Genomic DNA, 57671 nt, shown 5'->3' with positions numbered 1-57671 from the left:
TGCCGACCAGCCGCAAGGCAGCGCGCTGGTCGCCACCTGGCTGCAACGCCTGACGACGCGGCGTAGCCACAAGGAGAACCGCTGATGCGCCTGTCCGAGCTGAAAAACGCCGGCCGCACACCGAGCCTGCCCCTGACCCTCGACCTGGCGGATGCCGCAGGCCCCGGCCAACTGCAACTGCTGAGCCTGGTGCGCGTAATGCCTGGCGAGCGTTATGTGGGCGCAGCGGTGTGGCGCGGGCGCCCGGTGCTGGCCAAGTTGTTGGTGGGCAGCAAGGCTGCGCGGCACTTTCAGCGTGAACTCAGCGGCGTGCGCCTGTTGGCCGAGCAAGGCCTGACCACGCCTTTGCTGTTGGCCGATGGGTTGCAGGAGGGCGAAGGGGGCTGGCTGCTGTTCGAGTTTATCGAAGGCGCCGAAAGCTTGGCCGACGCCTGGCACGCTGTCGAAAGCCTGCCGCCATTGGCTGACGAGCAAACCGCCGTGCTTGCCCAGGCGTTAGGTGCGATTGCGCACATGCACACGCAAGGCTTGTGGCAGGAAGATCTGCACCTGGACAACCTGCTGCGTCAGCGCGACAAGCTGTACTTGATCGACGGTGCCGGTATCCGTGTCGAAGAGGCGGGCAAGCCGCTGTCGCGTCACCGAGTGCTGGAAAACCTCGGCGTGTTTTTCGCCCAGCTGCCCAAAAACCTCGAGCCGTTTACCGAAGAGTTGCTGGTGTACTACCTGCTCGGCAATGGCGAACATGCTTTGCCGCTGCAAGCGCTGGAGAAACAGGTGCGCAAGGTCAGCGCCTGGCGCTTGAAGGACTTTTTGAACAAGGTCGGCCGCGAATGCACGCTGTTCAGCGTGGCTCGCGGCGCATTTGGCTTGCGCGCGATTCGGCGTGAAGAAGAGCCTGCGATGCTGCCGGTACTGGAGCAGGCCGATGCGCTGCTCGACAACGGCCACATGTACAAGACCGGCGGCGCCGCCAGCGTGGCCAAGGTCGAAGTGGACGGTCGCGCGCTGGTGATCAAGCGCTACAACATCAAGGGCTTCGCTCATTGGCTCAAGCGCTTCTGGCGCCCGAGCCGCGCCTGGCATTCATGGCGCGAAGGCAACCGCCTGGCGTTCCTCGGCATCGCTACGCCAACGCCGTTGGCCGTGCTGGAAAAGCGTTTTTTCTGGCTGCGCAGCCGTGCTTACCTGATCACCGAATACCTGCCGGGGCCGGACATCATCGAGCGCTTCGCGCCCTACGTCGAACACGGCGACGCGCCGGAAAACGAATTGCTGGCGCTGGATCACCTGTTTGCCGAACTGATCCGCGAGCGCATCAGCCATGGCGACTTCAAGGGCCATAACCTGTTCTGGCATGAAGGCCGCTGGGCGCTGATCGACCTCGATGCCATGTGCCAGCACCACTCGGCCGCCAGCTTCGCGCCGGCGTTTGCCCGGGACCGCGCGCGGTTCATGCGGAACTGGCCGCGGGAGAGTGCGTTGTATCAGTTGATCGATCAGCGGTTACCCAGGGAGGTCGACGCCCCTGGCCGTTAAGCGGAACAGGACGTTTCCCACGCCAATTGGCGCATCCAGGCTCTGAACAACGGGTTTCGTGGTGCTAGATTTCCGCTCCCTTTTGATTAAAAGAAGAGCGGGTCATGCGCACTAAAATTGTCGGGTTATGGGTATTGGGGTGGGCATCCTTGGTTGTGAGTGGCTGCGGTACGGTGACCACGGCATTGCGCGAAGACGCCGTCACCGTCCAGGCGCTCAAGGCGAAAAAAACCTATTGCGAGTCTGTCCCACGTATCTACAGCGGTGTGGCCTACAACCTGTGTGTATTGCATGGGCCGCCGAATTCGCGAGCGGGGTTCACATTGAATAGCGTTCCCTGGGCTTTCATCGATGTGCCCCTCTCGGGTGTCATGGACACGCTCATCCTGCCCTATACGATCTACCGGCAAAGTGCCGACGGCAGCATTGAGCTTCGCTAGCCCTTTGTCGCTAACTGCTTTTCAACGCTTTTACGCTATAATCCCGCCCTTTAGCTGTTTCTCGCCCAGGCGGGATGCACACTTTTTTCAGGCGCAACCCGCCTGCATGCTGACCAAAAAGAGGCTAGACCCCTGTGGCATTGACGATTCTTGGCCTGTCCGGCGCCCTTAGCCATGATCCTTCCGCAGCCCTGTATATCGACGGCAAGCTGATCGCGGCCGCCGAAGAAGAGCGCTTCGTGCGCGACAAACATGCAAAGAACCGCATGCCCTACGAGTCGGCGAAGTTCTGCCTGGAGCAGGCCGGCATCAAACCTTGCGACGTTGACGTGGTGGCCATTCCGTTCGCCCCGATCAGCCTGTTCGGCGAGGCGCGCTGGCACTACGCCAAGCGTTACTGGTACGCCCCTGACCGTGCGCTCGACGCGATCCTGATGGGCAACCGTCGCTACAAGCGCTACCGCAACAAGATCGTCTGGTGCCTGGAGCAACTGGGTTTCGATCCGAAGAAAATCAAGATCGAACCGGTTGAACACCACCTGGCCCACGCTTCCAGCGCCTACCACTGCTCGGGTTTCCAGGAAAAAACCGCGATCCTCGGTATCGACGGTAAAGGTGAGTACGCAACCACGTTCTTCGGCTACGGCGAGAACGGCAAGATCCACAAGATCAAGGAATTCTACGACCCTGATTCCCTCGGTGGCCTGTATGGCGCGATCACCGAGTTTCTCGGTTTCGAGATGCTCGACGGCGAGTTCAAGGTCATGGGCATGGCGCCGTACGGCGATGCCAGCAAATACGATTTCTCGCGCCTGGCCTCCTTTGAAAACGGCGAATTGGTGATCAACACCGACTACGCCAACGTCATCGGCCTGCGCCGCTATAAAGAGAAGGGCAAGGGTTTCTACTTTTCGCCAAAACTGATCGAGTGGCTGGGCCCGAAACGCGAAGGCGACATCGCCGACGAGCCTTACATCCACTACGCCGCGAGCATGCAAGCGCTGTTCGAGAAGCTGGCCTTGCAGATGATCGACCACTACTTGGGCGACATCCTCAAGGACACCGGCAAGCTGGCCTTCGCCGGCGGCTGCGCGCTGAACGTCAAGCTGAACCAGAAGATCATCGCCCGCGACGACGTCAAGGAACTGTTCGTGCAGCCGGCGTCCGGCGATGCCGGCACCGCTGTCGGTGCGGCCGCCTACGTGTCCCACGCCCGTGGTGTGCCGGTGGAGAAGATGGAACACGTCTATCTCGGCCCGTCCTACAGCAACGAGGAGGTGATCGCCGCGTGCGCCAGGCACGAGAGCAAGCCGAACTGGCGCAAGATCGAAAATATGCCCCAGCGCATCGCCAAGATCATGGTCGACGGCAACCCGGTGGCCTGGTTCCAGGGCCGCATGGAGTTTGGCCCGCGCGCGTTGGGCGGTCGCTCGATCATCGGTTGCCCGAGCGCGACCGGCGTAGCGGATCGAATCAACCACCAGATCAAGTTCCGCGAGCGCTGGAGGCCTTTCTGCCCGTCGATGCTCGACACCGTCGCCCCGCAGATGATCAAGGTCGATCACCCGGCGCCGTTCATGACCTTCACCTTTGAAGTCGCCGAAGAATGGAAGGCCCGTGTGCCGGAAGTGGTCCATGAAGATGGCACCTCCCGCGCCCAGGTGCTCAAGCGCGAATACAACCCGCGTTACTACGACATGATGAAAGAGCTCGAAGTACTGACCGGCAACGGCGTGTCGCTGAACACCTCGCTCAACCGTCGTGGCGAAGCGATGATCTGCTCGCCGAAAGACGCGCTGGACATGTTCTTCGGCTCTGACCTGCAATACCTGATCATGGAAGACATCCTGGTCGTCAAAGACGGCGTGGATCCTTATGACGCGCTCGGCTGACCGCCACGTCCTGCAGTTTTGCCACGGTTACGATGGGCCGTTCCTGGACTGCGCACGGCAATACGCCAGTTTGTTCGCAGGCACAGGCTACAAGGTGACCACGGTGTTTCTCACCGGGGTCGCCGACCCGCAAGTGGCCGCCGGTTGCGCGTCCGATGAGGTGTTGTTCATGGAGTTCAGCTCCAAGGCCATTCGTGGTTTGAAGCTGGGCGCCATCCGTGAGCTGCGCAAAATCGCTGCGTCGCGCAACTTCAGTTTTTGTATTGCGCATCGCTTCAAGCCGATCTACATCGCCTTGCTCGGTACGCGGCTGCCGGTGATCGGTGTGCATCACGCCTTTGGGGATTACCTGCGTGGCAGCCGCAAGCTGTTTGCCGGGTTTTTCCGCAAGCGCCTGAGCCTGCTCGGGGTTTCCGACGCGGTGCGTGACGACATGCGCCGCTGTCTGCCGGCCTGGCCTGCGGCGCGTATCCAGACCTTGTATAACCGCATTGATGTCGACGCGTTGCAGGCCATTCAGGTGCCTGTGGACGAGGCGCGCGACGCCTTGGGCGTGTCGCCGGACGAATGGGTAGTCGGCAATGTCGGCCGCCTGCACCCGGACAAGGACCAGGCCACGCTGCTCAAGGGCTTTGCCCTGGCGCTGCCGCACTTACCGGCGCAAAGCCGCCTGGCGATCCTCGGTACCGGGCGGCTGGAGCAAGACCTGAAAAGCCAGGCCCGCGAACTGGGTATTGCCGACAACGTGCTGTTCCTCGGCCAGGTGCCGGATGCGCGCCGCTATTTTCGCGCGTTCGATGTGTTTGCCCTGAGTTCCGATCACGAACCGTTCGGCATGGTGTTGCTCGAAGCCATGGCGGCCGGCGTGCCGTTGCTGGCCACGGCGTGTGGCGGTGCGCGGGAAGTGGTCGAAGGCGTGGGTATCCTGTTTCCCTTCGGCGACGCCGAACACCTCGCCCAGGGGCTGCGGCACCTGGCGGCAATGGATCACCACCAGCGACGGCAGTGCGCCGAGATGATGCTGGAGCGTCTGCGCACGCATTTCTCGGATCAGGCGGTACGCGATACCTTCTGGCAACTGCCGCATGTTATTGAACTGACTGCGGGGGCTTGATGCTCAATCGATTCCAAGGTTGGCGCGAGCGCGGCTGGTCCGTCGTCGACGCACCTGCCTACAGCGACGCCTGGCAACGCTTTGGCGGCAGCGTCGCCACCCATCCGCAGGTGATCGAACGCCTGGCCGGGTTGGCCGATATCCCGGTGCGCTACCTGGCCTGGGAACAGGGCGGTGAGTTGCAGGCGTGTATCGCCACCTGGGGGCGCGACCTGGCGTTGTCCAAAGATGTGCTCAAGCAAAAGGGCAAGAAAGGCCTGTTTGACCTGGGCAATGCCGAGTTGATCCTGCCGGCCGCCGCTAACGCCCAGGCGCCGTTGCGTCATCGCGCACGTTACCTGTCGACCTTGAACGAAGGCCGTTTCAGCGGTCTCAAGTTGCAGGCCGAGCAGTTGGCCATGGCGCGAACCCCGGAAGAGCTTTCGAAGAAGTTTCGCTACAACCAGCGCCGCGAACTGCGCCTGCTGGAGGAGGCCGGGGGAGTGGTGCGACCGGTGAGTGAGTTTTCCAGTCGGGAGCTGGCGGCGATCTACTGCGATTTGTTCCTGCGTCGCTGGGGCTTTGTCGCCACGGGCGCCGAGCGCATGGCCGAGGTGATCGAGCTGCTGCGTGAATGGCTGATCGGCTCGGTGATCTTCCTCAACGAGGCGCCCATCGCCGTCCAGTTGGTGTACCGGGTCGAGTCGCCCGAGTGGATCAGCGTGGAATACGTCAACGGCGGTGTTGACCCGCAAACTCGCGCGTTCAGCCCGGGTAGCGTGTTGAGCTTCCTCAACACCCAAAGCGCCTGGGAACAGGCGCGCGAACTCGGCAAGCCGCTGCGTTTTTCCTTTGGGCGTGCCGACCGCGAATACAAGGACCGTTGGTGCAACCCCGTGCCGGTGTTCAGCGTATGAGTGAGTCCGCGAGCCGTAAACAGGCGCTGCTCAAGCGCCATCGTCGTAATAAACGCATAAGCCTGTTGGTCGGCTTGCTGCTGTTGGTCTGCATCGGTGTGATGGTGGCCTGGTGGTTGCCGCTGCTGTTGGCGGTCGTGGGGTGGGTGGCCCATGAAGCCTGGTTTGCCGACCACCTGTTTTACTCGCCCAGCGACGACTATCAGTATCAGTTCGAGTCGCCGGATGAGCAGCCGCCAGTCAGCTTGGAAAATGGCCGGCTGGTGCTGGGCCAGGCGCTGGAGCTGTCGGGCGATGAGACGCTGGTCCTGGCGCTGCGCCTCAAGAGTGGTTGGTTGGGCCGCTTTATCGACCCCTGTATTGAATTGCCCGGGGGCGATCGTCAGGTCTTCGAGCGCGGCGTCGATGGGCTGCGCTACCTGAACCTCACCGGCCAGACGCAAGCCTTGATCGAGGGGCGGCTTGTGTTGCGCGGTCGCTTCTGTCGCGTGTTGGGCGCGCCGGTGCTGTCTGTATTCCGTCAGCCCGATGTGTGCCGGCAACGCATCATGGTCATTGCGCCCCATGCCGATGATGCCGAGCTTGCGGCTTTTGGCCTGTACAGCCAGGCCACGCAGCCGTGGATTGTGACGTTGACGGCCGGCGAGATCGAAGCCGGGCATTACCAGCAAATGGGCCTGAGCAAGCCTGACGCCGCACGGCTCAAAGGGCGTTTGCGAGCCTGGGACAGTATTGCCGTGCCGCGCTGGGCCGGGGTGGCACAGGAAAATTGCGTGCAGTTGGGGTATTTCTGCCTGCAACTGGCGGCGATGAAGGCTGAGCCTGACCGCGCAGTGGCTTCCCGAGAAGCCGATTTGAGTGATATCCGCCTATTTCGCCAGTTCAATCCGTTCCCGTTGCCTGCGGACGCCGATGGCTTACCGACCTGGAACAACCTGGTGGCGGACCTGCGGGCGCTGCTGCTGAAGGCGCGGCCTGAGGTCATCGTGCTGCCTCATCCGGTGCTCGATCCGCACCCCGATCATATCTGCGCCCAGCAAGCCGTGCTGGAGGCCTTGCAGGGGCTGGCATGGCAGCCGGACACATTACTCGGCTACGCCAACCACCTGCATGACAATGACCGCTGGCCGATGGGGGATTCAGGGGCCAGTGTCGCTTTGCCACCATGCTTTGATCCAACGTACACTTTGCGACCTTATTGCCTGTCGTTATCCGCGCAGCGCCAGTGTGACAAGGCGATGTCGCTTGGCATGATGCATGACCTGCAACCAAGGATGCCGTTCAAGCGGCGGGTGCGGCGGCTGATTCAACGCGTATTGGCTGCACGGGCGGTCTCGCCCTGGGGCGAGAACGAATTTTTCCGCAAGGCCATTCGGCGCCATGAACTTTTTTGGGTCATCAAGCACAAGTAACGTATGCCACGTACCTGGGGCGCAGAGCGCTCCATTAAAAAATGACAGTGAGTCTCCTTGTGATCAAACAGTGCCCTCGCATTCTGTTCCTCATCCCTTACTTTGGCCGTTGGCCGTTCTGGATGCCCTTTTTTCTCGAAAGCTGCCGGCATAACGCCGATATTGACTGGCTGCTGTTCAGCGATTGCCCGGTTCCGAATAACGTGCCTGACAACGTCAGGATTGAAAGCATTACGTTTGCCGATTATTGCGCGTTGGTTTCACAGCGGTTGAATATCAAGTTTGCGCCTCAGCAGGCTTACAAGTTGTGTGACATCAAGCCTGCGCTGGGGCATATCCATGCTGATCGCCTCACGGGTTATGACTTCTGGGCGTTTGGTGACCTGGATTTGATCTATGGCAACCTGCGCCGGTATTTCACCGCCGAGCGCCTGGCTGGTTTTGACCTGTTCTCGACACATGAGCGACGGGTCGCCGGCCATTTGTGCCTGATGCGTAACACCGCCAGAAAGCGCGAAGTGTTTATGCAGATGAAGGATTGGGAAGCGCGCTTCACTGATCAGGAGCATCATGCGCTGGATGAAGGGGCCTTCAGTAGGATCTTTCTGTGGCGTAAGAACTTTCCGAAGCCGTTGTTCGAGCTGGTGGGTAAGTTCAACCCCTGGCGCCGTCGCAGTGATTTCACCGAGGCGTACAGTACGCCCGGTGGTGTGATCAAGTGGCATGACGGCACTGACCGCTTCCCGCACCAATGGTTTTGGAAGAAGGGTCGCTTGACCAATGACCGGGATGGCGACCGGGAATTTCCGTATTTTCATTTCGTCTGTTGGAAGCGTAATCAGTGGTCGTCGCTGCCGCCGCCAAGCGCCGAGCACGTCGAGGCGCTGGCCGCCGAGACGTCCTGGGTCGTTGATGCCGAAGGTTTCCATCGAGGAGAGTTATGAGCCGGCGTTTCAAAGTCCTGCAATTGCAGCCGGACTACAATGTTAAATCCCATGATTTTGCCGACCTGGCCGAACAGATCGTCAAAGCGCTGCCCGCTGACCGCTACGAAGTCACCGCAGCGTTCCTGCGGGGCCGACCGGGGCCTGGCGAGCCGACAAGCCGCGCTGCGACCTCCGTCTACTTCGAGTTTCCCGATAAGGCTCTCAAGGGCATGAGATTGCGCGCCATGTGGCGGCTTTATCAGTTTTGTCGCAAGGAAAAGTTTGACGTGGTGGTGTGCAACCGCTTCAAGCCCGTCAACATGATGTTGCAGCTCAATCGGTGGCTGAAGATCCCGTTGTGCATCGGCATTTCCCATGGTTTTGGTGAGTATGACCGTCTCTACCGGCGCAAACAGGCGCAGCGCCTGATCGATGAACACTGGCGTTTCGTGGGTGTATCGCCGGCGGTCAAGCAGTACCTGCTGGATTGCCAGTGCGGGTTTACCGACCGCAACACCTACGCCATTACCAATGCGATCGATATCGAGCAGGCCGAAGCCTTGCAGCATTCGCGTGAAGCCGCGCGCGAGTTGTTGGGCATTGACCCGGCGGTACGCTTGATCGGTGCCTTGGGGCGCCTGGTGCCCGTCAAGGGCCATACCTATTTGTTGCAGGCGTTCGCCGCCCTGAAAGACAAGTACCCGACCGCGCAACTCGCCATCATTGGCGCCGGGCGCGAGGCGTCCAGCCTGGCCGCGCAAATCCAGAGCCTTGGCCTGGATGGTCGCGTGCATTTGCTGGGGTTCAAGGAGAATGCGCTGCAATACGTGCGCGCCTTTGATATCTGGGCAATGCCTTCGCTGGCGGAGGGCCTGGGGCTCGCGCTGCTGGAGGGCATGAGTGGGCGCCTGCCGGTGATCGCCTCGAGCGTACCGGCCATGCTTCCACTGATTGAAGGGGCGGGCGGCCTGGCGGTGGAGCCGGCCAACGTGCCTGAATTGACCCAGGCACTCGACACTTACCTGGCGCTGTCCGATGAAGCGCTCGCGCAGAAAGGCGAGCAGGCCTACCGGTACCTGCAGGCGCAACACGATATCGAGGTGTTCCGCCAGGAGTACCTGGCATTGATCGACTCAGGATTGGCTCAAGCACGCAGGAACGACATATGAATCAGAGTCAGGCCTTGGTCACAGTGATCATCGCGTCTTACAACCATGGGCCCTACATTGAGGACAGCATCCTCAGTGCCTTGAACCAGACGTATCCCAACATCGAACTATTGGTGATTGATGATGGCTCGACAGACGACAGCGTCGAACGCATCCGCCGCCTGCAGGAGCGCTACACGTTCGATTTTCGCGTCCAGCAGAATCAGGGGCTGACCAATACGCTCAACGGTGCTATTGCGCGGGCCAAGGGGACGCTGATCGTGCCGTTCGGTTCGGACGACATCATGTTGCCCGAGCGTATCGCGATACAGGTTGCGTATATGGATGGCAAGCCTGAGGTGGGAATCTGCGCGGGCAACATCGAGCTGATCGATTCCAATGGCGAGCTTTTCCCGGAAAAACGCCAGCGTCGTGATGTGCCGTTCCGGCGCCTGGACTTCGACGATATGTTCCTGGAGCGTAAACCTTACCCGCCGGCGCCCACGCTGATGATCCGGCGCGAGGCGCTGGAAAAGGTCGGTGGGTTTGACCCTGAGATTCGTCTGGAAGACTTGTTGATCGAGTTGAAAATTACCCGTGCCGGGTACTTTATCGACGGTTTGAACGTGCTCATGGCCCGGTACCGTAAACACGCTACCAACTCGTACAAGAATCATCGATTCATGGTCGACAACATCCTGCGTTCCTACGCGTTGTTCAGTGATCATCCGCAGTACGACGAGGTGCGTTACAAGTTCCTCAGTTCCATGTTCCTCAAGACCTCCAACCGTAATCGGGCGTTGGCTCGTGAGCTGCTGGCACAGATTCCTTTCCGTGCCTGGAACAAGAAGACCTGGCGTGGCCTGGCCCGTCTGTATTTTTCGCCGCTGGAAAAAGACTGAACCCGGCGCCGCTACGCCGGGTCAACGTTAGCGTGTTGCCGCCGGCCCCGTAGCCTGCGGCGTGCGTAGCGTGAACGACTGGGCCTGCTCGCGGATGCTCAGCGTGGCTTGTGGGGATGCAACGCACGCGTAGCCCGTGGCCAGTTGTTCAAAGTGAGTTTCGAACAGCCAGCCGCGGTCCTGGGGATAGCGCTGCATATGCTTCAAGTTGCGCTGGCGCAAGGCGTTGCGCAGCGCCGACGGATAGATGCGCATGTCCGCCAGGTCGATCAAGCCGAACTCACCGTCATCCATCAACAGTACGTTGCCCAGATGCAGGGAGCGGAAGTACACGCCGCGTTCGTGCAGTTGAGCGACGAACCGGCCAAAACGCTCTACCAGCGATTCCTGCAGGCTGGTGTCGAGGCCTTGCAGCACCTGGCGCAGTGTCTGACCGGGCAACGGTTGATAGCGAACCGCAGTGCTGCCATCGCGCAGGGTGTACAGGTTGAGCACCGAAGGTGAGGCAATGCCGTGCTCGCGCAGCTGTTGGCTGTTGCGGGCGAAGCGTTCCGACAGCGGGTTGAACCTGCCGGAGGTGTACCAGCGGCGGGCACGGAACAGCTTCAGGAAGCTGCCGTCTTCCAGGCGCAGGACTTTCGGGCCCAGACCGTCGGCTTCAACGACGTGGGCGTTGGCACACAATTGTTCGCGAGCCTGTGGAGCAAGCGTTTGCACGGGCACGCGTAGCAGGCTGCGACGGCGTTGGGCGATGCTCAAGCCGGCAATCAGGGCCAGCGGTATCCATAACAGGAACCAGTGTTCCTTGGGGCGCGAAAGAATCCCGCCGCCTTCGGTCAGGCCGCCGCCAATCCCATAGGCCAGCAGCGAAGAGGCCAGGATGAACAACGGTTGTGCGCGTTGCTGCAGACCTACGTACAGGCCACGGCCGAGCATGAAGACCCATGGGATAAAGCCGATGATGCCAACGTAATAGAGCACGCCCAGGCTGAAACTGTGGGGTTCGCGAAGTTCATAGCCGTCGGAAGGTGTCAGAAAGAGTTCGGCGTTGTAGCTGTGCCCGATCCATGGGTGCTCGGCGATACGTTGCAGGGTCATGCCCCACAACTCGAAGCGCAATGAACTTCCGCGGTTGGTGATCAGCTCGGGGTAAAACAGCAAGATCGCGGCGCCCAGCAGTACCATGCCGACAATCAGCAGGGCCGAGCGACGGTTGCGGGTGGTGAAGCTCATCCACAGTATCGCCAGCACCAGGGCCACCAGTGGCGTTCTTGAGCCCGTCGCCAGTACGGCGGCGGTCATGATCACCAGGGCAGGCAGGCTGAACATGAACACCTGCAGGCGCTGGGTGGTCATGCAGATATATAGCCAATAGACGCAGAAGAACCCGAATACGTGGGAGCTCAGCAGCGGGTTGTCCAGCGCGCCCAGCCCACCCACCATGCGCAAGCCTTCAGCAAAGTGGGGAGCAAAGGCCACCAGGTTGCACGCACTGACTACCAGGGCGATCACGGCGGCGCTGAAAAAAATCGGCGCCAGCAATTCGCTGCGATAGTGCAGCAGCAAGCCGCACCCGGCGAACAGCATGAACGTGTGCAATGGCGTTTTGAATAAGCCTGAGTCCACCTCGGGTTCCGGGCTCCAGAACAGGCTGATCAGGGCCCAGCCCGCAAACAGCAGGAACGCGATGATCAGTGGCTCGCGCACCAGCTGTTTGAGTTCGCTGGGGCGCAGGCAAAGCAGCACAAGTGCAGGGGCACTGAACAGGAGGTAATAGAGCCGGTGCAGGCCATTGCGATTGGCCAGAAAGAACAATGAACTCAGTAACAACAGCAGTCCGACCGGCAAAACCCATAGGACTAGAAAATCGAAAACACGGTTGGAACCGTAGAGAAAACGCTTGGACTGCATAAATGAAGCCATTCCAGAAAGAGAAAGCCGACCATCTTAAGGTGGTGGCTATATAATGTCGCCGGTCGCATCCAACCAGGCTGTGGGGTCAAGCCGGGTGCAAGTACAACAGAGAAGCTGTGCTAAAGTCAGCATCCTTTTCAAAAACGCCGCGTGATATGACCGACTCCAGTCCGAGCGCAAGCCCTTCGAGCTTGAAAATATACTTCCGCCTGCTCAGTTACGTTAAGCCCTATGCCGGCTTGTTCGCGCTGAGTATCGTTGGATTTCTGATTTTCGCGTCGACCCAGCCCATGCTGGGTTACATCCTCAAATATTTCGTGGATGGCCTTTCCAATCCGCAAGCCGTGCTGTTCCCGAACGTGCCGTACCTGCGGGACCTTCAGTTGCTGCAGGCGGTACCGCTGCTGATCATTCTGATCGCGGCCTGGCAGGGCCTGGGTTCGTTCCTGGGCAACTACCTGCTGGCCAAGGTTTCCCTGGGCCTGGTCCACGACCTGCGTGTGCAGTTGTTCAATAATTTGTTGACCTTGCCCAACCGCTACTTTGACAACCACAACTCCGGGCACCTGATTTCGCGTATCACCTTCAACGTGACTATGGTCACGGGGGCGGCCACTGATGCGATCAAGGTGGTGATCCGTGAAGGCATGACGGTGATCTTCCTGTTTGCCTCGTTGCTCTACATGAACTGGCGATTGACGCTGGTGATGATCGCCATCCTGCCGTTGATCGCGGTCATGGTCAGCACCGCCAGCAAAAAATTCCGCAAGCAGAGCAAGAAGATCCAGGCGGCGATGGGTGATGTCACGCACGTTGCGTCGGAAACCATTCAGGGCTACCGCGTGGTGCGCAGTTTTGGCGGTGAGGTCTATGAGGAGAAGCGCTTCCTCAAGGCCAGCCAAAGCAATACCGACAAGCAACTGCGCATGACCCGCACCGGCGCCATCTACACGCCGGCGCTGCAACTGGTGATCTACACCGCAATGGCCGTGTTGATGTTCCTGGTGCTTTACCTGCGTGGCGATGCCTCCGCCGGTGACATGGTGGCCTACATCACGCTGGCCGGCTTGTTGCCCAAGCCGATTCGCCAATTGTCGGAAGTCAGCTCGACTATCCAGAAGGGCGTGGCAGGGGCCGAGAGCATTTTTGAGCAGTTGGACGAGGAGATGGAGGTCGATCGCGGCACCATCGAGCGCGATAAAGTCAGCGGCCGCCTGGAAGTGCGTCACCTGAACTTCACCTATCCTGGCACCGAACGCCATGTGCTCAAGGACATCAGCTTTACCGCCGAGCCCGGACAGATGATCGCCCTGGTCGGACGTTCCGGCAGCGGCAAGTCGACCCTGGCCAGCCTCATCCCGCGTTTCTACCATCATGAAAGCGGCGAGATCCTGCTCGATGGCGTCGAGATCGAGGACTACAAGCTGCTCAACCTGCGCAAGCACATTGCCCAGGTGACCCAGCATGTGACCCTGTTCAGCGACACCGTGACCAACAACATCGCCTATGGCGATTTGGCGGGCGCACCGCGCGAGGACGTTGAAGCGGCGGCGGCGGATGCCAATGCCAAGGACTTCATCGACCAGTTGCCCAAAGGCTTCGACACGCAGGTGGGCGAAAACGGCGTGCTCCTGTCCGGCGGCCAGCGCCAGCGTCTGGCGATCGCCCGGGCCTTGCTCAAGAATGCGCCTCTGCTGATTCTCGATGAGGCCACCTCGGCGCTGGACACCGAGTCCGAGCGGCACATCCAGGTGGCGCTGGACAAGGTCATGCAGGGCCGCACCACGCTGGTGATTGCGCATCGCTTGTCCACCATCGAGAAAGCCGACCTGATCCTGGTGATGGACGATGGGCGGATTGTCGAGCGTGGCACCCATCGCGAGCTGCTGGCACAAAATGGCTATTACGCTCGCCTGCACGCCATGGGCCTGGATGCGCCAGTGTCGGCGGATATCACCTGAACCTGAGGTGAGGCGGGCAATCCGCCTCACCTGTGGCTCCTGCAACATCTTCTTCACACCCCCCACAAGCCTTCTGTAACCCTGTGCTAATATCGCGCCCCTGTTCATTTTGTATGTGGGTTGCTCCATGAAGTTGTCCATGCCGCGATTCGATCAAGCCCCTGTCTTGGTGGTCGGCGATGTCATGCTCGACCGTTACTGGCATGGTGGTACCTCACGGATTTCCCCTGAGGCACCGGTACCGGTAGTCAAGGTCGAGCAAATCGAAGACCGTCCAGGTGGCGCTGCCAACGTTGCCCTCAATATTGCCGCCCTCGGCGCCCCGGCCTCCCTGGTGGGAGTGACCGGCGACGACGAAGCCGCCGACAGCCTGGCCAACAGCCTGCGCGGTGCTGGCGTGCGTGCGCTGTTCCAGCGCATCGCCCATCAGCCGACCATCGTCAAGCTGCGGGTCATGAGCCGTCACCAGCAATTGCTGCGTATCGATTTCGAAGAACCCTTCGCCACCGACGCATTGGCCCTCAGCGGCCAAGTCGACGAACTGCTCGAAGGCATCAAGGTGCTGGTGCTGTCCGACTACGGCAAAGGCGCGTTGAAGAACCACCAGGCGTTGATCCAGGCCGCCAAGGCCAAGGGCATTCCGGTATTGGCCGATCCCAAGGGCAAGGACTTCTCGATTTATCGAGGCGCCAGCCTGATCACGCCAAACCTCAGCGAGTTCGAAGCCATCGTCGGCGGTTGCGCCGATGAGCACGAACTGGTGAGCAAAGGCGCCGCGCTGATGGCCGATCTCGACCTGGGGGCCTTGCTGGTGACCCGTGGCGAGCACGGCATGACCCTGCTGCGCCCCGGCCACCCGGCCATGCACCTGCCGGCGCGGGCGCGTGAAGTGTTCGACGTCACCGGTGCCGGTGACACGGTGATTTCCACCCTGGCCGCGTCCATCGCGGCCGGCGAAGAACTGCCCCACGCCGTGGCCCTGGCCAACCTGGCGGCGGGCATCGTGGTCGGCAAACTGGGTACTGCTGCCATCAGCGCGCCTGAGCTGCGCCGCGCTATCCAGCGTTCCGAGGGTTCGGAGCGCGGTGTGTTGACCATCGAGCAATTGCTGCTGGCGATTGACGATGCGCGTGCGCATAACGAAAGCATTGTGTTCACCAATGGCTGCTTCGACATCCTGCACGCAGGCCACGTGACCTACCTTGAGCAGGCGCGTGCCCAAGGCGATCGCCTGATCGTCGCGGTCAACGACGACGCTTCGGTCAGCCGCTTGAAAGGTCCGGGCCGTCCGATCAACAGTGTCGACCGACGCATGGCCGTGCTGGCCGGGCTGGGCGCGGTGGACTGGGTGATCAGCTTCCCTGAAGCGACCCCGGAAAACCTGCTGGCCCAGGTCAAGCCCGACGTGCTGGTCAAGGGCGGCGACTACTCCGTCGACCAGGTGGTCGGCGCCGATATCGTCAGCGCCTACGGTGGTACGGTCAAAGTGCTGGGCCTGGTTGAGAACAGCTCGACCACGGCGATTGTCGAGAAGATCCGCAGCAATGACTAAGGCTGATCCACGGGTTCTGATTACCGGCGGCGCGGGCTTTATTGGCTCGCACCTGGTCGATGCGCTGCTTGCCAAGGGCTACGCCGTGCGTGTGCTGGACAACCTGTCCACGGGCAAGCGCGGCAATCTGGCGTTGGACAACCCGCGTGTCGAGCTGATCGAAGGTGATGTGGCCGATGCCGAGCTGATGGCGCGCGCCGCTGTCGGCGCGATGGCGGTGGTGCACCTGGCGGCGGTGGCGTCGGTACAGGCTTCGGTGGATGACCCGGTCAGCACGCACCAAAGCAATTTCGTCGGCACCTTGAACGTCTGCGAAGCCATGCGCAAAGCGGGCGTCAAGCGCGTGGTGTATGCCTCCAGCGCTGCGGTGTACGGCAATAACGGCGAAGGTGCTTCAATCAATGAAGAGACCACCAAGGCACCGTTGACGCCCTATGCCGTGGACAAGCTGGCCGGCGAGCACTACTTCGATTTCTACCGTCGCCAGCATGGTCTGGAGCCGGTGATTTTCCGCTTCTTCAATATCTTCGGGCCGCGCCAGGACCCGTCCTCGCCGTACTCCGGCGTGATTAGTATCTTCAGCGAACGTGCCCAGCAGGGCTTGCCGATTGCCGTGTTTGGCGATGGCGAGCAGACCCGTGACTTCATGTACGTGGAAGACCTGGTGGACGTACTGGTGCAGGCCATCGAAGCGCCGGACGCGCCGTTGGGCGCGATCAACGTAGGCTGGAACCGCACCACCACGCTCAAGCAAGTGCTGCAGGCATTGGAAGAAGCGGTGGGCTCGCTGCCTGCCGTGACCTACGGGCCTGCGCGTTCGGGGGACATTCGGCATTCGCGGGCGAATAACCAGCGGTTGCTGGCCAACTTCACATTGCCGCAGCCAACACCGTTAAAGGTGGGGCTGCAGCGCCTGCTTAACGGCTAACCGCGATCTCAATGTGGCAGGGGGGCAACCCCTGCCACATGTGAGTATTTAGCCTTTGGCCTTTTTCTTCGGCACGATCTTACGCAGCACGCGCCGCGCCAATCCCTTCAACTTCGATTCTTTCTCCGGCTCCGCCAGGCCTTGCTGCCTCAGCCAATCTTTCCAGCGAATGCGTTCTTCACGCACCAGCCATCCCTCTTGCCGGGCGAAACTTTCTGCCAGGTACAAACCCCGTGTACTGGCCGGGTACAACTGGTCTTTCTTGACGGTATAAAGCTCCGGAAGCGGCTGGCCATCTTTGAGCGGCATCAGGTACAAATCCGGCCGCTTGCGATCAAGGCGTGCGACCAATTGGTCGCCCTCCAAGCGCTCATCCACATGGAACAGGCTCAGGGACTTGGCTTCCTTCGGCACTTCCAGGCGCAGGTCGTAAATCAGTTGCAGCGACGCCGTGGGCAAATGCACATAGGCCCGAGGACGTTCAATCAGTTGGGTGGTTGCGCAACGCACCGGGCGGGCGGCGCCAGACAGCGGGCTCAAGCGAAAGGGCAGCGCTTCGCGGTAATGCAGCGCGGCGGAGTAGGGCGCGGGTAGCCACGTGTCATTGAAGCGCCCGCCGAGCCAGCCTTCAGGTGTTTCCAGCAGGCACTCCTCGGCAATTTCCTGGATGGCCGTGTGCAGCGGCAGGTTCAGTTCATGGGCCGGGACGTAGCCGGAGATCAGCTTGAGCACCACATCGCCACGGTCTTGGCGGCGTTGGCGCACCAGCACCCAATAATCGCGATTTTGCCAATGCAGGGTCAGTCGCACCGACACGCCGAGGTTCGCCAGTTCGACGGCGAAGCGCTCGGCGTCTGGCACGTCGACCGGCTTGCGCCGTTGCAGGGTCTGGGCGAAATTGAGCGGCATGCCCACGCTTTGGTAGCTCAGGCCTTCGGGGGTGGCTTCGACGTGCAGCGGCAGTGTTTTAAAGTTGCTCGGGTTTTTTCTAATGAGCGTTCGCGGCATGTCGGCTCCTTTGTGCGACGGGGTCGGCCGCGTCGGCGGCATCAGAGTTGACGAATGACCTTGGCGGCGGTTGCCACGTTATGGGCCAGGTGCAGCGGGTTGATGGTCCCGACAATAGCACTGGCAACGCCCGTGTGCGCAAACAACAGCATGAAACTGGCGTGTATTGGATCCATTCCAGGCTCCAGGCAGGCATGGCCGCTGGCCAGCGCCTTTTTGACCAGGATTCCCTTGCCGTGGGCCGCCGCATAGTCAATGACGGCTTCCTCGGCCTGTTCGTTCAAATTGTAGGTGACCATCGCGCAGTCGCCCTGTTCCAGAGCCTTAACGCCGCCTTCGACGGTTTTGCCGGAGAAGCCGAAACCACGAATCTTGCCCTCTTGTTTCAACTGCGCCAGGGTCTGGTAAACCTCGCAGTCGTTGAGGATGTGCAGGTCGTTGCCGTCGGAATGCACGAGCACCAGGTCGATAAAATCCGTTTCCAGGCGTTTCAAACTGCGCTCGATCGACAGGCGCGTATGGGCTGCGCTGAAATCGTGGCGGGACACGCCGTTGTCGAACTCTTCGCCGACCTTGCTGACGATTACCCAGTCTTTGCGCTGGCCACGCAACAGCGGCCCGAGGCGTTCTTCGCTGCGCCCATAGGCGGGCGCGGTGTCGATCAGGTTGATGCCCAGTTGGTGTGCCTGGCGCAGCAACATCCGCGCTTCGTCGTCATCCGGGATCTGGAAACCGTTGGGGTACTTCACCCCTTGGTCGCGGCCCAGCTTGACGGTGCCCAGGCCGAGTGGCGATACCAGCAGGCCGGTGCTGCCCAGGGGGCGATGCAGGTCGTGCAGGGTGGGCAGGCTCATGGCAACAGATGCTCCCAGGCCGGTACGCCGACGCTGGGTTTTGGCAGGTCGGGCAGCGGCGCCGATGCGCTTGGGCGGATGCCGTCACGTTCGAGGCTGTTGATCACCCGGTCGGCGAAGTCCGGCGCCAGGGCCAGTTTGGTCGGCCAGCCGACCAGCAGGCGGTCGTTTTCGGCCACGAAGGCGTTGTCGGGGCGGCTCAGGCCCGACTGCAGCGGTTCGGCCCGTTCGACGCGCAGGGTGGCCCACTGGGTGTGGCTCATGTCGATCCACGGCAGCAGTTGCGCCAGTTCTTTTTGCGCGGTGACGATTTGTTCTTCGGGGGTACGGGCCACACCGTCGGCTTCGGCAATATCGCCGCCGATGTACCACACCCAGTTGCCATCGGCCGCGGGGTGAGTGGTGACGGTGAGGCGCGGCTTGGTGCCGCCCCCCAGGCAATGCGCGTACAGCGGCTTCAGGCCCGGCCCTTTGGCGATGATCATGTGCAATGGGCGGGTTTGCATGGCCGGCTGGCTCAGGCCAAGGGCGGCGAGTAAATCAGCGGTACCGCCGCCGGCGCTCAGCACGATGCGTTGGGCGCGGATCTCACGGCCATCGACCCTCAAGCCCACCAGGGTCTCGCCGTCGCGCAGCGGTTCGATGTGTTGCCCGGCGAGCAGACCGTCACCGGCCAATTGCGCCAGGCGGTTGATCACGCTGGGCACATCCACCACCAACTCCGACAGGCGATACACCTTGCCCTTGAAACGGCGGTCTTGCAGCGCCGGCGGCAAGTCGTCGCCCTTGACCTGGTCGACTCGGCCGCGCACGGCCTTGCTCGCGAAGAAGCTGGTGAGGTTGCCGGCGAGCGTGCCAGGCGACCACAGGTAATGAGCCTGGGAGAGCACGCGCACGCCGGACAGGTCCAGCTCGCCGGTGCCGGCCAGGGCTTCGCGCCAGCGGCGCGGCATATCGGCAATGGCTTCGGAGGCGCCGGTGAGGGCGCCGTGCAGGGCGTATTTCGCGCCGCCGTGAATAATCCCCTGGGACTTCACGCTTTGTCCGCCACCCAAGGTGGCGCTTTCAACCACCACCGTGGAAAAGCCCTGGCGGCGCAGGCGCGCGTTCAGCCAAAGGCCGGCAACCCCAGCGCCGACAATCAGAACGTCGGTGGAAATAACGGATGGCATGGGCGACCTCAGTGTTCAAGACAAGAGGCGCAGTATACAGGCTGTTGAGTGACGGTCAGTGCCCGGCGGTTTTCGAGAACAGTTGGATGACCACCACGCCCAGCACAATCAGGCCCATGCCCAGCATTGCCGGCAGGTCGAGCTTTTGCCCGTAAATAAACAACGCCGCAATGCTGACCATCACGATACCCATGCCGGCCCACACGGCGTAGGCCACGCCCACCGGCACGGTGCGCACGACCAGGGTCAGCATCCAGAAGGCCACACCGTAGCCGACGATCACCAGCAACAGCGGGATAGGCGTGCTCAAACCTTTGATGGCTTTCATCGACACAGTGGCGATCACTTCCGAGCAAATGGCAATGGCCAGGTAGTAGTAAGCGATGTTCATGGCGTTGGTCCTCAGTGTTGGGCGCTTTGATATGGCCGCTATTCTAGGGGTTGCTCAGATGCGGTAAAGTCATTACCTATCCGATTGAGAGATGGGTTGTGCCATGAGCGTGCAGTGGAATCTGGAACAGATGCGCTTGTTTGTGAGTGTCGCCGAGCAACGTTCGTTTTCGGCGGTCGCGCGCGGGCAGCGCAAGGCTCAATCGGCGGTGAGCAATGGGATTGCGTTGCTGGAGGCCGACTTGGGCGTGAGCCTGTTTGAACGCAGCAGCGGCCGTCAGCCCCGTCTGACCGAAGCCGGCGCGGTATTGCTTGAAGAAGCCAGGGAGGTCTTGCGCCAATGCGAGCGGCTCAATGGCCGTGCGCTGTCGTTGATGCGCGGCGAAGAGGCCTGCCTGCGCCTGGCCCAGGACGAGGCGATGTTGTACCAGCCGGTTCTGGACAGCCTGGATGCCCTGGCCGGGAAATTTCCGAACCTGGAGGTGCAGCTTTCCAGCGCCGCACAAGGCGATGTCGCACGCAAGCTGGTGGAGCGCAAGGCTGACCTGGGCATGCTGTTCTATCACGACCAGATCCCTGAAGCGCTGGAGCGGCGGGTGGTGGGCAGTGTCGAGATGGTCACTGTCTGCGGGCGCAACCACCCCTTGGCTGCGCAGAGCAGCGTGGATTGTCAGCGTCTGGCGCAGTTTCGGCAGTTGCTGATGTCGACCCAGACCAGCGTGTACCCCGGCAGCGAAGCCGCCAGCCCGCAGGTATGGCGCGCCGACAGCTTCTACGTGCTGGCCGAATGGTTGATCCGTGGCCTGGGCTGGGCCTGGTTGCCCAGGCACGTGGTGCAATACCCCGCCTATCAAACTCATATGGTCGAACTCGACAGCGAATGGACCCCGCCCGCGCTGGTTGTTGAGTTGGTGTGGCGCCGCGACGAGCCCCTGGGCCCCGCCGCGCGCTTTCTCGCCCAACGTTTTGCCGAGTGCCTGCGGGCCATTGACTAAAAAAGCCGATAAACTCCGCCGCCATGAATAGAACTCTCTATAGCTGTCTGTTTTACCTGGCGCTGCCGTTGGTGGCTTTACGTCTGTGGCTGCGCGCGCGCAAGGCGCCGGCCTATGCCAGGCGCGTGGGCGAGCGATTTTCCTACGGCTTGCCGGCCATGCAGCCTGGCGGGATCTGGGTGCATGCCGTGTCGGTGGGCGAAAGCATTGCCGCGGCGCCGATGATCCGTGGGTTGCTGGCGCGTTATCCACAGCTGCCGATCACCGTCACCTGCATGACGCCCACCGGTTCCGAGCGGATCCAGGCGTTGTTCGCCAATGAGCCGCGCATTCAGCATTGCTACTTGCCCTATGACTTGCCCTGCGCCGCCAAGCGTTTTCTCGACCGTGTGCAGCCCACGCTCGTGGTGATCATGGAAACCGAACTGTGGCCCAACCACATCCATGCCTGCGCCATGCGCGGTATTCCGGTGGCGCTGGCCAATGCGCGGCTGTCGGCGCGTTCGGCCAAGGGGTATGGGCGGTTTGCCAGGCTGACGGCGCCGATGCTGGCGCAAATGAGTTGGTTCGCCGTGCAGACGCAGGCCGAGGCCCAGCGTTTCCTGAGCCTTGGGGCCCGGCCGGAAACCGTGGAAGTCACCGGCTCGATCAAGTTCGACCTGACCATCGACCCGCAGTTGCTCGCGCGTGCGGCCGCCCTGCGTGAACAATGGGGCGCCAGCGAGCGCCCGGTGTGGATCGCCGCCAGTACTCACGAAGGTGAAGATGAAGTGGTGTTGGCGGCACATCGTCAATTGCTCGCCAGCTATCCGAATGCCCTGTTGATTCTTGTGCCGCGTCACCAGGAACGCTTTGGCCCGATGTTCGACTTGTGCGAGCAGCAAGGCTTTGCCACGGTGCGCCGTTCCACCGGTGAGCCGGTGAGCGCAAACACTGCGGTGTTGCTCGGCGATACGATGGGCGAACTGCTGTTTCTATACGCCTTGGCCGACAGCGCTTTTGTCGGCGGCAGCCTGGTTGCGACGGGCGGGCACAACCCGCTGGAGCCGGCGGCCCTGGCTAAGCCTGTGATCATGGGGCCACATGTATTCAATTTCCTGGAAATCACCGCAATGCTGCGTGAAGCGGGAGCGCTGCGAGAGGTTGATGACGCTGAAGGACTCGCTGAAGCCGTGCGCCAGTTGTTCGAACTGCCGCAGGACGCGCGCAAGATGGCGCAGGCGGGGCTGAAGGTGATGCAGGCGAACCAGGGCGCGCTGAAGCGTTTGCTGGATGGGTTGGGCAGACTGCTAAGTCGCTGACATGTTCAACATGTGGGAGGGGGCAAGCCCCATCCCACATTTGTTTTGTGTTGTGGTCAGTAGCCCGGGCGAGCCTTGAGCTGCTCGGCGGCGGCTTTGGCCAGGTCCGGCGGCAGGAAATCCTTGTCCGGGTTGTAGTCGGCCTTGAGGTAGCGCGCCAGGTCCTGCAAGTCACCTGGGTTCAACGTCCCCGCCGCCTGCTTCAAGCGCAGGTTATCGAGGATGTAGTCGTAGCGGCTGTTGTTGTAATTGCGCACCGACGCGTACAGCTGGCGCTGGGAGTCGAGCACATCGACGATATTGCGCGTCCCCACCTGGTAACCGATTTCCGTGGCTTCCACCGCGCTCTGGTTGGAGATGATCGACTGGCGGCGCGCCTGTACCTGTTCCACATCGGTGTTCACCGCGCGGTGCAGGTTGCGGGTGTTTTCAACGACCTGGCGGCGCAGGCCTTCGCGCTGCTGCTCGGTCTGGCCCAGGCGCGAGTAGGACTCACGCACTTGTGAGCTGGTCAGGCCGCCGCTGTACAGCGGGATACTCAAGCGCAGCCCGATGGTGCGTTGCTCGACGTCGCCACGGTACGGCGTGCCGAAGGCGTTCGGGTTGCTGAAACCGAGGGCGTCGTTATCACCTTTTTCATACTGTGCCACCGCGTCCAGGGTGGGGGCGTGGCCGGCCTTGCGCTGCTTGAGGGTTTCTTCGGCGGCGGTGACGGCGTAATTGCTGGCGAGCAGGTTCAGGTTCTGGCGGCCGGCGGTGTCGACCCAGGCCTTGGCGTCGTTGGGCAGCGGCGGCAACACCGGCAGCGTATGGACAATGCCCTGGATCGAGTTGTATTGGCGGTTGGTCAGCGTGATCAGTGCTTCAAAGGCGTCTTCGACCTGGCGCTGGGCGAGGATGCGGTTGGCCCGGGCGGTGTCGTAGCTGGCTTGGGATTGCAGCACGTCGGTCTTGTCCGACAGGCCCACATCGAAGCGCTCGTTGGATTGGTCCAACTGGCGCTTGAACGCATTTTCTTCGGCTTTGGTGGACGCCAGGTTGTCCTGGGCGCGCAGCACGGCGAAGTAGTTTTCGGCGCTTTGCAGAATCAGGTTCTGTTCGGTGGCCGACAGTTGCAGCGCGGCCTGTTCGTTGACGGCTTCGGCGGCTTGCAACTGGAACCAGCGGTCGGCGCGGAACAGCGGCTGGCTCAGGGTGGCGCGCCACGAATGGGCATCCCGGTTGGCGGTGGCTGCGGGGGTGTCGATCTGGGTGCGGACATTGTTGATATCGGCACCGGCCGACAGGTTTGGCAGCAACCCGGCACGGGCCTGGGGTATCACTTCCTTTTGTGCGCCGTACTGCGCGCGGGCGGCGGCCAGGTCGGCGTTGTTATCCACCGCTTCCTGATACACGCTGACCAGGTCGGTTTTGGCGGACAAGGGCGCTTCAACTGCCCAGACCATCGTGTTGGTTGCACAAGACACGGCAACAGCCAGTGAAAGTTTGCGCAGCATGAGGCAATCCCTGATTAATATTACGGCTATAATTTATCGGCCAAGGCTACGGCGACTCTTCCAGAGCGTCAAGCCTTAAGCCGTAGCCGAGTGTAGTGGCGGTTCCACGGCTCAACAATCTGCAATCACGCCATTCATCACGCTGAATGCACCGCCATTGGCAATTTGCCCACGCCATGGTCTAGACTGGCCGCGTTCTTGTCGGGGTGCCTTGTTGGAAGGCTGAGATCGGTAAATACCGGATCCCGTTGAACCTGATCAGGTTAGCGCCTGCGTAGGGAACAAGATTTCTCGTCACCCGGCGAGTCTTCTTGTGCTTCGTCCGGGATGCTGTTCGACAATCGAACAGTCCTCTGTATTGAGCACAGCACTGCTTGCAGTGCGTCCATCCGTCACAGGTTCGCTCCGACAAAAATCCACCGCCTGGATAAGTTGGAGAGCCCGTGATGACGACAACACAAAAAAATACCGTGCACCTGAGTGAATCGGCCAAGGTCGACTCCGGCTCCGTGCAACCGTTTACCCGTTCGCAAAAAATCTACGTGCAGGGCACTCGCCCGGACATTCGTGTGCCGATGCGCGAAATCAGCCTGGACGTGACCCCCACCGATTTCGGCGGTGAAATCAACGCCCCCGTCACTGTGTACGACACCTCTGGCCCCTACACCGACCCCAACGTGATCATCGACGTGCGCAAAGGCCTGGCCGATGTGCGCTCACCCTGGATCGAAGTGCGCGGCGACACCGAGCGCCTGCCTGGCCTCACGTCGCACTTCGGCCAGCAACGCCTGAGCGATGCCGAATTGACCGCCCTGCGTTTCGCCCATGTGAAAAACCCGCGCCGCGCCAAGGCCGGCGCCAACGTCACTCAGATGCATTACGCGCGCAAAGGCATCATCACCGCCGAGATGGAATACGTCGCCATCCGCGAAAACATGAAGCTCGAAGAGGCCCGCGCCAGCGGCCTGCTTGACCAGCAACACGCCGGCCACAGCTTCGGCGCCAGCGTGCCGAAGATCATCACGCCAGAATTCGTGCGCGAAGAAATCGCCCGCGGCCGTGCGATCATTCCGGCCAACATCAACCACACCGAACTGGAGCCGATGATCATCGGCCGTAACTTCCTGGTGAAGATCAACGGCAACATCGGCAACAGCGCCCTGGGTTCGTCCATCGAAGAAGAAGTGGCGAAACTCACCTGGGGCATTCGCTGGGGTTCGGACACGGTGATGGACCTGTCCACCGGCAAGCACATCCATGAAACCCGCGAGTGGATCATCCGTAACTCGCCGGTGCCGATCGGTACCGTGCCGATCTACCAGGCCCTGGAAAAAGTCGGCGGTGCCGCCGAAGACCTGACCTGGGAGCTGTTCCGCGACACCCTGATCGAACAGGCCGAGCAGGGCGTCGACTATTTCACCATCCACGCCGGCGTGCTGCTGCGCTACGTGCCGCTGACCGCCAAGCGCGTCACCGGCATCGTCTCCCGTGGCGGTTCGATCATGGCCAAGTGGTGCCTGGCGCACCACAAGGAGAACTTCACCTACACGCATTTCGACGAAATCTGCGAAATCATGAAGGCCTATGACGTCAGCTTCTCCCTCGGCGACGGCCTGCGCCCCGGCTCGATTGCCGACGCCAACGATGCCGCGCAATTCGGCGAGCTGGAAACCCTCGGCGAGCTGACCAAGACCGCCTGGAAGCACGACGTGCAAACCATGATCGAAGGCCCGGGCCACGTGCCGATGCAGTTGATCAAGGAGAACATGGACAAGCAGCTTGAATGCTGCGACGAGGCGCCGTTCTACACCCTTGGCCCTTTGACCACCGACATCGCGCCCGGCTACGACCACATCACCTCCGGCATCGGTGCGGCGATGATCGGCTGGTTCGGCTGCGCCATGCTCTGCTACGTCACGCCCAAGGAACACCTGGGCCTGCCGAACAAGGATGACGTGAAGACCGGGATCATCACCTACAAAATCGCCGCGCATGCCGCCGACCTTGCCAAAGGCCACCCAGGCGCGCAGATCCGCGACAACGCCTTGAGCAAGGCGCGTTTCGAGTTCCGCTGGGAGGACCAGTTCAACCTCGGCCTGGACCCGGACACCGCGCGTTCCTATCACGATGAAACCCTGCCGAAAGACTCGGCCAAGGTCGCGCATTTCTGCTCGATGTGCGGGCCGAAGTTCTGCTCGATGAAAATCACCCAGGAAGTGCGGGAATACGCCGCCAACCAGCGCATTGATGCGGTGGACGTGGACGTGGCCAAGGGTTTGGCGGAGCAGGCGCAGCGGTTCAAGCAGGAAGGTAGTCAGTTGTACAAAAAGGTCTGATCAAAGATTGGAGGTGCTGGTACTGGCCTCATCGGGGGCTTGCCCCCGATAGCAATCTCCCAAACAACAAATGTTCTTCAGAGACAACACCCTTGAGCATTCAACCCAGCACCTACTCCCCTGATATCGCAGTGCCGAGCGACAAACGCGTGTTCGGCGCCCGCGACCTGTTCTCTCTATGGTTCTCCCTCGGCATCGGCCTGATGGTCCTGCAAACCGGCGCCCTACTCGCGCCGGGCCTGGGGTTGTTCGGCTCGTTGCTGGCGATCTTCCTCGGCACGCTGGTGGGCGTGCTGTTGCTGGCCGCCGTCGGTGTAATCGGCAGCGACACTGGCCTGTCCGCCATGGCCGCGCTCAAGCTCAGCCTCGGTACCCAGGGGGCCAGCCTGCCCGCGCTGCTTAACCTGCTGCAACTGGTCGGCTGGGGTTCGTTTGAAATCATCGTGATGCGCGATGCGGCCAGCCTCTTGGGCGCGCGGGCGTTCGGCGAGGGTGGTCTATGGGCCAGCCCGTTGCTGTGGACCCTGTTTTTCGGGGGGTTGGCGACCTTGCTGGCAGTCAGCGGGCCATTGACCTTTGTGCGCCAGATCCTGCGCAAATGGGGTATCTGGCTGTTGCTCGCCGCGTGCCTGTGGCTGACCTGGAACCTGTTTGCCAAGGCCGACCTGGCGGCGCTCTGGGCCCAGGCGGGTGATGGTTCGATGCCGTTTGCCGTGGGCTTTGACATTGCCATCGCCATGCCGCTGTCGTGGTTGCCGCTGATTGCCGACTACTCACGCTTCGGCAAACGCGCCAAAAGTGTATTCGGCGGCACTGCGCTGGGGTTTTTTATCGGTAATTTCTGGCTGATGAGCCTGGGCGTGGCCTACACCCTGGCGTTTGCGCCAAGTGGCGAGGTGAATGCGCTGCTGTTGGCGCTGGCCGGCGCGGGCCTGGGGATTCCGCTGTTGCTGATCCTGTTGGACGAGTCGGAGAACGCCTTCGCCGATATTCACTCGGCTGCGGTGTCCAGCGGGATTCTATTGCGCTTGAAGGTCGAGCATCTGGCGTTGGCCATCGGCGTCATCTGCACCTTGATCGCCTGTTTTGCTCCGTTGGCGCAGTACCAGAACTTCCTGTTGCTGATCGGCTCGGTGTTCGCGCCGCTGTTCGGCGTGGTGCTGGTCGATCATTTCGTGCTTCGCCGTCGTGGCCGGGGCGTGGTCGCCGGCCTGCGTTGGCCAGCGCTGTTGGCCTGGCTGGGTGGCATCGGCACTTATCATCTGCTGGCCAACCTGTATCCGGATGTCGGCGCAACCCTGCCGGCGCTGGTGCTGGCAGGGCTGTTGCAGTTCATCCTTGGTCGGGCTTTCAGCGGCGTACGGGCACCAGCTCAGGCTTGAGGATGCCGTCCAGGCGCGAGTAGGGGATCTGCAACTCGACATGGCCCAGGGCATAGGGCGCGATGGTGGTGGTGGGGTATTTGAGGATCACGCCACCGTAAGTCAGCGCCACGTTTGGGGTTTTCTGGAAGGGATATTTTTTGACGAATTCCGCTTCCAGGCTCAGGCGGGTGCTGATCAGCCAACTGTTGTGCGCCACCTGGGCGGCTTTCCAGAACGCGTCTTCCTTGCCGGGCAGCAGCATATCGCTGAGCGACAGGGCTTTTTGCTGCTGACGCGAATAGTTGATGAACGCGCGGCCCGGCTCGCCATGGGTGGCGCCCTGGTCCAGGTAGCTGGACAACTCGATGATCACCAAGCCGTCATGCTGCTCACGTACCTTGGCCTGCAAATACATGCTGTTGTTCGGCGCGGCGGTTTGCAGGAATTGCTCGCGATAGGTCGCAAGGCTGGTCGGCAGCGGGTTGGCGCCGGTCATCTCCAGCAGGCGCTGTTCGATCAGCGCGTCCAGCTTGGGTTCCTTGGCAAAGTGCACGGTGTCGATATTCACCAGCGCGCAATCGGCGCTGGCACAGCCCGGCCGGGTTTGTTCGGTGGTGTCTCGGGTGGCTTCCAGCGGGGTGCGCCAGTTGGGTTGGAACAGGCTTTGGCAGGCGCCGAGGGTCAAGGCGATGCAGGCCACGGAGGCGATTTTTAAAAGCGACATGGATGTCCTTCGTCTATCGATAAGAGCGAAATTGTGCAGCTTCGACTACCGGCAAGGCAGTCAGTTCGCCACTAAGCTGATTAGAGTGAGTTTGAGGCCCGCCGTCTATCCCGGCAACCGGAAAGGGGCTGCGCCAACCGACGCGAGCGCGTTAGGATGGCGCGAATTGCCCAGGCACAACGAGGAAGGGATATGACGGACTTTGCAAAATCGACGCCGAACACGATTGAAATCGTGCAGCGCGACAATGCCTACAAGGGCTTCTATAAACTTGACCGTGTGCAACTGCGCCACGAGAAGTTCGACGGCGGCATGAGCCGCGTGATCAACCGCGAAGTCTTTGTCCGTCACGACGCGGTGTGTGTACTGCCCTATGACCCGCAGCGTGATGAAGTGGTGCTGATCGAGCAGTTTCGCGTGGGCGCCATGGGCCGTGCCGACAACCCGTGGCTGATCGAGATGGTCGCCGGCCTGATCGACAAGGATGAAGAACCGGAGGAGGTTGCACACCGCGAAGCCGAAGAGGAAGCTGGGCTGACCTTCTCCGCGCTGTGGCCGATCACCAAGTATTTTCCGTCGCCCGGCGGCAGTACCGAATTTGTGCACCTATACCTGGGGCGCTGCGACAGCTCCGGAGCGGGTGGCGTGCATGGGCTGGAAGAAGAAGCAGAAGACATCCGCGTGACGGTCTGGGCATTCGAAGACGCCCTGCAAGCCGTGCGCGACGGCAGGATTTCCAACGCAGCCAGCATTATCGCCCTGCAATGGCTTGCGCTTAATCGCGCGGAAGTGAGGGGGTTATGGCAGTAAAGGCACGGGAACGTTATCGAGTCGACCTGATCGGGCTGCAAGCGGCCTGCGAGGCCAACTATGCGCGGCTGATGCGCCTGCTGCCCGACATGCGCCACACGCCCGAGGCGCGTCGCATCGGCGTGACCCACGGCGACCAGATGCTGGGCGTGCTGGCCCTTGAAGTCATCGTCAACTGCCCGTACACCACCACCCTGCGCGTACGCCAGGAGCACAGCCTGCCGTGGCTGCCGGTGCCGCAACTGGAAGTGCAGGTGTACCACGACGCCCGTATGGCCGAAGTGATCAGCGCCGAACACGCGCGGCGCTTTCGCAGCATCTATCCTTACCCGAATGTGTTCATGCACCAACCCGATGAGAAAGCGCAGCTCAATGTGTTCCTCGGTGAGTGGCTGAGCCACTGCCTGGCGCTGGGCCATGAGTTCGAAGTCGTGCGGTAGATGTGAACTGCATCTGGTTCCTGGGTTTCCTCTTTGCGTCCTGCCCCAGCATAATCACGCCAAACGTCCATTCCTGTGATTGCCTTGGGAGAGCGCCTTGCCGAGCGTATCCACCGTGAACCCCGACGCTTCGGCGTTACTGGTGCAACTGTCCGACAGCCATCTGTTTGCCGAGGCCGACGTTACGCTGCTGGGCATGAATACCCGTGAGAGCCTGCGACGGGTGATCGAGCTGGCGCGCGCGCAACAGCCGCAGGTCGACCTGGTGCTGGCCACCGGGGACCTGTCCCAGGACGGCACGCTTGAGTCGTACCAGCAGTTTCGCCAGATGACCGCGCCTATCGGTGCCCCGGCGCGCTGGATTCCGGGTAATCATGATGAGCCTCAAGTCATGGTCCGGGCCGCCGAGCACAGTGATTTTCTGGAGCCGGTAGTCGATATCGGCCACTGGCGCGTCATCCTGCTGGACTCCGCCGTACCCGGTTCCGTGCCGGGTTACCTGCAAGACCAACAACTGCAACTACTGGCTCAGGCCCTGAGCGAAGCGCCAAACCGTCACCACCTGGTGTGTTTCCACCATCATCCGGTGCCCATCGGCTGTGCCTGGATGGAGCCCATCGGCCTGCGCAACCCCGAGGCACTGTTTGCCGTGCTGGACCGCTTCCCCCAGGTCAAGGCAGTACTCTGGGGCCATGTGCATCAGGAAATCGACCGTGAGCGCAACGGCGTGCGCCTGCTGGCGTCGCCATCCACCTGCATCCAGTTCGCACCGGGCAGCGAGGACTTCAAGGTCAGCGAGCAAGCGCCAGGGTATCGTTGGCTGCGTTTGCATGCCGACGGACGGTTGGAGACTGGCGTAGAGCGGCTGGTCGGCTTCGCGTTTACGGTGGATTACGGTAGCAACGGTTATTAAACGTCCTCCGCGTTGGGCTCGAGCACTGAATGTTTAGTACGGTTCCGGTCATTTACAACTCGACTCAGATAACCCGCTGGGCGTTTTGATTTTCTTCGTAGACGCGCCTATATATTCAGCAGATCTGTACCCATCGATAGTTTTCTGTACAATTTTGCCTCCTTCGGCGGAAGGATATCTATCCACCAGTACTGACAAGGAGATCGCTCATGCCTGTTCGCACCGCTCAAGATGTCCTAAATAGGTACTGGGACCGTCAACTTCCTATTGATCCCTATCGTATTGCACGTGCAGCGGGCGCTTCAGTGGAACCGGATTACGGCATGAGCGCTCATGATCTGAGTGGCTGCTTTGACGTTGTGAATAACATTCCAACCATCCGTTTCAATCCTGATGATGCGGTTGTTCGGCAGCGCTTTACTATTGCTCATGAGTTAGGGCATATGTTTTTAAGGCACGGTCATTCCTTCAGGGATAATGCGAGAAACTATAGTTCGGGAACACATCTTTACCGAGAGCGGGATGCAAATAGTTTTGCGGCGGAGTTGTTGATGCCTAAAGAAGTTGTCGAGTGGCTGGTCTTCAAGGAAAAAAAACACGATGTTGAGGAAATGGCGGCAATACTAAATGTGTCAGGCGCGGCAATGCATTATCGCTTGATGAACCTCGGACTAATTCGTTACTGAAATGAGAGTAGAGTTTTGAAGGATCAGAATCTCCAAAAGGATGTGGACTATTCGGAAGGCAGTATCCCTAAGCTTCCGGACACGGAGCGCTTCAATAGAAGCCAGCTCGACGAGGCTGATACTCGTAGGCTCCAACGAGGGATTATCTTCGTTACAATTTATGTTGCGGCTGTTTATGTGTTTGGAGCGTTTGTCGTCTACACATTCAAGCTTATTCATGGTGCCAAGCTGGAAACTACACCCATGCTCTTGTGGTTATTGGCAATTATGCCGATAGCCTTGATTCTATTGATGATGAAGCTCGCTGCGGAGCCTGCCAAAGTTGAGGATAAACCTGCTGGCCTGGGTAGCGATATTGTTGCGATTTTTCAGGAGCTCGCCGCTGCGCTGAAGGATTTTCTCAAATCCAAGACTGGATAGCCTTGAAATAAATAATTAGAGAGACGCTCGGGCGCGATGTTTATTCCGCACCTCATTGTGACGAACTCTGCTCAGATTCTCTGGTTCCCTGTAAACTGCGCCCTTTTGGCGCAAGCACGGAGAGCCCGGCATGTCCGCTTCGATCCTGTACATCCACGGCTTCAACAGTGCGCCGGCGTCCAACAAGGCCAGCCAGTTGATCCGCGTGATGGACGCCCTTGGCCTGGCCGATCAATTGCGCGTGCCAGCCTTGCATCACCATCCCCGTCAGGCGATTCCCCAGTTGGAAGAGGCCATTGCGCAACTGGGTCGACCACTGCTGGTCGGCAGCTCACTCGGCGGCTACTATGCAACCCATCTTGCTGAACGCCATGGCCTCAAGGCGCTGCTGGTCAACCCGGCGGTGAGTCCCCATCGCATGTTCGACGGTTACCTGGGCACCCAGAAGAACCTCTACACCGATGAAACCTGGGAGTTGACCCACGACCACGTCACGGCGCTGGCCGAGCTGGAAGTACCGGCGCCCCAGGATGCGGGACGTTATCAGGTGTGGTTGCAAACCGGCGATGAAACCTTGGATTATCGCCTCGCCCAGCAGTATTACCGAGCCTGTGCCTTGCGCATCCAGCCCGGTGGCGACCATGGCTACCAAGGATTCGCCCAGCAATTGCCGGCGCTTTTGAGTTTTGCCGGCGTGGGTGCGGATCAGTATCAATCCTTCGATTTTTCGGCACTGTAATTGCCTTGGAAACCGCAGGTTATTTTTTAATCGAACGACTCACGACGAGACCCCATGGCCACTCCCAGCGCTAGCTCTTATAACGCCGACGCCATCGAAGTCCTCTCGGGCCTCGACCCGGTGCGCAAACGCCCCGGCATGTACACCGACACCAGTCGGCCGAATCACCTCGCCCAGGAAGTCATCGACAACAGCGTCGACGAAGCCTTGGCCGGGCACGCCAAATCGGTGCATGTCATTCTCCACGCTGACCACTCCCTGGAAGTGTCCGACGACGGTCGTGGCATGCCGGTGGACATTCACCCGGAAGAGGGTGTGCCGGGTGTTGAGCTGATCCTCACCAAGCTCCACGCCGGTGGCAAGTTCTCCAATAAGAACTACCAGTTCTCCGGTGGTTTGCACGGCGTGGGTATTTCTGTGGTCAACGCCTTGTCGACCCTGGTCCGCGTCAAGGTCAAGCGTGACGGCAACGAGTACCAGATGACCTTTGCCGATGGCTACAAAGCCACCGACCTTGAAGTGATCGGCACCGTCGGCAAGCGCAACACCGGCACCAGCGTGTACTTCGCGCCGGACCCTAAATACTTCGATTCGCCGAAATTCTCCATCAGCCGCCTCAAGCACGTACTCAAGGCCAAGGCGGTGTTGTGCCCGGGCCTTTTGGTTACCTTTGAAGACAAAGGCACCGGCGAAAAGGTCGAGTGGCATTACGAAGACGGTTTGCGTTCCTATCTGGAAGACTCCGTCAGCGACTTCGAACGCCTGCCCAACGAGCCGTTCTGCGGCAGCCTGGCGGGTAACAAAGAGGCCGTCGATTGGGCATTGCTGTGGTTGCCCGAGGGCGGCGACAGCGTGCAGGAAAGCTACGTCAACCTGATCCCCACCGCTCAGGGCGGCACCCACGTCAACGGTTTGCGCCAGGGCCTGCTGGATGCCATGCGCGAGTTCTGCGAATACCGCAGCCTGCTGCCGCGCGGTGTGAAGCTGGCGCCGGAAGACGTGTGGGAGCGCATCGCGTTCGTGCTGTCGATGAAGATGCAGGAGCCGCAATTCTCCGGCCAGACCAAAGAACGCCTGTCGTCCCGCGAGGCGGCGGCGTTTGTCTCCGGTGTGGTCAAGGACGCGTTCAGCCTGTGGCTCAACGAGCACCCGGAACTGGGCCTGGCCCTGGCCGAACTGGCGATCAACAACGCCGGCCGTCGTCTCAAGGCCAGCAAGAAGGTCGAGCGCAAGCGCATCACCCAAGGCCCGGCACTGCCTGGCAAGCTGGCTGACTGCGCGGGTCAAGACCCGATGCGCTCCGAACTGTTCCTGGTGGAAGGTGACTCCGCCGGCGGTTCCGCCAAGCAAGCACGGGACAAAGAGTTCCAGGCGATCCTGCCGTTGCGCGGCAAGATCCTCAACACGTGGGAAGTCGATGGCAGCGAAGTGCTGGCCAGCCAGGAAGTACACAATATCGCCGTGGCCATCGGTGTCGACCCGGGCGCGGCAGACATGACCCAACTGCGCTACGGCAAGATCTGCATCCTCGCCGACGCCGACTCCGACGGCCTGCACATTGCCACCTTGTTGTGCGCGCTGTTCGTGCAGCACTTCCGCCCGCTGGTAGATGCCGGTCACGTCTACGTCGCCATGCCGCCGCTATACCGCATCGACCTGGGCAAAGAGATTTTCTACGCCCTCGACGAAGCCGAGCGCGATGGCATCCTCGACCGCCTGGTGGCCGAGAAGAAACGCGGTAAGCCACAGGTCACGCGATTCAAAGGCCTGGGTGAAATGAACCCGCCGCAGTTGCGTGAAACCACCATGGACCCGAACACCCGGCGCCTGGTGCAACTCACCTTGGACGATTTCGCCGCCACCTCGGAAATGATGGACATGCTGCTGGCGAAAAAACGCGCGCCGGACCGTAAATCCTGGCTGGAGTCCAAAGGCAACCTGGCCGAGGTGCTGGGTTGATGCGTACAGGTTTCGCCCTGGCGATCCTGTTGTTCAGCGGCTTGGCGAGCGCCCAGGGGGTTGCGGCGCCCGGGGCGCAGCTCAAACTGGTGTCCGAACACCCGGTGGATGGCATGCGCGGTGGCAACCTGTCGGGCCTGGCCCTGTGTGGCAATGAGCTGTGGACGGTTTCCGACCGCGATGACGATCAGATCTACCGTTTGGATATCAGCATGCCGACCTGGCAGGCCACGGCGGTGAAGATCGACGTGCCGCCGGTGCCGGATTCCGGTTTGCCTTGGGGGTTGCGTTCGCGCACGAAGGCCGCCTCGTTCATTCGCGGTGGCGACCTGGATTTCGAGGCCATCAGTTGCGATGCCGTCGGTAACCGATACATCGTCAGTGAAGCCCATGCCGCCGTGCTGCAAGTGCCCGCTGCCGGTGCGCCCGAGTGGTTGAAGATCGCGCCGAGCGTGGTGCGTGAAGCCCGCGCCAGTGGCCTGTTGCTGCACTTCAATGCGCTGTTTGAAGGGCTGGCGGTGAACCCCGAGGGCAATCGGATCTGGCTGGCGGCAGAGCGTGAGGGGCGCGGGCTTATCTCCATCAAGCGTGCGCAAAGCCTGTGGGATTGTGACGGTCCGTGCGTATTACTGAGTGAGGCCGGCACGCAGATGCAGCCCGCCCAGGTGCCCAAGGCCAAGGCCGTTTCCAGGAATTTCTCCGATGTGGTGTGGTTCAAGGGCAAGTTGTTTTCCCTTGAGAGCAGCCAATATCAGTTGTGCCGCCGCGATGTGCTGACAGCGGCAGTTGAACAGTGTTGGTCATTTGCCGCAGACATGCTTGCGCCGCAACGCCAATACGACCAGCCCTATGGCTTGGCCGAGGCGCTGGTAATTGATGATGACGGTGCCTGGATCGGCCTGGACAACAACTTCGGCCCGCGTGCCGATGGTGAAAAACGCCCGGTGGTCTATCGTTTTGCCGCCCCGGTCGGTGGCTGGAGTGCCCGGCCATGAATGATCAAACAATTGAATTGACCCGGCGCGGCGGCATTTCCGCTGCGCCTCACCCAATAATGATGAGGCCCGCATGAGTGACATCCTCGCAGACAGCTTAGACGGCGTAGAGCGCCGGTCGCTGGCTGACTTCACCGAAAATGCCTACCTCAACTACTCCATGTACGTGATCATGGACCGTGCATTGCCGCACATCGGCGACGGCCTCAAGCCCGTACAGCGGCGCATTATCTACGCCATGAGTGAGCTGGGCCTGGACGCCGATTCCAAGCACAAGAAGTCGGCGCGTACCGTCGGTGACGTACTGGGCAAGTTCCACCCCCACGGCGATTCGGCGTGCTACGAAGCCATGGTGCTGATGGCCCAGCCGTTCAGCTACCGCTACACGCTGGTGGACGGCCAGGGTAACTGGGGGGCGCCGGACGATCCCAAGTCCTTCGCCGCCATGCGATACACCGAGGCACGGTTGTCGCGTTATTCGGAGGTACTGCTGAGCGAACTGGGCCAGGGCACCGCTGACTGGGGCCCGAACTTCGACGGCACCCTCGACGAACCCCTGGTGTTGCCGGCACGTTTGCCGAATATCCTGCTCAATGGCACCACCGGCATCGCCGTCGGCATGGCCACCGACGTGCCGCCGCACAACCTGCGCGAAGTCGCCACGGCCTGTGTGCGCTTGCTCGATGAGCCCAAGGCTACCGTCGAGCAGCTCTGCGAGCACATCCAGGGCCCGGATTACCCGACCGAAGCGGAAATCATCACCCCGCGCGCCGACCTGCTGAAGATGTACGAGACCGGCAAGGGCTCGGTGCGCATGCGCGCCGTGTACCACGTCGAAGATGGCGACATTATTGTGACCGCGCTGCCGCATCAGGTGTCCGGCGCCAAGGTGCTGGAGCAGATCGCCGCGTTGATGCAGGCCAAACCGTCGAAGCTGCCCCAGGTGGCCGACCTGCGTGACGAGTCCGACCACGAAAACCCTTGCCGCATTGTGATCATCCCGACCAACAGCCGGGTCGATCACGAAGTGCTGATGCAGCATCTGTTTGCCAGCACGGACCTTGAGTCCAGCTACCGGGTCAACGTCAATATCATTGGCCTGGACGGCAAGCCGCAGCTGAAAAACCTGCGCAACCTGCTGGTGGAGTGGCTTGAGTTCCGGGTACAGACCGTTCGTCGTCGCCTGCAATTTCGCTTGGACAAGGTCGAGCGCCGTCTGCACCTGTTGGACGGCTTGCTGATCGCCTACCTCAACCTGGATGAAGTGATCCATATCATCCGCACCGCCGAGCACCCCAAAGCCGAGCTGATCGCGCGTTTCGAGCTGAGCGAGATCCAGGCCGACTACATCCTCGACACCCGCTTGCGTCAATTGGCGCGACTCGAAGAAATGAAGCTGCGCGACGAACAGGACGCGCTGCTCAAGGAACAAGCCAAGCTGCAAGCGCTGCTGGGCAGCGAAGCCAAGCTGAAAAAGCTGGTACGCAGCGAGCTGATCAAAGACGCCGAAACCTATGGCGATGACCGCCGTTCGCCGATTGTTCAGCGTGCCGAAGCCAAGGCTCTGACAGAAACCGAACTGCTGCCTAACGAGAAAATTACCGTCGTTCTGTCGGAAAAGGGTTGGGTTCGTTCCGCCAAAGGGCATGATATTGACGCCACTGGCTTGTCTTACAAGGCGGGCGATGGTTTTAAAACCGCCGCTGCCGGGCGTTCCAACCAGTTTGCGGTGTTTATCGACTCCACGGGGCGCAGTTATTCGGTGCCGGCGCATACCTTGCCATCCGCACGGGGGCAGGGCGAGCCGCTGACCGGGCGCCTGACACCGCCACCGGGCGCGAATTTTGAGTGTGTGCTGCTGCCGGACGATGACTCGTTGTACGTCATCGCTTCCGATGCGGGCTACGGCTTCGTCGTTAAGGGCGAAGACCTGCAGGCCAAGAACAAGGCGGGCAAGGCGCTGTTGAGCCTGCCGAATAATGCCAAGGTGATCCTGCCGCGGCCGGTGGATGATCGCGAAGGCAACTGGCTGGCGTCGGTGACCACCGAAGGGCGCTTGCTGGTGTTCAAGATCAGCGATCTGCCGCAGTTGGGCAAAGGCAAGGGCAACAAGATTATTGGTATACCAGGGGAGCGGGTGGCCAGTCGCGAAGAGTACGTGACCGACATCGCGGTGATCCCCGAGGGCTCGACCCTGGTGCTCCAGGCCGGCAAACGCACGCTATCGTTGCGTCCCGACGACCTGGAACATTACAAGGGTGAGCGTGGCAGGCGCGGTAACAAACTGCCTCGAGGCTTCCAGCGTGTGGATGCTTTGTTGGTGGAAACGCCGGTTTAAGCCGGATTAGAGCCCTCGATCTACGATTTAACGGGTAGATCGACGCTTTGGCGCTGGAGTCATGGCGCATATTCACGGATGATATGCCCTTTCCAGCGCCGGCGTGGCCGAGCGTGTTTAGGTTATTTTTAGTATTACATTGTGGTTCGCCTTGTGGCAGCCACCTGGATGGGATGATGACTGCTCCACGCCTTCCTTTTATTTTCATGCTCGCTGGCCTTTTGGGGTTGGCGGGTTGCAGCACCCACCAACCGGTGTCGCTGTACCAGTTGGACAGCGGAAGTCCGGCGCAACCAGCACAAACCGCCGGCATGGCCGTGTTGCTGGGGCCGGTGGTCGTAGCCGACTATCTGCAACGCGAAACCCTGCTGCAACGTCAGAACGACGGCAGTCTGCAAGGTTCCACCGATGGTCGTTGGGCGGGCAGTTTGTCGTCCGACATCAACCAATTGATGTTGCGCCAGGTAGCGGGTCAGTTGGACAGCCAGCGTGTGGTCCTCTCGCCTGCGCCAACTGGCTTTACCCCGGACGTGCAGGTGTTGCTGACCATCACCCGGCTCGACTCCGGTACTTCGCAGCCGGCGATCCTTGATGCGCAGTGGCGCCTGATCGACCGCCGTGGCCAGGTGCGTGATAACCGCATCGTTCATCTGCAGGAAGAACACACGGGCACGACAGCATCCCAGGTTCAGGCCCAGGGCGTGCTGTTGCAGCACTTGGCGCAGCAGTTGTCGGTGGCCCTCAAGCCATTGGCCAACCAACCGCCGATTGCCGAGGCACCACGCAAGCAAGCCCCGGCTCAGGCCAAACCGGCCGAGCCGCAGAAGCCCAAGATGCCGATGGCTACGCCGATCCGTACGGATATGGAAGTGTTCAGGTTCTGACCTGAATCGCGCACAAACAAAAGGCCCGCTTACTCAGCGGGCCTTTTTGTTTGTGCGCGATTTACTTGAAGCCTGTGCAGATCCCAAATGTGGTAGGGGGCAAGCCCCACCCCACATTCTTCACGGCTTGGCGCGGGTCTCATGCATCCGCGCCAACTGCCGCTCCAGCATCGATGGGTACGGCTCCATCAGACGCTCCACACAGCTGGCGCCTTCAGGGCTGGCAATCGGGCGGATGCGCGCGCGTTGGCGGATCAGCGTGTCTTCACTGATCTTGCGCTCCACCAGCAACAGGTTGCGGCTGTGTTGGGACAAGGCCAGGGCGTCCTGGGCGATTTCCGTAAGCAGCAGGTCGATCTGGCTCATGCCAAACAGGTCGTCACCCACGGTTAAGCCAAGTTGCAGTTGCAGGGTGATGCCGCTGTCCGCCACTTCGATCTGCAGCTCATGGCCCAGCGCACGTAATAACTCGCCGCAGCAGATGGCGTTGGTCAGGTAATCCTCACCGCTGTCTTCACTGTGGAACAGCATCAGCGTGCTGCCGTCATTGAGGGTATGCAGCTCGCTCTGGTACAGCGAGGCGGCCTGGTCGAGGCAGTCGCGGTAGCGTTCCAATAACTCGGTCAGGCGCGCGCGGGGCAGGCGACGCAGTTGGTCCTGGGCGCCCAATTGCACGGCCAGTACGGCGCTGTACTGAGGCTCGGTGCTGCGCGCCGGCGCGGGCTTTGGCGTCACGGCAGCGCTGTCGTTTGACGTGTCGCGCAGATCGGCGAAGGGGTCTTCGTCGTCCAGTTCGTCTTCTTCGGCCTTGACCACATGGCGCGGCGCAGGCTTCGGGCGGGCGGCGGGTGCGCTTTCGTCAAAACCCGGATCGCGCAGGTCGCGTACTTCAAACTCGGGTTCGTCGTCGTAATCGCTGTCGTCGAACTCGGGTTCAGGTTCAACCTGGGGTGCCGGCTCCGGGGCGAAGCTGGCGTGCAGTTGGCGGGCGATGTCGCCGATTTCGTCCTGGCGATCAGTGGCCGGGGTGTGTTCGTCGATATCTCGCAGCCAGATGCGCAATTGCATCAGCGGTGTAGAGATATGCCGACCCAGGCGCAGGCTCAAGGCCAGAGCCAGGGCCAGCAGGATTGCGCTGAGGATGCCCATGCTTTGCAGGCTAATGGTCATCGGCTGCTGGAATTGCTGCATGTCCAGGCTGATGCGCAGTTGGCCGGCCTTTACATCCTGAAAGGTGATATTGCTCTGGTACAGGCCTTCGGCCTCGCCCAGCAGGCCGTTTTTCGGGCGCTGCCCGGCTTCGGCCATGATCCGGTTGTCCACGCTGTAGATGGCGGCGTGGGCCACCAGCGGGTTCTTGGTCAGGTTGTTGAGCAGCACGTTGAGGCTGAGGATGTCGTTGGACACCAACAGTTCAGTCGCCGATGTGGCGGTCTGAGTGGTCAAGCTCTCGCCCAGGGCGTCGGCTTGCTCGTGCATGGCCTGTTTGAACTGCAAACCCATCACGCAGGCATAAATCACCAGGGCCAGGGCGACCAGGATCACGTTATGGCTGGCGATGCGTAATGCGATCGGTACACGGCGGTGGCGCAGTGCCCGGAAGATCAGCAGGAAGAAGTTATCGGTTTTTACTGGCGTGGGCCGGTTCACTTGCGCTCGGCTCTCGGTCCGTGAAGTTGACGCGCAGTATAGCGACAGGCCCAAGACCGGCAAAGCGCTGGCTGTGCCCGATGGTCACTGAAAGTGGGTAGAATGCGGTTTTTTTCCAGCCTGGGGGTGCGCCTTGCGCGAAATTGTCCTGATAAACATCACGGGTGTTGACCGTCCGGGTCTCACCGCTGCCATTACCGGTGTGCTGGCCCAGGGTGGTGTGAACATTCTCGACATCGGCCAGGCTGTGATTCACGACACCCTGTCGTTCGGCATCCTGGTGGAAATTCCCAGCACCGAGCAGGCCTCGTCCGTGCTCAAGGACATCCTGTTCACAGCGTACAAGCTGGATCAACAGGTGCGTTTCACCCCGGTGTCCGAGGAGGACTACCAGCATTGGGTGGCCGGCCAAGGCAAGAAACGCCACATCGTCACGCTGTTGACTCGCAAGGTCACGGCTGAACAGTTGCAACGCGTCAGTTCGATCACCGCGCAATACGGTTTGAATATCGACCACATCGACCGTCTGTCGGGCCGTATGCCGCTGGACACACCCGCTCATCAGGGCAAGGGTTGCATCGAGTTCTCCGTGCGGGGTGAGCCGGCCGACCCGCAAGCCTTGCGCGCCGAGTTCCTCAGCGTGGCCCAGGCGTTGAATGTCGATATCGCCTTCCAGGAAGACTCGCTGTTCCGCCGCAACCGTCGCCTGGCGGTGTTCGACATGGATTCCACACTGATCGAAGCCGAAGTCATCGACGAATTGGCCAAGGCCGCCGGTGTGGGTGAACAGGTGTCCGCGATCACCGAGCGCGCCATGGCCGGTGAACTGGATTTCCGCGCCAGCTTCAAGGAGCGCCTGGCGCTGCTCAAGGGCCTGGATGTGAGCGTGCTGGACTCCATCGGCGCGTCGCTGCGCCTGACGGAAGGCGCCGAAACGCTGTTCGCCGAACTCAAGCGCCTGGGCTACAAGACTGCGATCCTGTCCGGTGGCTTTACCTACTTCGCCAAACAATTGCAGGCCAAGTTGGGCATCGACTACGTCTTCGCCAATGAGCTGGAAGTGGTCGATGGCAAAGTGACCGGTGTGGCGGTGGAGCCGATTGTCGACGCCCAGCGCAAAGCGGATCTGTTGAAGGAATTGGCCCATAAGGAAGGCTTGCGCCTGGAGCAGACCATTGCGGTCGGCGACGGCGCGAATGACTTGCCGATGCTGGCGATTGCCGGGTTGGGCGTGGCGTTTCGCGCCAAGCCGTTGGTGAAGCAATCGGCGAAGCAGGCGATTTCGACCTTGGGGCTGGACGGTGTGCTGTACCTGCTGGGCTTTCGCGACCGCGACGGGCAGCTGTAACTGAAAATGTAGGAAGGGGCTTGCTCCCGATGGCCGTGGATCAGTCACCCGATGAGTTGACTCAAACACAGCTATCGGGAGCAAGCCCCCTCCCACAATTGACCTGGATTGGCGTCAGGTCAGGCGTTGGGCAGTGCGATACCCTGGCCCATCTGCACCGGCGAACCGGCCACCAATTCTTCCGCCCATTTCACCTGATCCGGCCCGAACAGCACGATGGCGGTCGAGCCCAGCTTGAAGCGGCCCAACTCGGCACCTTTCTCCAGATAAATCGGCGCACGCGCGGCTTCGTCGTAGCGGAAGGTTTTCAGCTCGCGCTTGGGCGGCGTGACGAGGCCAGCCCACACGGTTTCAATCGATGCCACGATCATCGCGCCGACCAATACCACCGCCATCGGGCCGCGCTCGGTGTCGAACAGGCACACAACACGCTCATTGCGCGCAAACAGTTCCGGTACGTTTTCGGCGGTGGTCTGGTTGACCGAGAAGATCCGGCCCGGCACGTAGACCATCTCGCGCAGGGTGCCGGCCAGCGGCATGTGAACTCGGTGGTAGTCCTTCGGTGACAGGTAGATGGTGGCAAAGTCGCCGCCCATGAACGGCGCCGCTACAGCGGCGTCGCCGCCCAGCAATTCCAGCACGCTGAAGCTGTGGCCCTTGGCCTGGAACACACGACCATGTTCGATCGGGCCAAGCTGGCTGACCGCGCCATCGGCGGGGCTGAGTACGGCGCCAGGGGCCTGGTCCAGCGGGCGCGCGCCGTCTTTGAGGGCGCGAGTGAAGAACGCGTTGAAGTGCTCGTAGGCGGTTACGTCTTCAACCAGTGCCTGGGACATGTCCACTTGATAGCGTTTGGCGAACCAGGTGGTGAAGGCGTTCTTGAACCAGCGCACGCGGCACTCGGCAATGCAGCCGGCCAGGCGCGACAGCAGATGGTGCGGCAGCAAGTACTGGCTGAGGATAAACAACTGCTTTTTCATAACTGTCCTTAAACCTTAATCTCAACGGGGGTGTCGGGGTGGTTGCCCCATTCGCCCCAGGAACCGGCATAACCTTTGACTCGCGGATAACCGAGCGCCTTGGCCACCAGGTAGGTGAAGCCAGAGCGGTGGTGAGTCTGGCAATGGGTGATGATTTCTTTGTCGGGGGTCAGCCCAAGCTCTTCAAGGACCTGCGGCATGTCGCGGCGGATGCGCAGGCTGCGCGCCTTATCCATGCCGGCGGTCCATTCGAAGTTCACGGCGCCGGGGATGTGCCCGCCTTTGGCCGCGAGCACCTTCTCGCCGGAATATTCCAGCGGGCCGCGTGCGTCCCAGATGCCCAGGTCGGCGGCGCCGAGGCGGCTTTGCAGGTATTCGCGGGTGGCGGTGGGGCCATCGTGCAGCGTGAGGCTGACCGGGCCGCCGCGCGCTGGCGGCACGTCGGTCGACACGGTGTACTCAGCGGCCAGCCAGGCCAGCAGGCCGCCGTCGAGGTAGTGGTATTTCGGGTGACCGATCACGTCGAGCATCCAGATGAAGCGTCCGGCCCAGCCGCCGCCTTCGTCGTCATAGACCACGTAGGTGGCATCCGGGGTGTGGCCCAGTTCACCGAAGAGTTTTTCCAGGTCGGCTTTGTGGGGCAGCAGGCCGGGTGCCGGCGGCTGGCCCAACTGGGTGCGCTTGGGGTCAACGAAATGCGCCCCCGGGATATGCCCTTCGGCGTAGCGGGCGGCACTGGTGAGGTCCACCAGAATCAGGTGTTCGGTATCAAGGCGACCGATCAGGTCGCTGGGTTCGATCACCAGCGGCAAGCCAGAGAAGTCAGGCATGTGAGGTCTCCTGGGCACAAATGTTGGCGATAAAGGAGGGCGATTGTAGCGCAAGCATCAGACGCTGCGGTTGGTAAAGCTGTGCAGGGCTTTCTCGATGCACTGCGCGGTTTTGCCGAAGGCTTGCACGGTGGTTTCCGAGAACGGCCCACCGCCCTGGTCGGCGATCATCACCATCACCACGCGACCGTTGCAGCTCATGGAACGCAACAACAGGTGCTCACCGTTGAACAGGCGACGCAGGATCGGCGGCAGCAAGGCCGAGAACTGCGCATGATTGTCCGGTGTGAGGCGCACTTGGGCGGATTTTTCCAGCAGGCGCTGCAGCAGTGTGCTGTTGACCACGTCCAGGCTCAGGTTGGCGGCGTCTTTAGGTAGGCCGTCGGCTTGGTGTACGCGCAGCGTGCTCAAGGCGCGATCGGCCATGAACAACAACACCCGTTGCATGCCACTGGCCACCAGGGCTTCTTTGGCGCACGTGGTCAAATGCATGGCGTTGGCAAAACGGCTCGGCTCCACCAGCAGTTCGGTGCAGCGGTTGCGCCATACCGCCAAGGCTTCGGCGGTGGGCGGCGGCGCGGGCAGCAGGCCGCGATGGATCTTCTGTACATGCCACGGCCAGATCAGCGAAAGCGCCGGGTGCCAGAGGTCGGGCATCAGCGTGGTGCGAGCGCTGGTGACGGCTTGTTGATGCGAGTGTTGCTGCACCTCAGCCAGCGGTTGTTGCAGATACAGAGCTGTAAGGTACTGCCAGCGCTGTGTGTGCGGGCAGGTCCAGGATTCTTGCGCGGACATCGCCAAACCGTTGGCCAGCAGCACGGTATTGGCCGGCTGGTTCAGCCAGCGGCGCAGGTTGGGCTCGGCGTCGAGCAACTGCTGATGGCGCAACGGGTCATCTTCACGGGCGATATGCAGCGCCTTGACCAGCAACCGTTGCTCGTTCTTCAGCAGGTTATAACCCTGGGACACCCAGATCGGCAGGTGCCAGGTTTCGGTCAGTGCCAGGCACAGGTCCAGCAGGCGTACGCCGAACAATTGCTGCTCGACCTTGCGTGCCGACTCGCCCTTGTGAATCACGCGCAGCTCCCACTCTTCGAGAAGCTTGGGGTGGGCAACGGCCATCGGCCACAGCGGCGACAGAAACAGCAGGCTGCCCCAGTGAATGTCTTGCCACAACCGTGCCAGGCGGCTGCCGAACAAACCGTTGGCTTGTTGCGATGCATGCTGGCTCACCAGCAACAATTGACGCAATGCAATGGGGATCTCTTGGGCCGGCACCGAGGGCAGGCGCGCCAGCAGTTCTTCGGCGCGCTTGAGGCCCAGGCGGTTGAGCGCCACTTCGAGATTTTCCGCCGGCTCCGTCAGGCTGCCATGGGTATGGCTGTTTGCCTCGCGCATCACGCTGAGTACAAGGGCTGGGCTGTTTTGCATCAGTTCGGCAATATCTCGCAACGAACTGCGGCTGTCGCGGATCGCCTTGCACACCCGGTCGTGGCTGGCCTGGGGAACAGGCAGCGGCACTTCGTCCAGGCACTTGATCCAAGCGGCGAGAGAGAGAGGTCTTACAGATGGGACTGTCGTTTTATTAGCCATGATTGGGGCGCGATCATCACATGCGGTCAACACGCCCGGAGCGGGCCGAACTGGCTTTTCGCCTTAACGGGCTATAGTCTGGCGCAGTTTTGCCGATAAGTAGAACAAGAGTTTTTCAGTTCCCCCAAATATGTCCATGAACCCGACGGCGCAAGTACTCATCTCCTATGGCTAAAATTATCGGCATCATCGTCGTCTTCGCGAGCGTGCTCGGCGGGTACGTCCTGTCCCACGGTAAAATTGCGGCACTGATCCAGCCTTTCGAGGTGATGATTATCGGTGGTGCGGCACTGGGCGCTTTCCTGCAGGCCAACCCCGGCTACATGACCATGCACGTGATCAAGAAGTCATTGGCCATGTTTGGTTCGCGCTTTACCCACACCTTCTACCTGGAAGTGCTGGGGCTGGTGTACGAGATCCTCAACAAGAGCCGCCGCGAAGGCATGATGGCCATCGAGGCTGACATCGAGGACGCCGCGGCCAGCCCGATTTTCGCCAAGTATCCGGCCGTGCTCAAAGACGAGCGCATGACCGCTTATATCTGTGATTACCTGCGCATCATGTCCTCCGGCAACATGGCTCCCCATGAGCTTGAAGGCTTGTTCGACATGGAATTGTTCAGCCTTAAAGAGGAGCTGGAGCATCCGTCCCACGCCGTGACCGGCGTCGCAGACGGCATGCCCGGTTTCGGTATCGTCGCGGCGGTACTCGGTATTGTGGTGACCATGGCCTCCCTGGGTGAGGGTGACCAGGCGGCCATCGGCATGCACGTCGGTGCGGCGTTGGTGGGGACCTTCTTCGGTATTCTCGCGGCCTACGGTTTCTTCGGCCCTCTGGCGACCTCCCTGGCCCATGATGCCAAGGAAGAAATCAACCTTTACGAATCGATCAAGGCCAGTCTGGTGGCGTCCGCTTCCGGCATGCCGCCGTCGCTGGCGGTGGAGTTCGGTCGCAAGGTCCTGTACCCGAAGCATCGCCCAAGCTTCGCCGAGCTGGAACAAGCGGTTCGCGGTCGCTAAGCCATGGAAAACAACCAGCCGATAATCATCAAGCGCGTCAAGCGCTTCGCTGCGGGGCACCATGGTGGCGCCTGGAAAATCGCCTTCGCCGACTTTGCGACGGCGATGATGGCGTTCTTCCTGGTGCTGTGGCTGATGTCGACGGCCACGCCCGAACAGAAAATCGCCATTGCCGGCTACTTCAAAGACCCGATTGGCTTTTCGGAAAGCGGCACGCCTTTCGTGATCGATCTGGGCGGCTCGCCGCAATTGGCGCCTGAGCGCACCATCAACCCCGAAGTCAAAACCGAGGCGCCCCAGGAAAAAATCCCGATCGAGCGCGATACCGTCGAGGCCATGGCCGAGCAGGTCGAGCAAGAGCGCCTTGAGTTGCTGTTGCAAGAGTTGCAGAACAAGGTCGAAGAAAACCCGCAGTTGCTGAAATTCAAGGATCAGATTTCGTTCGAAATCACTCCGGAAGGCTTGCGCATCCAGATCACCGACGCCGCCAACCGGCCGATGTTCGACTCCGGCAGCGCACGCTTGAAGCCGTATTTCGAAGACATCCTGCTGGCCATGGCCGACACCATCAAGACGGTGCCGAACAAGATCAGCATCAGCGGTCACACCGACGCCAAGCCGTATGCGGGCCAGGGTGACTTCGGCAACTGGGAGCTATCGGCCAACCGCGCCAACGCCGCACGTCGCGCGTTGGTAGCCGGCAGCTACCCGGACCCGCAAGTCGCGCGCGTGGTGGGTTTTGCATCCTCGCAGCTGTTTGATCACAAGGATCCGTTCAACCCGGCCAACCGGCGCATCGATATCGTCGTGCTGACCAAAAAGGCCCAGCGTGCGATTGAGGGTGATCAGCCCCCACCGCCACAACCGACCCCTGGTGCTGGCGCGCCCGGCGAAGTACCGGCCGACCCGAACGCCATCCCGCCAGGGCAAGAACCCTTGCCGGCGCATGAGCTGCGTCAGAAATTGAATCTGTTTGATGATGGTGGGGTGAAAGACCCTACGGTGCCTGGGACGGGATCCTAGGCTTCACATACAACAAGGCCGCGATAATCGCGGCCTTGTTGTTTCGGCGGTTTAGTAACTGCTCTCCGGCAAGCTCGCAATAATCGACCGATAACTGTTCATTCGCTGCTGCTGCACGCGGCCGTCTTCCAGGGCCTTGAGCAACGCACAACCCGGCTCGCGGTCGTGTTTGCAGTCGCGGAAGCGACAGGTGCCAATCAGGTCGTTGAACTCGATGAAGCCCGCTTCCACATCGCTGCGGCTCACGTGGCCGAGGCCGAATTCACGAATGCCCGGGGAGTCGATCAGTTCGCCGCCGCCGGGGAAGTGGAACAACCGCGCGGTGGTGGTGGTGTGCGTACCTTGGCCGGACAGTTCCGACAGCGGGCCTACACGGGTGTCGACCTCGGGCAGCAAGCTGTTGACCAGCGACGACTTACCCACGCCGGACTGGCCGACAAACACGCTGATGCGTCCGTCCAACTGCTGTTGCAGTTGTTCCATGCCATTGCCGTGATGGGCCGACACTTCCAGCACCGGGTAGCCCAAGGTGCGGTAGACCGCCAGCAGCGCATTCAGCGCAGGGGCGTTCTGTTCGTCGATCAGGTCGAACTTGTTCAGCAACAGCAACGGGCGGATGCCGGCATGTTCGGCGGCTACCAGGTAGCGGTCGATCAGGTTGGCATGAGGCTCGGGCAAGGGGGCGAATACGATCACGATCATGTCGACGTTGGCCGCCACCGGCTTGAGCTGGCCGCGGCTGTCGGGCCGGCGCAGTTCGGTGGTGCGTGGCAACTGGGCGACGATCACGCCGATGCCCTGGTTGCCGGCGCGCCATACCACTTTGTCGCCGGTCACCAGCGCCGGCAGGTTGGCGCGCAGGTGGCAACGGGAGACTGAGCCCGCGAGTTCGCCTTCCAGCGCCTCGACTTCGACCTGCACACCGAAGTGCGCGATTACCAGGCCCGTTTGCTCGGGGCCCAGGTCGCCGCCTTCAAGCGCTTCTACGGCGGAGGATTCACGTTTGGCGGCGCGCGCGGCGCGTTCACCTTGAATCTTTTCGATGCGCCAGTTTTGGCGGCGGTTGAGCTGGCGTTTGGCCATTGGTGTTCCGTGTCGATAATGCAAAGGTTTGGGTAAAACGGTCGCGAGTCTAGCACGGCCCCGCCTGCTAAACTGCGCAGCTACGCCAAGGTGCCAAGAGAATCAAGCCATGCAAAACCCACAGAACCTGATTTGGATCGATCTGGAAATGACCGGTCTGAACCCCGACACCGACGTCATCATCGAGATGGCCACCATTGTCACCGACAGCAACCTCAACACCTTGGCCGAAGGTCCGGTGATCGCCATCCACCACAGCGACGCCGTGCTGGCCACCATGGACGAGTGGAACACCCGCACCCACGGCAACTCCGGCCTGACTCAGCGTGTGCGCGACAGCCGCGTCAGCATGGCCGAAGCCGAAGCCCAGACCATCGCCTTCCTGGAAAAATGGGTGCCCAAGGGCAAATCGCCGATCTGTGGCAACAGCATCTGCCAGGACCGTCGCTTCCTTTATACGCACATGAAAGGGCTCGAAAGCTACTTCCACTACCGCAACCTGGATGTCTCGACGCTCAAAGAGCTGGCCGCACGCTGGGCGCCGGAGGTCAAAGACAGCTTCCATAAAGGCAGTACTCACCTGGCGCTGGATGATATTCGCGAGTCGATCGCCGAGCTGCAGCATTACCGCAAGCATTTCATCAAGGCCTGAAGCTGTAGCGACTGAGCTGACGCCATCGTAGGCAAGCCCACACATTTTGATTTGTGAACACATTTCAAATGTGGGGGCTTGCTCCCGATGGTCGGCGACGCGGTTTATCGCCAAGTGCCCCCTTTTGGTGCCCTCGGCAAATGATTAGACTGCCGGCCTCTCTGCCAGGATCACCATCATGCTGCTGATGCTCTACCTCATTGCCATCACCGCCGAAGCCATGACCGGCGCCCTCTCTGCGGGGCGCCGTGGCATGGACTGGTTCGGCGTGGTGCTGATCGCCTGTGTGACGGCGTTGGGGGGCGGTTCGGTGCGCGACGTGTTACTGGGGCACTACCCGCTGACGTGGGTCAAGCACCCCGAATACCTGGTGCTGACCTCGGTTGCGGCGCTGGTGACGATCTTTGCCGCGCCGCTGATGCGCCACCTGCGCTCGCTGTTTCTCGCGCTGGACGCCGTCGGCCTGGTGGCCTTCACCCTGATCGGCTGCATGACTGCCCTGGAAATGGGCCACGGCATGCTGGTGGCGTCGGTCAGCGGCGTGATTACCGGGGTATTCGGCGGCATCCTGAGGGATATCTTCTGTAACGACATCCCGTTGATCTTCCGTCGTGAGCTGTATGCCAGCGTGTCGTTCCTCGCTGCGTGGTTCTACTTGCTGTGCCTTTATCTGGAGTTGCCCAGCGAGCAGGCGATTCTGCTGACGCTGTTCAGCGGCTTTCTATTGCGACTGCTGGCGATCCGCTTTCATTGGGAAATGCCCAAGTTCGTCTACAACGATGATGTGCACTAACGCGTAGCGTGTCTGTTCAGCGCCCATTCCACGTGTTCGCGCACCAACTCCGATGGATAGTCCCTGCGCGCCTTCAAGGCTTCCAGCACCGGAATACTCGAAGGCGCATTGCCCAGGCCCACCGCCAGGTTACGCAGCCAACGCTCGTAACCGGCGCGGCGCAGGGGGGAGCCTTCGGTGCTGCTGAGAAATTTATCCTCATCCCACATAAACAACTCGGCCAGTTCAGCGTTATCCAGGTTATGCCGTGGTTTGAAATCGCTTTCGGTGGTGGGGCGAGCGAAACGATTCCACGGACAAACGATCTGACAGTCATCGCAGCCGAATACCCGATTGCCGATCAGCGGGCGCAGGTCTTCAGGGATCGCGCTCTTGAGTTCGATGGTCAGGTATGAAATGCAGCGCCGGGCGTCCAGCACGTAGGGGCCGATAAAGGCATCGGTCGGGCAGATGTCCAGGCAAGCGGTGCAGCGGCCGCAGTGTTCGGTGCTGTGGGGAGCATCCACCGGCAGCGGCAAGTCGACAAACAGCTCGCTCAAAAAGAAGTAACTGCCGGCCTTGCGATTGAGCACCAGGGTGTTTTTACCGATCCAGCCCAGCCCGGCTTTCTCGGCAATGGCTTTTTCCAGGACGGGCGCGCTATCGACAAAGGCGCGAAAGCCAAACGGGCCGATCTGCGCCTGAATGCGGTCGGCCAGTTGCTGCACGCGCTTGCGGATCAGCTTGTGGTAGTCACGGCCCAGGGCATAGCGCGAGATGTAGGCTTTTTCCGGCTGAGCGAGCAACTGCGCCATTTGGGAGTCGCCTGGCAGATAATCCATGCGCAGCGACACCACGCGCAGGGTGCCCGGTACCAACTCTTCGGGGTGGGAACGTTTGCTGCCATGGGCGCCCATGTAGTCCATTTCGCCGTGGTAGCCCGCGTCGAGCCAGCGTTGCAGGTGCTGTTCATGCTCGGCCAGGTCCAGCCCGCTGATGCCGACTTGTTGAAAGCCCAGCTCGCGACCCCAGTCTTTGATCGATTGGGCGAGGGCGGGCAGATCGGAGGTAATAGCAGGCATGAGACACGGGAAACCACAAGTTAGATGCGTATAATTCTGCCAGACATCGGAGCTTGAAGACGCATGCCTCAGACAAAACACCCAATAACCGACGTTCAGCTCTTGTTGCACGGGCATTTGCCGCAACTGGCTGCGCGTTCTCCGGACGCCCATAAAGGCCGGTTCGGCCACCTGTTGGTGATCGGCGGCGACCGTGGCCTCGGCGGCGCAGCGTTGCTGAGTGCCGAAAGCGCTTTGCGCAGTGGCGCGGGCATGGTGTCGCTGGCCACCCGCGTTGAGCACGTGCCCGCCGCGCTGGCGCGCTTGCCGGAACTCATGGCCGTGGGCGTAAGTTCTGCCAATCAACTGATGGGCCTGCTGGAAAAAATCTCGGTCATCGTCATCGGCCCCGGCTTGGGCGCAGCCTCGTGGGGTAGCAGCCTGTTGTCGGTCGCCGCCAATGCGCGCCAGCCGCAAGTGTGGGACGCGGACGCCTTGAATCAGTTGGCCACGGGTAGCGTCAACCTTCCGGCCAATTGCGTGATCACACCGCATCCGGGGGAAGCTGCGCGCCTGCTGGGCATTTCGACAGCAGAGGTTCAGGCCGACCGGCTTAAGGTGGCGCGCGCGTTGAGCCAGACATTTAATGCCGTCGCTGTCCTCAAGGGTGCTGGCAGTTTGATTGCCAGCCCGGATGGGCGGGTTTCCCGCTGTGATCAGGGCCACCCGGCAATGGCCACGGCGGGCCTGGGCGATGTGTTGGCCGGCCTGGTGGGGGCATTGCTGGCCCAGGGCATGCCGGCTTATGAAGCAAGTTGCCTGGCTGTGTGGTTGCACGCCACGGCGGGGCAGCGCCAAGGCACCTTGGGTCGCGGCTTGGCAGCCAGCGATCTCATACCTGCCATTCGTCAATTGCTGGAGGAGCAGTCGCCGTGCCTGAAGTAATTCTTTTCCTGGCCGATGAAGGCGCCATGGTCGCGTTGGGTCGTCGTATTGCCCAGCTCACCCATGGGGCGGGGTTGATCTTCCTCGAAGGCGACCTGGGGGCGGGCAAGACCACGTTATCCCGCGGGATTATTCGCGGGCTGGGCCATGCGGGCGCGGTAAAAAGCCCGACGTTTACCTTGGTCGAACCCTATGAGATCGGCGACCTGCGCGCCTTTCACTTCGACCTCTATCGCTTGGTGGACCCCGAAGAGCTGGAGTTCATGGGCATCCGTGATTACTTCGATGAAGACCCGCTGTGTTTGATTGAATGGCCAGATAAAGGCACAGGCTTTTTGCCAAAGCCGGACCTGACCATTACCATTACGCCGCATGAGCATGGACGTCAGCTGAAGTTGTTGCCCCAGAGCCCGCGCGGTGAATCGTGGTGTGCCGCTCTGGCATTGGAATTCAAATAATTGGTGGGGTTAGGTATGCGCTTTCGCGCGTTGGTTGCTGTCGTAGGGGTGTTGCTTGCGGCAATGACTGTCAATGCTCTGGCTGCTTCACAGGTAAAGAGTGTGCGCCTGTGGCGAGCGCCGGATAACACGCGACTGGTGTTCGACCTGTCTGGCCCGGTCCAGCACAGTGTCTTTACCCTCACGGCGCCTGATCGCCTGGTGATCGACATCAACGGTGCAACCCTGGCCGCGCCGCTGAAGGTGTCCACCGCCAATACCCCCATCACCGCCATGCGCTCGGCCCAGCGCACGCCGACCGACTTGCGCGTGGTCATCGACCTGAAAAAAGTCGTGACGCCGAAAAGCTTCTCCCTGGCCCCGAATGCCCAGTATGGCAACCGGTTGGTGGTCGACCTGTTCGATAACGCCGCCGATGCCGCACCCCCGCCTGCGCCAACCCCGAGCGTGGCGACTGTGCCTGCGGTGCCGGTGAACCCGTCGCAACCCCAGGTCAAGCTGCCGCCACCACCACCGGCGCCGGCCGGCAAGCGCGACATCATCGTGGTGATCGATGCCGGCCACGGCGGTGAAGACCCGGGCGCCTCCGGCTCACGTGGGCAGCATGAAAAAGACGTGGTATTGGCCATTGCCCGCGAACTGCAACGCCAGGTCAACGGCATGAAAGGCTACCGCGCCGAGCTGACCCGTACCGGCGACTACTTCATTCCATTGCGCGGGCGTACCGAAATCGCCCGCAAGAAAGGCGCTGACCTGTTCGTGTCGATCCACGCCGATGCGGCGCCGTCGACCGCTGCGTTCGGCGCTTCGGTGTTTGCCTTGTCTGATCGCGGCGCCACGTCCGAGACCGCTCGTTGGCTGGCCGACAGCGAAAACCGTTCCGACCTGATCGGCGGGGCCGGCAACGTGTCCCTCGATGACAAAGACAAGATGCTCGCCGGCGTACTGCTCGACCTGTCGATGACCGCCTCGCTGACCTCCAGCCTGAACGTGGGCCAGAAGGTCCTGAGCAACATCGGCCGTGTGACCTCCCTGCACAAACAGCGTGTGGAGCAGGCCGGGTTCATGGTGCTGAAGTCGCCGGATATTCCCTCGATCCTGGTGGAAACGGGGTTTATCTCCAACGCCAACGAAGCCTCGAAGCTCGCCAGTGCCAGTCACCAGCAAGCGTTGGCGCGCTCCATCAGCGCGGGTGTGCGCCAGTTCTTCCAGCAGAACCCGCCGCCGGGCACTTACATCGCCTGGCTGCGCGACTCCGGCAAAATTGCCCAGGGCCCGCGTGACCATCGCGTTCAGCCCGGCGACACCCTGGCGATGTTGGCGGTGCGTTTCCAGGTGTCGGCGGCGACGTTGCGCAATGCCAATAACCTGAAGACGGATGAGCTGAAAGTCGGCCAGGTATTGACCATCCCCGGCACTGAATTGGCGGCACAGTAATGAGCGAATCAACCCTGAACAGCGGGTCGCGTATTGAATTGCTCAGCCCGCGCCTGGCTAACCAGATCGCGGCGGGCGAAGTCGTCGAGCGCCCGGCATCGGTGATCAAGGAGCTACTGGAAAACAGCATCGATTCCGGCGCCAAGCGCATCGATGTCGACGTGGAGCAGGGCGGCGTCAAGTTACTGCGCGTGCGCGACGACGGCAGCGGCATCTCCTCCGATGACCTGCCGCTGGCCCTGGCCCGCCACGCCACCAGCAAGATCCGCGACCTGGAAGACCTTGAACGGGTGATGAGCCTGGGTTTTCGCGGTGAGGCCCTGGCCTCGATCAGCTCTGTGGCCCGCCTGACGCTTACGTCCCGCACGCGCAGCGCCGAGCAGGCCTGGCAAGTGGAGACCGAGGGCCGCGACATGGCGCCTCGGGTCCAGCCGGCGGCGCATCCGGTGGGTACCTCGGTGGAGGTGCGCGACCTGTTCTTCAACACCCCCGCGCGGCGCAAATTCCTCAAGGCCGAAAAGACCGAATTCGATCACCTGCAAGAAGTCATCAAACGCCTGGCCCTGGCGCGCTTCGACGTGGCATTTCACCTGCGCCATAACGGCAAGACCATCCTCAGCCTGCACGAAGCCCATGACGAGGCGGCACGTGCGCGTCGAGTGTCGGCGATCTGTGGCGCGGGTTTCCTGGAGCAGGCGCTGCCGATTGAGATCGAGCGCAATGGCCTGCGCCTGTGGGGCTGGGTCGGGTTGCCGACGTTCTCCCGTAGCCAGGCGGATTTGCAGTACTTCTTTGTGAATGGCCGCGCGGTACGCGACAAACTGGTCGCCCACGCGGTGCGCCAGGCGTATCGCGATGTGTTGTTCAACGGGCGGCACCCGACGTTCGTACTGTTTTTCGAGGTCGACCCTGCGGTGGTCGACGTCAACGTGCACCCGACCAAGCACGAAGTGCGCTTCCGTGATGGGCGCATGGTGCATGACTTCCTGTACGGCACCTTGCACCGAGCCTTGGGCGATGTGCGCCCGGACGATCAACTGTCGGCACCGATTGTGACGGCGGTGGTGCGCCCGAGCGGTCCCGAGGCCGGTGAGTTCGGCCCTCAGGGCGAAATGAGCCTGGCGGGCAACCTGCTGCAAACGCCGCAGTCGCAGCCGGCCTATACCGCGCCGGGTTCCGGTGCCGGAGCGGGTTATCAATATCAATACACGCCGCGCCCGCAGTCAGCGGTACCGGTGGCTGAGGCCCAGGCGGCCTATCGCGAATTCTTTGCGCCACTGCCGGGGGGCGAGCCGGGTGCGGCGGCGTCCTTGCCGGAAGGCGGCGGGGATATTCCGCCGCTGGGGTATGCGCTGGCGCAGCTTAAAGGCATCTATATCCTCGCTGAAAACGCCCACGGGCTGGTGCTGGTCGACATGCATGCCGCCCACGAGCGAATCATGTACGAACGCCTGAAGATTGCCATGGCCAGCGAAGGCCTCAGCGGCCAACCACTGCTGGTGCCGGAGTCCCTGGCCGTGAGCCAGCGTGAAGCCGATTGCGCAGAAGAACACCACAGCGTATTCCAGAAGCTGGGCTTCGAACTGCAACGCCTGGGGCCAGAAACCCTCGCGATCCGCCAGATTCCTGCGCTGCTCAAGCAAGCCGAAGCCAACCGGCTGGTGGCCGACGTGCTGGCGGACCTGATGGAGTACGGCACGAGTGACCGTATCCAGGCGCATATCAACGAATTGCTCGGCACCATGGCCTGTCACGGTGCCATCCGCGCCAATCGCCGCCTGGCCCTGCCGGAAATGAATGGTTTGCTGCGTGATATGGAAAACACCGAGCGCAGCGGTCAATGCAACCATGGCCGACCGACCTGGACCCAGATGGGCCTGGACGATCTGGACAAATTGTTTTTGCGCGGGCGTTGATGAGCGCCTTGCCCCCCGCAATCTTCCTGATGGGCCCCACGGCCGCCGGCAAGACCGACCTGGCCATCGAGCTGACGAAGGTGTTGCCATGCGAACTGATCAGTGTCGACTCTGCCCTGGTTTACCGGGGCATGGATATCGGCACCGCCAAGCCCTCCAAGGAGCTGCTTGCCGAGCATCCGCACCGTCTGATCGACATCATCGACCCGGCCGAGAGCTATAGCGCCGCGGATTTTCGTACTGACGCGCTGGCCGCCATGGCTGAAATCACGGCGCGGGGCAACATCCCGCTGCTGGTGGGCGGCACGATGCTCTATTACAAGGCTTTACAGGAAGGCTTGGCTGACATGCCGGCCGCCGATGCCCGAGTGCGCGCAGAACTCGAAGAAGAGGCCGCACGCCTTGGCTGGCAAGCCCTGCACGACCAGTTGGCGGCGGTGGATCCGGTATCCGCCGCGCGGATTCACCCGAATGATCCCCAGCGGCTCAGCCGTGCCTTGGAAGTCTGGCGTGTCAGCGGCCAGACCATGACTGAACTGCGGCTGAAACAAACTGCGCAAAGTGCTGATGCAGGCGCATCTGGACAGTCACAATTGCCCTATACTGTGGCGAATCTGGCTATCGCTCCGGCAAATCGCCAGGTGCTGCATGATCGAATTGCACAAAGATTCACAATTATGTTGGAACAGGGGTTTATCGACGAGGTCGTAGCACTGCGTTCACGAGGTGACCTGCACCCAGGGCTGCCTTCGATACGTGCTGTAGGCTACCGCCAAGTCTGGGACCATCTGGATGGCAAGCTGACGTCAGCCGAAATGCAGGAGCGCGGCATCATTGCCACGCGCCAATTGGCGAAGCGCCAGTTCACCTGGCTGCGCAGCTGGAGCGATTTGCACTGGTTGGACAGTCTGGACAGCGACAATCTGTCACGCACCTTGAAATACTTGGGAACGGTCTCCATATTGAGCTGAGTCCTTGCAATTGCCGTCTATCCTTGGGGGTGTGACGGCCATGAGCTACCTATTTTCCGATTTTTTATTATTGATCCTTAAAGGAGTGCGGCACATGTCAAAAGGGCATTCGCTACAAGACCCTTACTTGAATACTTTACGTAAAGAGAAAGTGGGGGTTTCCATCTACCTGGTCAACGGTATCAAACTGCAAGGCACGATCGAGTCGTTCGACCAATTCGTGATCCTGCTGAAAAACACCGTCAGCCAAATGGTCTACAAACACGCTATCTCGACAGTCGTTCCAGTTCGTCCAATCCGTCTGCCTAGCGCAGCAGGTGATGAACAGGGTGACGCTGAGCCAGGTAACGCCTGATAGGAGTCTCCTTTGTTCTTTGAGCGCCACGGTGGTGGTGAGCGAGTGATCCTCGTTCACTTGGATGGACAGGACCCTGAGGCGCGCGAAGATCCGCAGGAGTTTCAGGAGTTGGCAAATTCTGCCGGCGCCGAGACCGTTGCGTTTTTTAACGTGCCGCGTCATCGGCCAACCGCCAAATACCTGATTGGCAGCGGCAAGGTCGAGGAGCTGCGCGACCTTGTACACGCCGAAGAAGCCGATCTGGTGATCTTCAACCATACCCTCACGCCCAGTCAGGAGCGTAACCTCGAACGTGTTTTCGAGTGTCGCGTGATCGACCGTACCGGCCTGATTCTCGATATTTTCGCCCAGCGCGCCCGTACCCATGAAGGCAAGCTCCAGGTCGAACTGGCCCAGCTTGACCACATGAGCACGCGGCTGGTTCGCGGTTGGACTCACCTTGAGCGTCAGGGTGGCGGTATCGGCATGCGCGGCCCTGGTGAAACCCAACTGGAAACCGACCGGCGCCTGCTGCGGGTTCGCCTGCGCCAGATCAAGGGGCGTCTGGAAAAAGTACGTAGCCAGCGCGAGCAATCGCGACGTGGCCGTTCACGTGCGGATATCCCGACCGTCTCCCTGGTGGGCTATACCAACGCCGGCAAGTCCACGCTGTTCAACAACGTGACCAAATCCGACGTGTACGCGGCCGACCAACTGTTCGCCACCCTCGACCCGACCTTGCGCCGTCTGGATATCGACGACCTGGGGCCGATTGTCCTGGCCGACACCGTGGGTTTCATTCGCCACCTGCCACACAAACTGGTCGAGGCATTTCGGTCTACGCTCGAAGAGTCGAGCAACTCCGACCTGCTGCTGCACGTGATCGATGCGGCTGAGCCGGATCGCATGTTGCAGATCGAGCAGGTAATGGTGGTGTTGGGCGAGATCGGGGCCCAGGACTTGCCGATCCTCGAGGTCTATAACAAACTCGATTTGCTTGAGGGCGTTGAGCCGCAAATTCAGCGCGACGAGAACGGCAAGCCCCAACGGGTATGGCTGTCGGCGCGCGATGGCAGTGGTTTGGAGCTGCTTGAACAAGCCATTGCCGAATTGCTCGGCAGCGATTTGTTTGTCGGCACCTTGCGCTT

Annotated in this window: 52 protein-coding genes and 1 riboswitch (2 of these 53 only partly in view); of the genes, 39 read left to right on the top strand and 13 right to left on the bottom strand. The window is 61.2% G+C overall.

The genetic code is table 11. From position 1 onward, the window contains the following. The 10 genes from AB4N98_RS10070 to AB4N98_RS10025 all read left to right on the top strand — a co-directional run. A protein-coding gene (locus tag AB4N98_RS10070; protein WP_065879464.1) for a lipopolysaccharide kinase InaA family protein crosses the window boundary here: on the top strand, positions 1-85 show its 3' portion. Its footprint begins 668 nt before the window's first position; only the last 85 of its 753 coding nucleotides appear in the window; its start codon lies off the left edge, out of view; it ends in the stop codon at positions 83-85. Next, positions 85-1539 carry a lipopolysaccharide kinase InaA family protein gene (locus tag AB4N98_RS10065; protein ID WP_065879463.1) on the top strand — a complete coding sequence of 485 codons (1455 nt, stop codon included), beginning with the start codon at positions 85-87 and terminating at the stop codon, positions 1537-1539. Before AB4N98_RS10070 ends, AB4N98_RS10065 begins: the two co-directional genes overlap by 1 nt. A gap of 104 nt (positions 1540-1643) precedes the next feature. Continuing rightward, a complete protein-coding gene (locus AB4N98_RS10060) occupies positions 1644-1979 on the top strand; it encodes a YceK/YidQ family lipoprotein (protein ID WP_065879462.1) in 336 nt (111 codons plus the stop codon). 134 nt (positions 1980-2113) lie between these two features. Then, a complete protein-coding gene (locus AB4N98_RS10055) occupies positions 2114-3871 on the top strand; it encodes a carbamoyltransferase family protein (protein ID WP_017526467.1) in 1758 nt (585 codons plus the stop codon). Beyond that, a complete protein-coding gene (locus tag AB4N98_RS10050; protein WP_116078998.1) occupies positions 3855-4985 on the top strand; it encodes a glycosyltransferase in 1131 nt (376 codons plus the stop codon). Before AB4N98_RS10055 ends, AB4N98_RS10050 begins: the two co-directional genes overlap by 17 nt. Next, complete coding sequence (locus AB4N98_RS10045; protein ID WP_017526465.1) at positions 4985-5881, top strand: antimicrobial resistance protein Mig-14; 897 nt, start codon at positions 4985-4987, stop codon at positions 5879-5881. Before AB4N98_RS10050 ends, AB4N98_RS10045 begins: the two co-directional genes overlap by 1 nt. After that, positions 5878-7293 carry a PIG-L deacetylase family protein gene (locus tag AB4N98_RS10040; protein WP_065879460.1) on the top strand — a complete coding sequence of 472 codons (1416 nt, stop codon included), beginning with the start codon at positions 5878-5880 and terminating at the stop codon, positions 7291-7293. Before AB4N98_RS10045 ends, AB4N98_RS10040 begins: the two co-directional genes overlap by 4 nt. Positions 7294-7352: 59 nt before the next feature. Further along, positions 7353-8237, top strand: a complete 885-nt coding sequence (locus AB4N98_RS10035) for a DUF6625 family protein (RefSeq protein WP_068937574.1) — start codon at positions 7353-7355, stop codon at positions 8235-8237. After that, entirely contained in the window at positions 8234-9388 is a 1155-nt protein-coding gene (locus AB4N98_RS10030; protein ID WP_017526462.1) for a glycosyltransferase family 4 protein, read from the top strand. Before AB4N98_RS10035 ends, AB4N98_RS10030 begins: the two co-directional genes overlap by 4 nt. Beyond that, positions 9385-10269 (top strand): glycosyltransferase, encoded by an 885-nt coding sequence (locus AB4N98_RS10025; protein ID WP_017526461.1) that lies wholly within the window; start codon positions 9385-9387, stop codon positions 10267-10269. The genes AB4N98_RS10030 and AB4N98_RS10025 overlap by 4 nt, the downstream gene beginning before the upstream one ends. 27 nt (positions 10270-10296) lie before the next feature. On the opposite strand, the gene AB4N98_RS10020 is transcribed toward AB4N98_RS10025, so the two are convergent. Further along, entirely contained in the window at positions 10297-12180 is a 1884-nt protein-coding gene (locus AB4N98_RS10020; RefSeq protein ID WP_135196334.1) for a bifunctional O-antigen ligase/aminoglycoside phosphotransferase family protein, read from the bottom strand. Between the two features lie 158 nt (positions 12181-12338). Here AB4N98_RS10020 and msbA point away from each other — a divergent pair, with 158 nt between their 5' ends. From msbA to AB4N98_RS10005, 3 genes are all read left to right on the top strand, one after another. Continuing rightward, positions 12339-14144 (top strand): lipid A export permease/ATP-binding protein MsbA, encoded by a 1806-nt coding sequence (msbA, locus tag AB4N98_RS10015; protein WP_017526459.1) that lies wholly within the window; start codon positions 12339-12341, stop codon positions 14142-14144. Between the two features lie 127 nt (positions 14145-14271). Next, a complete protein-coding gene (hldE, locus tag AB4N98_RS10010; protein WP_017526458.1) occupies positions 14272-15696 on the top strand; it encodes a bifunctional D-glycero-beta-D-manno-heptose-7-phosphate kinase/D-glycero-beta-D-manno-heptose 1-phosphate adenylyltransferase HldE in 1425 nt (474 codons plus the stop codon). Beyond that, on the top strand, positions 15689-16624 hold the full coding sequence (locus AB4N98_RS10005) for an NAD-dependent epimerase/dehydratase family protein (RefSeq protein ID WP_017526457.1): 936 nt from the start codon (positions 15689-15691) through the stop codon (positions 16622-16624). Before hldE ends, AB4N98_RS10005 begins: the two co-directional genes overlap by 8 nt. A 48-nt stretch (positions 16625-16672) precedes the next feature. Here AB4N98_RS10005 and AB4N98_RS10000 read toward each other — a convergent pair whose 3' ends face one another. The 4 genes from AB4N98_RS10000 to AB4N98_RS09985 are packed head-to-tail and all read right to left on the bottom strand — an operon-like array spanning position 16673 to position 20049. Next, positions 16673-17632 (bottom strand): hypothetical protein, encoded by a 960-nt coding sequence (locus AB4N98_RS10000; protein ID WP_017526456.1) that lies wholly within the window; start codon positions 17630-17632, stop codon positions 16673-16675. Positions 17633-17673: 41 nt separating this feature from the next. After that, the gene (locus tag AB4N98_RS09995) at positions 17674-18486 is read right to left on the bottom strand and encodes an aldo/keto reductase (protein WP_065879457.1); all 813 of its coding nucleotides are present in this window, start codon (positions 18484-18486) and stop codon (positions 17674-17676) included. Beyond that, on the bottom strand, positions 18483-19658 hold the full coding sequence (locus tag AB4N98_RS09990; protein WP_135196333.1) for an NAD(P)/FAD-dependent oxidoreductase: 1176 nt from the start codon (positions 19656-19658) through the stop codon (positions 18483-18485). The genes AB4N98_RS09995 and AB4N98_RS09990 overlap by 4 nt, the downstream gene beginning before the upstream one ends. Positions 19659-19713: 55 nt before the next feature. Then, positions 19714-20049: a DMT family transporter gene (locus AB4N98_RS09985; protein ID WP_068937577.1), complete on the bottom strand. Its 336-nt coding sequence runs from the start codon at positions 20047-20049 to the stop codon at positions 19714-19716. Positions 20050-20152: 103 nt separating this feature from the next. On the opposite strand from AB4N98_RS09985, the gene AB4N98_RS09980 reads away from it, so the two are divergent. Further along, the gene (locus AB4N98_RS09980) at positions 20153-21043 is read left to right on the top strand and encodes a LysR family transcriptional regulator (RefSeq protein WP_065879454.1); all 891 of its coding nucleotides are present in this window, start codon (positions 20153-20155) and stop codon (positions 21041-21043) included. 23 nt (positions 21044-21066) lie between these two features. Next, positions 21067-22344, top strand: a complete 1278-nt coding sequence (gene waaA, locus AB4N98_RS09975) for a lipid IV(A) 3-deoxy-D-manno-octulosonic acid transferase (RefSeq protein WP_460149403.1) — start codon at positions 21067-21069, stop codon at positions 22342-22344. Between the two features lie 56 nt (positions 22345-22400). On the opposite strand, the gene AB4N98_RS09970 is transcribed toward waaA, so the two are convergent. Next, the gene (locus AB4N98_RS09970) at positions 22401-23840 is read right to left on the bottom strand and encodes a TolC family outer membrane protein (RefSeq protein WP_017526450.1); all 1440 of its coding nucleotides are present in this window, start codon (positions 23838-23840) and stop codon (positions 22401-22403) included. 192 nt (positions 23841-24032) lie between these two features. Continuing rightward, positions 24033-24138, top strand: a riboswitch (TPP riboswitch). Between the two features lie 148 nt (positions 24139-24286). On the opposite strand from AB4N98_RS09970, the gene thiC reads away from it, so the two are divergent. After that, the gene (gene thiC / locus AB4N98_RS09965; protein ID WP_068937579.1) at positions 24287-26176 is read left to right on the top strand and encodes a phosphomethylpyrimidine synthase ThiC; all 1890 of its coding nucleotides are present in this window, start codon (positions 24287-24289) and stop codon (positions 26174-26176) included. Positions 26177-26268: 92 nt separating this feature from the next. Further along, positions 26269-27558 (top strand): putative hydroxymethylpyrimidine transporter CytX, encoded by a 1290-nt coding sequence (gene cytX, locus AB4N98_RS09960; RefSeq protein WP_065879451.1) that lies wholly within the window; start codon positions 26269-26271, stop codon positions 27556-27558. Here cytX and AB4N98_RS09955 read toward each other — a convergent pair. Beyond that, positions 27527-28264 carry an RsiV family protein gene (locus AB4N98_RS09955; protein ID WP_017526447.1) on the bottom strand — a complete coding sequence of 246 codons (738 nt, stop codon included), beginning with the start codon at positions 28262-28264 and terminating at the stop codon, positions 27527-27529. The genes cytX and AB4N98_RS09955 overlap by 32 nt on opposite strands. A gap of 192 nt (positions 28265-28456) precedes the next feature. On the opposite strand from AB4N98_RS09955, the gene AB4N98_RS09950 reads away from it, so the two are divergent. From AB4N98_RS09950 to AB4N98_RS09905, 10 genes are all read left to right on the top strand, one after another. Next, positions 28457-29074 (top strand): NUDIX domain-containing protein, encoded by a 618-nt coding sequence (locus AB4N98_RS09950; protein WP_017526445.1) that lies wholly within the window; start codon positions 28457-28459, stop codon positions 29072-29074. Then, positions 29065-29514, top strand: coding sequence for a DUF1249 domain-containing protein (locus tag AB4N98_RS09945; RefSeq protein WP_017526444.1), 450 nt, complete (start codon positions 29065-29067; stop codon positions 29512-29514). The genes AB4N98_RS09950 and AB4N98_RS09945 overlap by 10 nt, the downstream gene beginning before the upstream one ends. A 97-nt stretch (positions 29515-29611) precedes the next feature. Then, on the top strand, positions 29612-30427 hold the full coding sequence (gene cpdA / locus AB4N98_RS09940) for a 3',5'-cyclic-AMP phosphodiesterase (RefSeq protein ID WP_065879450.1): 816 nt from the start codon (positions 29612-29614) through the stop codon (positions 30425-30427). A 209-nt stretch (positions 30428-30636) separates the two neighbouring features. Then, complete coding sequence (locus AB4N98_RS09935) at positions 30637-31113, top strand: ImmA/IrrE family metallo-endopeptidase (protein ID WP_026067143.1); 477 nt, start codon at positions 30637-30639, stop codon at positions 31111-31113. Positions 31114-31128: 15 nt separating this feature from the next. Beyond that, positions 31129-31533 (top strand): hypothetical protein, encoded by a 405-nt coding sequence (locus AB4N98_RS09930; protein ID WP_017526440.1) that lies wholly within the window; start codon positions 31129-31131, stop codon positions 31531-31533. A gap of 130 nt (positions 31534-31663) precedes the next feature. Then, on the top strand, positions 31664-32272 hold the full coding sequence (locus AB4N98_RS09925) for a YqiA/YcfP family alpha/beta fold hydrolase (protein ID WP_065879449.1): 609 nt from the start codon (positions 31664-31666) through the stop codon (positions 32270-32272). Positions 32273-32326: 54 nt separating this feature from the next. Further along, the gene (parE, locus tag AB4N98_RS09920; protein ID WP_065879448.1) at positions 32327-34231 is read left to right on the top strand and encodes a DNA topoisomerase IV subunit B; all 1905 of its coding nucleotides are present in this window, start codon (positions 32327-32329) and stop codon (positions 34229-34231) included. Continuing rightward, entirely contained in the window at positions 34231-35226 is a 996-nt protein-coding gene (locus AB4N98_RS09915) for an esterase-like activity of phytase family protein (protein WP_065879447.1), read from the top strand. Before parE ends, AB4N98_RS09915 begins: the two co-directional genes overlap by 1 nt. 73 nt (positions 35227-35299) lie before the next feature. Continuing rightward, positions 35300-37564 carry a DNA topoisomerase IV subunit A gene (gene parC, locus AB4N98_RS09910; RefSeq protein ID WP_065879446.1) on the top strand — a complete coding sequence of 755 codons (2265 nt, stop codon included), beginning with the start codon at positions 35300-35302 and terminating at the stop codon, positions 37562-37564. A 176-nt stretch (positions 37565-37740) separates the two neighbouring features. Further along, positions 37741-38448 carry a PqiC family protein gene (locus AB4N98_RS09905; RefSeq protein WP_026067142.1) on the top strand — a complete coding sequence of 236 codons (708 nt, stop codon included), beginning with the start codon at positions 37741-37743 and terminating at the stop codon, positions 38446-38448. A 120-nt stretch (positions 38449-38568) separates the two neighbouring features. Here AB4N98_RS09905 and AB4N98_RS09900 read toward each other — a convergent pair whose 3' ends face one another. Next, positions 38569-40098, bottom strand: coding sequence for an AhpA/YtjB family protein (locus AB4N98_RS09900; protein ID WP_017526434.1), 1530 nt, complete (start codon positions 40096-40098; stop codon positions 38569-38571). 133 nt (positions 40099-40231) lie between these two features. On the opposite strand from AB4N98_RS09900, the gene serB reads away from it, so the two are divergent. Next, a complete protein-coding gene (gene serB / locus AB4N98_RS09895; protein WP_017526433.1) occupies positions 40232-41446 on the top strand; it encodes a phosphoserine phosphatase SerB in 1215 nt (404 codons plus the stop codon). A 119-nt stretch (positions 41447-41565) separates the two neighbouring features. Here the strand turns inward: serB and asd are convergent, their stop codons facing one another. The 3 genes from asd to AB4N98_RS09880 are packed head-to-tail and all read right to left on the bottom strand — an operon-like array spanning position 41566 to position 44849. Beyond that, on the bottom strand, positions 41566-42426 hold the full coding sequence (gene asd, locus AB4N98_RS09890) for an archaetidylserine decarboxylase (protein WP_017526432.1): 861 nt from the start codon (positions 42424-42426) through the stop codon (positions 41566-41568). 8 nt (positions 42427-42434) lie between these two features. Further along, positions 42435-43256, bottom strand: a complete 822-nt coding sequence (locus AB4N98_RS09885) for a rhodanese-like domain-containing protein (protein WP_137220166.1) — start codon at positions 43254-43256, stop codon at positions 42435-42437. A 57-nt stretch (positions 43257-43313) separates the two neighbouring features. Continuing rightward, complete coding sequence (locus AB4N98_RS09880) at positions 43314-44849, bottom strand: HDOD domain-containing protein (protein ID WP_017526430.1); 1536 nt, start codon at positions 44847-44849, stop codon at positions 43314-43316. Between the two features lie 167 nt (positions 44850-45016). On the opposite strand from AB4N98_RS09880, the gene motA reads away from it, so the two are divergent. Both motA and motB read left to right on the top strand, forming a co-directional pair. Further along, on the top strand, positions 45017-45868 hold the full coding sequence (gene motA / locus AB4N98_RS09875) for a flagellar motor stator protein MotA (protein WP_017526429.1): 852 nt from the start codon (positions 45017-45019) through the stop codon (positions 45866-45868). A gap of 3 nt (positions 45869-45871) precedes the next feature. After that, a complete protein-coding gene (gene motB / locus AB4N98_RS09870) occupies positions 45872-46891 on the top strand; it encodes a flagellar motor protein MotB (RefSeq protein WP_017526428.1) in 1020 nt (339 codons plus the stop codon). A gap of 51 nt (positions 46892-46942) precedes the next feature. Here motB and rsgA read toward each other — a convergent pair whose 3' ends face one another. After that, entirely contained in the window at positions 46943-47974 is a 1032-nt protein-coding gene (gene rsgA, locus AB4N98_RS09865) for a small ribosomal subunit biogenesis GTPase RsgA (protein WP_003171340.1), read from the bottom strand. 109 nt (positions 47975-48083) lie between these two features. On the opposite strand from rsgA, the gene orn reads away from it, so the two are divergent. Together orn and AB4N98_RS09855 are read left to right on the top strand one after the other, a co-directional pair. Further along, positions 48084-48626 carry an oligoribonuclease gene (gene orn / locus AB4N98_RS09860; RefSeq protein WP_017526427.1) on the top strand — a complete coding sequence of 181 codons (543 nt, stop codon included), beginning with the start codon at positions 48084-48086 and terminating at the stop codon, positions 48624-48626. A gap of 175 nt (positions 48627-48801) precedes the next feature. Next, positions 48802-49419: a trimeric intracellular cation channel family protein gene (locus AB4N98_RS09855; RefSeq protein WP_175404229.1), complete on the top strand. Its 618-nt coding sequence runs from the start codon at positions 48802-48804 to the stop codon at positions 49417-49419. Here AB4N98_RS09855 and queG read toward each other — a convergent pair. After that, positions 49416-50480, bottom strand: coding sequence for a tRNA epoxyqueuosine(34) reductase QueG (queG, locus tag AB4N98_RS09850; RefSeq protein WP_135196329.1), 1065 nt, complete (start codon positions 50478-50480; stop codon positions 49416-49418). The two genes, AB4N98_RS09855 and queG, sit on opposite strands and share 4 nt — an antisense overlap. 63 nt (positions 50481-50543) lie before the next feature. Here queG and AB4N98_RS09845 point away from each other — a divergent pair, with 63 nt between their 5' ends. The 7 genes from AB4N98_RS09845 to hflX form a co-directional block, all read left to right on the top strand. Then, entirely contained in the window at positions 50544-51404 is an 861-nt protein-coding gene (locus AB4N98_RS09845; protein WP_065879444.1) for an NAD(P)H-hydrate dehydratase, read from the top strand. Continuing rightward, complete coding sequence (gene tsaE / locus AB4N98_RS09840; RefSeq protein WP_460149402.1) at positions 51392-51862, top strand: tRNA (adenosine(37)-N6)-threonylcarbamoyltransferase complex ATPase subunit type 1 TsaE; 471 nt, start codon at positions 51392-51394, stop codon at positions 51860-51862. The genes AB4N98_RS09845 and tsaE overlap by 13 nt, the downstream gene beginning before the upstream one ends. Before the next feature lie 15 nt (positions 51863-51877). Next, on the top strand, positions 51878-53299 hold the full coding sequence (locus AB4N98_RS09835) for an N-acetylmuramoyl-L-alanine amidase (protein WP_135196327.1): 1422 nt from the start codon (positions 51878-51880) through the stop codon (positions 53297-53299). After that, positions 53299-55215 (top strand): DNA mismatch repair endonuclease MutL, encoded by a 1917-nt coding sequence (gene mutL, locus AB4N98_RS09830; protein WP_017526421.1) that lies wholly within the window; start codon positions 53299-53301, stop codon positions 55213-55215. The genes AB4N98_RS09835 and mutL overlap by 1 nt, the downstream gene beginning before the upstream one ends. Beyond that, a complete protein-coding gene (gene miaA, locus AB4N98_RS09825; RefSeq protein ID WP_017526420.1) occupies positions 55215-56186 on the top strand; it encodes a tRNA (adenosine(37)-N6)-dimethylallyltransferase MiaA in 972 nt (323 codons plus the stop codon). Before mutL ends, miaA begins: the two co-directional genes overlap by 1 nt. A gap of 94 nt (positions 56187-56280) precedes the next feature. Next, on the top strand, positions 56281-56541 hold the full coding sequence (gene hfq, locus AB4N98_RS09820) for an RNA chaperone Hfq (protein WP_003188059.1): 261 nt from the start codon (positions 56281-56283) through the stop codon (positions 56539-56541). Positions 56542-56553: 12 nt separating this feature from the next. Then, positions 56554-57671, top strand: the 5' portion of a protein-coding gene (gene hflX / locus AB4N98_RS09815; RefSeq protein WP_017526419.1) for a ribosome rescue GTPase HflX. It continues 184 nt past the right edge of the window; 1118 of the gene's 1302 nt are visible here — the first part of the coding sequence; the start codon lies at positions 56554-56556; the stop codon falls past the right edge of the window.

The sequence above is a fragment of the Pseudomonas sp. S3_E10 genome (assembly GCF_054667615.1).
Note: the sequence above shows the minus strand (reverse complement) of the source record. Positions and strands in the feature narration are given on the sequence as shown.

Excerpts from the sequence above, each read along its gene's own strand:
- thiC (WP_068937579.1), top strand. The coding sequence starts at position 24,287 with ATGACGACAACACAAAAAAATACCGTGCACCTGAGTGAATCGGCCAAG.
- AB4N98_RS09885 (WP_137220166.1), bottom strand. The coding sequence starts at position 43,256 with ATGCCTGACTTCTCTGGCTTGCCGCTGGTGATCGAACCCAGCGACCTG.
- AB4N98_RS09950 (WP_017526445.1), top strand. The coding sequence starts at position 28,457 with ATGACGGACTTTGCAAAATCGACGCCGAACACGATTGAAATCGTGCAG.
- hldE (WP_017526458.1), top strand. The coding sequence starts at position 14,272 with ATGAAGTTGTCCATGCCGCGATTCGATCAAGCCCCTGTCTTGGTGGTC.
- AB4N98_RS09945 (WP_017526444.1), top strand. The coding sequence starts at position 29,065 with ATGGCAGTAAAGGCACGGGAACGTTATCGAGTCGACCTGATCGGGCTG.
- asd (WP_017526432.1), bottom strand. The coding sequence starts at position 42,426 with ATGAAAAAGCAGTTGTTTATCCTCAGCCAGTACTTGCTGCCGCACCAT.
- waaA (WP_460149403.1), top strand. The coding sequence starts at position 21,067 with ATGAATAGAACTCTCTATAGCTGTCTGTTTTACCTGGCGCTGCCGTTG.
- AB4N98_RS09935 (WP_026067143.1), top strand. The coding sequence starts at position 30,637 with ATGCCTGTTCGCACCGCTCAAGATGTCCTAAATAGGTACTGGGACCGT.
- AB4N98_RS09905 (WP_026067142.1), top strand. The coding sequence starts at position 37,741 with ATGACTGCTCCACGCCTTCCTTTTATTTTCATGCTCGCTGGCCTTTTG.
- AB4N98_RS10000 (WP_017526456.1), bottom strand. The coding sequence starts at position 17,632 with ATGCCGCGAACGCTCATTAGAAAAAACCCGAGCAACTTTAAAACACTG.
- AB4N98_RS09970 (WP_017526450.1), bottom strand. The coding sequence starts at position 23,840 with ATGCTGCGCAAACTTTCACTGGCTGTTGCCGTGTCTTGTGCAACCAAC.
- AB4N98_RS10025 (WP_017526461.1), top strand. The coding sequence starts at position 9,385 with ATGAATCAGAGTCAGGCCTTGGTCACAGTGATCATCGCGTCTTACAAC.
- parC (WP_065879446.1), top strand. The coding sequence starts at position 35,300 with ATGAGTGACATCCTCGCAGACAGCTTAGACGGCGTAGAGCGCCGGTCG.
- msbA (WP_017526459.1), top strand. The coding sequence starts at position 12,339 with ATGACCGACTCCAGTCCGAGCGCAAGCCCTTCGAGCTTGAAAATATAC.
- AB4N98_RS10030 (WP_017526462.1), top strand. The coding sequence starts at position 8,234 with ATGAGCCGGCGTTTCAAAGTCCTGCAATTGCAGCCGGACTACAATGTT.
- AB4N98_RS10005 (WP_017526457.1), top strand. The coding sequence starts at position 15,689 with ATGACTAAGGCTGATCCACGGGTTCTGATTACCGGCGGCGCGGGCTTT.
- motA (WP_017526429.1), top strand. The coding sequence starts at position 45,017 with ATGGCTAAAATTATCGGCATCATCGTCGTCTTCGCGAGCGTGCTCGGC.
- AB4N98_RS10060 (WP_065879462.1), top strand. The coding sequence starts at position 1,644 with ATGCGCACTAAAATTGTCGGGTTATGGGTATTGGGGTGGGCATCCTTG.
- parE (WP_065879448.1), top strand. The coding sequence starts at position 32,327 with ATGGCCACTCCCAGCGCTAGCTCTTATAACGCCGACGCCATCGAAGTC.
- orn (WP_017526427.1), top strand. The coding sequence starts at position 48,084 with ATGCAAAACCCACAGAACCTGATTTGGATCGATCTGGAAATGACCGGT.
- miaA (WP_017526420.1), top strand. The coding sequence starts at position 55,215 with ATGAGCGCCTTGCCCCCCGCAATCTTCCTGATGGGCCCCACGGCCGCC.
- queG (WP_135196329.1), bottom strand. The coding sequence starts at position 50,480 with ATGCCTGCTATTACCTCCGATCTGCCCGCCCTCGCCCAATCGATCAAA.
- AB4N98_RS09915 (WP_065879447.1), top strand. The coding sequence starts at position 34,231 with ATGCGTACAGGTTTCGCCCTGGCGATCCTGTTGTTCAGCGGCTTGGCG.
- AB4N98_RS09845 (WP_065879444.1), top strand. The coding sequence starts at position 50,544 with ATGCCTCAGACAAAACACCCAATAACCGACGTTCAGCTCTTGTTGCAC.
- AB4N98_RS09925 (WP_065879449.1), top strand. The coding sequence starts at position 31,664 with ATGTCCGCTTCGATCCTGTACATCCACGGCTTCAACAGTGCGCCGGCG.
- AB4N98_RS09880 (WP_017526430.1), bottom strand. The coding sequence starts at position 44,849 with ATGGCTAATAAAACGACAGTCCCATCTGTAAGACCTCTCTCTCTCGCC.
- AB4N98_RS09990 (WP_135196333.1), bottom strand. The coding sequence starts at position 19,658 with ATGCCATCCGTTATTTCCACCGACGTTCTGATTGTCGGCGCTGGGGTT.
- motB (WP_017526428.1), top strand. The coding sequence starts at position 45,872 with ATGGAAAACAACCAGCCGATAATCATCAAGCGCGTCAAGCGCTTCGCT.
- mutL (WP_017526421.1), top strand. The coding sequence starts at position 53,299 with ATGAGCGAATCAACCCTGAACAGCGGGTCGCGTATTGAATTGCTCAGC.
- AB4N98_RS09955 (WP_017526447.1), bottom strand. The coding sequence starts at position 28,264 with ATGTCGCTTTTAAAAATCGCCTCCGTGGCCTGCATCGCCTTGACCCTC.
- AB4N98_RS09995 (WP_065879457.1), bottom strand. The coding sequence starts at position 18,486 with ATGAGCCTGCCCACCCTGCACGACCTGCATCGCCCCCTGGGCAGCACC.
- AB4N98_RS10020 (WP_135196334.1), bottom strand. The coding sequence starts at position 12,180 with ATGCAGTCCAAGCGTTTTCTCTACGGTTCCAACCGTGTTTTCGATTTT.
- rsgA (WP_003171340.1), bottom strand. The coding sequence starts at position 47,974 with ATGGCCAAACGCCAGCTCAACCGCCGCCAAAACTGGCGCATCGAAAAG.
- AB4N98_RS09835 (WP_135196327.1), top strand. The coding sequence starts at position 51,878 with ATGCGCTTTCGCGCGTTGGTTGCTGTCGTAGGGGTGTTGCTTGCGGCA.
- AB4N98_RS10045 (WP_017526465.1), top strand. The coding sequence starts at position 4,985 with ATGCTCAATCGATTCCAAGGTTGGCGCGAGCGCGGCTGGTCCGTCGTC.
- AB4N98_RS10050 (WP_116078998.1), top strand. The coding sequence starts at position 3,855 with ATGACGCGCTCGGCTGACCGCCACGTCCTGCAGTTTTGCCACGGTTAC.
- AB4N98_RS09985 (WP_068937577.1), bottom strand. The coding sequence starts at position 20,049 with ATGAACATCGCTTACTACTACCTGGCCATTGCCATTTGCTCGGAAGTG.
- AB4N98_RS09980 (WP_065879454.1), top strand. The coding sequence starts at position 20,153 with ATGAGCGTGCAGTGGAATCTGGAACAGATGCGCTTGTTTGTGAGTGTC.
- AB4N98_RS10065 (WP_065879463.1), top strand. The coding sequence starts at position 85 with ATGCGCCTGTCCGAGCTGAAAAACGCCGGCCGCACACCGAGCCTGCCC.
- AB4N98_RS10040 (WP_065879460.1), top strand. The coding sequence starts at position 5,878 with ATGAGTGAGTCCGCGAGCCGTAAACAGGCGCTGCTCAAGCGCCATCGT.
- hfq (WP_003188059.1), top strand. The coding sequence starts at position 56,281 with ATGTCAAAAGGGCATTCGCTACAAGACCCTTACTTGAATACTTTACGT.